The sequence below is a fragment of the Streptomyces sp. T39 genome (genome assembly GCF_008042045.1).
Classification (GTDB): Bacteria; Actinomycetota; Actinomycetes; order Streptomycetales; family Streptomycetaceae; genus Streptomyces.
In genome coordinates this window covers 123,046-179,835 of record NZ_RDBP01000054.1, presented here as the reverse complement: position 1 = coordinate 179,835, position 56,790 = coordinate 123,046, and the positions used below count along the sequence as shown (strand labels likewise).

Annotated in this window: 50 protein-coding genes, 2 pseudogenes and 1 riboswitch (1 of these 53 only partly in view); of the genes and pseudogenes, 30 read left to right on the top strand and 22 right to left on the bottom strand. The window is 72.9% G+C overall.

All coding sequences use genetic code 11. The annotated features are described in order from the left end of the window. Positions 1-1,256: the 3' portion of a 3-hydroxyacyl-CoA dehydrogenase NAD-binding domain-containing protein gene (locus tag EAO77_RS33080; RefSeq protein WP_147992008.1), read on the top strand. Its footprint begins 919 nt before the window's first position; the window shows 1,256 of its 2,175 coding nt (coding positions 920-2,175); its start codon lies beyond the left edge, outside the window; it ends in the stop codon at positions 1,254-1,256. A 21-nt stretch (positions 1,257-1,277) separates the two neighbouring features. Here EAO77_RS33080 and EAO77_RS33075 read toward each other — a convergent pair whose 3' ends face one another. Both EAO77_RS33075 and EAO77_RS33070 read right to left on the bottom strand, forming a co-directional pair. After that, entirely contained in the window at positions 1,278-1,553 is a 276-nt protein-coding gene (locus EAO77_RS33075) for a DUF2087 domain-containing protein (RefSeq protein WP_147992007.1), read from the bottom strand. A gap of 40 nt (positions 1,554-1,593) precedes the next feature. Then, the gene (locus EAO77_RS33070; protein WP_147992006.1) at positions 1,594-2,322 is read right to left on the bottom strand and encodes a MerR family transcriptional regulator; all 729 of its coding nucleotides are present in this window, start codon (positions 2,320-2,322) and stop codon (positions 1,594-1,596) included. Positions 2,323-2,432: 110 nt separating this feature from the next. On the opposite strand from EAO77_RS33070, the gene EAO77_RS33065 reads away from it, so the two are divergent. The 3 genes from EAO77_RS33065 to EAO77_RS33055 all read left to right on the top strand — a co-directional run bounded on the left by EAO77_RS33065 (position 2,433) and on the right by EAO77_RS33055 (position 5,407). After that, the gene (locus tag EAO77_RS33065) at positions 2,433-2,912 is read left to right on the top strand and encodes a macro domain-containing protein (RefSeq protein WP_147992005.1); all 480 of its coding nucleotides are present in this window, start codon (positions 2,433-2,435) and stop codon (positions 2,910-2,912) included. Between the two features lie 174 nt (positions 2,913-3,086). After that, positions 3,087-3,857, top strand: a complete 771-nt coding sequence (gene uppS, locus EAO77_RS33060; RefSeq protein ID WP_147992004.1) for a polyprenyl diphosphate synthase — start codon at positions 3,087-3,089, stop codon at positions 3,855-3,857. Beyond that, positions 3,857-5,407: an oxygenase MpaB family protein gene (locus EAO77_RS33055; protein WP_147992003.1), complete on the top strand. Its 1,551-nt coding sequence runs from the start codon at positions 3,857-3,859 to the stop codon at positions 5,405-5,407. Before uppS ends, EAO77_RS33055 begins: the two co-directional genes overlap by 1 nt. Positions 5,408-5,527: 120 nt before the next feature. Here the strand turns inward: EAO77_RS33055 and EAO77_RS33050 are convergent, their stop codons facing one another. Further along, a complete protein-coding gene (locus tag EAO77_RS33050; RefSeq protein ID WP_147992002.1) occupies positions 5,528-6,604 on the bottom strand; it encodes a S1 family peptidase in 1,077 nt (358 codons plus the stop codon). Between the two features lie 204 nt (positions 6,605-6,808). Beyond that, positions 6,809-7,837, bottom strand: coding sequence for a sphingomyelin phosphodiesterase (sph, locus tag EAO77_RS33045; protein ID WP_147992001.1), 1,029 nt, complete (start codon positions 7,835-7,837; stop codon positions 6,809-6,811). A 244-nt stretch (positions 7,838-8,081) separates the two neighbouring features. On the opposite strand from sph, the gene EAO77_RS33040 reads away from it, so the two are divergent. Both EAO77_RS33040 and EAO77_RS33035 read left to right on the top strand, forming a co-directional pair. Continuing rightward, positions 8,082-8,987 carry an ion transporter gene (locus EAO77_RS33040; protein ID WP_261994252.1) on the top strand — a complete coding sequence of 302 codons (906 nt, stop codon included), beginning with the start codon at positions 8,082-8,084 and terminating at the stop codon, positions 8,985-8,987. A gap of 75 nt (positions 8,988-9,062) precedes the next feature. Continuing rightward, positions 9,063-9,932: an oxygenase MpaB family protein gene (locus EAO77_RS33035; protein WP_147992000.1), complete on the top strand. Its 870-nt coding sequence runs from the start codon at positions 9,063-9,065 to the stop codon at positions 9,930-9,932. Positions 9,933-10,298: 366 nt separating this feature from the next. Here EAO77_RS33035 and EAO77_RS33030 read toward each other — a convergent pair whose 3' ends face one another. The 4 genes from EAO77_RS33030 to EAO77_RS33015 all read right to left on the bottom strand — a co-directional run bounded on the left by EAO77_RS33030 (position 10,299) and on the right by EAO77_RS33015 (position 15,042). Beyond that, positions 10,299-11,699 (bottom strand): GH1 family beta-glucosidase, encoded by a 1,401-nt coding sequence (locus tag EAO77_RS33030; protein ID WP_147991999.1) that lies wholly within the window; start codon positions 11,697-11,699, stop codon positions 10,299-10,301. Between the two features lie 55 nt (positions 11,700-11,754). Next, on the bottom strand, positions 11,755-12,657 hold the full coding sequence (locus EAO77_RS33025) for a carbohydrate ABC transporter permease (protein WP_147991998.1): 903 nt from the start codon (positions 12,655-12,657) through the stop codon (positions 11,755-11,757). Next, complete coding sequence (locus EAO77_RS33020) at positions 12,654-13,601, bottom strand: carbohydrate ABC transporter permease (RefSeq protein ID WP_147991997.1); 948 nt, start codon at positions 13,599-13,601, stop codon at positions 12,654-12,656. The genes EAO77_RS33025 and EAO77_RS33020 overlap by 4 nt, the downstream gene beginning before the upstream one ends. Before the next feature lie 139 nt (positions 13,602-13,740). After that, positions 13,741-15,042 carry an ABC transporter substrate-binding protein gene (locus tag EAO77_RS33015; RefSeq protein ID WP_147991996.1) on the bottom strand — a complete coding sequence of 434 codons (1,302 nt, stop codon included), beginning with the start codon at positions 15,040-15,042 and terminating at the stop codon, positions 13,741-13,743. A 265-nt stretch (positions 15,043-15,307) separates the two neighbouring features. Here EAO77_RS33015 and EAO77_RS33010 point away from each other — a divergent pair, with 265 nt between their 5' ends. Beyond that, positions 15,308-18,082 carry a glycosyl hydrolase gene (locus tag EAO77_RS33010; protein ID WP_147991995.1) on the top strand — a complete coding sequence of 925 codons (2,775 nt, stop codon included), beginning with the start codon at positions 15,308-15,310 and terminating at the stop codon, positions 18,080-18,082. A gap of 67 nt (positions 18,083-18,149) precedes the next feature. Here the strand turns inward: EAO77_RS33010 and EAO77_RS33005 are convergent, their stop codons facing one another. The 3 genes from EAO77_RS33005 to EAO77_RS32995 form a co-directional block, all read right to left on the bottom strand. Next, the gene (locus EAO77_RS33005) at positions 18,150-19,175 is read right to left on the bottom strand and encodes a LacI family DNA-binding transcriptional regulator (protein ID WP_147991994.1); all 1,026 of its coding nucleotides are present in this window, start codon (positions 19,173-19,175) and stop codon (positions 18,150-18,152) included. A gap of 199 nt (positions 19,176-19,374) precedes the next feature. Continuing rightward, positions 19,375-19,926, bottom strand: a complete 552-nt coding sequence (locus tag EAO77_RS33000; protein WP_147991993.1) for a TetR/AcrR family transcriptional regulator — start codon at positions 19,924-19,926, stop codon at positions 19,375-19,377. Positions 19,927-19,937: 11 nt separating this feature from the next. Continuing rightward, positions 19,938-20,516 (bottom strand): sugar O-acetyltransferase, encoded by a 579-nt coding sequence (locus tag EAO77_RS32995; protein WP_147991992.1) that lies wholly within the window; start codon positions 20,514-20,516, stop codon positions 19,938-19,940. Positions 20,517-20,819: 303 nt separating this feature from the next. On the opposite strand from EAO77_RS32995, the gene EAO77_RS32990 reads away from it, so the two are divergent. Further along, positions 20,820-22,577 carry a BCCT family transporter gene (locus EAO77_RS32990; protein ID WP_410088744.1) on the top strand — a complete coding sequence of 586 codons (1,758 nt, stop codon included), beginning with the start codon at positions 20,820-20,822 and terminating at the stop codon, positions 22,575-22,577. A gap of 88 nt (positions 22,578-22,665) precedes the next feature. Further along, positions 22,666-24,306 carry an ABC-F family ATP-binding cassette domain-containing protein gene (locus tag EAO77_RS32985; RefSeq protein WP_147991990.1) on the top strand — a complete coding sequence of 547 codons (1,641 nt, stop codon included), beginning with the start codon at positions 22,666-22,668 and terminating at the stop codon, positions 24,304-24,306. Positions 24,307-24,366: 60 nt separating this feature from the next. Here EAO77_RS32985 and EAO77_RS32980 read toward each other — a convergent pair whose 3' ends face one another. The 5 genes from EAO77_RS32980 to EAO77_RS32965 form a co-directional block, all read right to left on the bottom strand. Continuing rightward, positions 24,367-24,651: a hypothetical protein gene (locus EAO77_RS32980; protein WP_147991989.1), complete on the bottom strand. Its 285-nt coding sequence runs from the start codon at positions 24,649-24,651 to the stop codon at positions 24,367-24,369. After that, positions 24,623-25,201 carry an RNA polymerase sigma factor gene (locus EAO77_RS32975; protein WP_147991988.1) on the bottom strand — a complete coding sequence of 193 codons (579 nt, stop codon included), beginning with the start codon at positions 25,199-25,201 and terminating at the stop codon, positions 24,623-24,625. Before EAO77_RS32975 ends, EAO77_RS32980 begins: the two co-directional genes overlap by 29 nt. A 240-nt stretch (positions 25,202-25,441) precedes the next feature. After that, positions 25,442-27,826, bottom strand: a complete 2,385-nt coding sequence (locus tag EAO77_RS32970; protein ID WP_187283522.1) for a Tex family protein — start codon at positions 27,824-27,826, stop codon at positions 25,442-25,444. 171 nt (positions 27,827-27,997) lie between these two features. Beyond that, a complete protein-coding gene (locus tag EAO77_RS40650; RefSeq protein ID WP_261994251.1) occupies positions 27,998-28,132 on the bottom strand; it encodes an LPFR motif small protein in 135 nt (44 codons plus the stop codon). A gap of 562 nt (positions 28,133-28,694) precedes the next feature. After that, the gene (locus EAO77_RS32965; RefSeq protein ID WP_147991986.1) at positions 28,695-29,552 is read right to left on the bottom strand and encodes an SCO6745 family protein; all 858 of its coding nucleotides are present in this window, start codon (positions 29,550-29,552) and stop codon (positions 28,695-28,697) included. Positions 29,553-29,675: 123 nt separating this feature from the next. Here EAO77_RS32965 and EAO77_RS32960 point away from each other — a divergent pair, with 123 nt between their 5' ends. Next, positions 29,676-30,641, top strand: a complete 966-nt coding sequence (locus EAO77_RS32960) for a GlxA family transcriptional regulator (protein WP_147991985.1) — start codon at positions 29,676-29,678, stop codon at positions 30,639-30,641. Between the two features lie 146 nt (positions 30,642-30,787). Next, complete coding sequence (locus tag EAO77_RS32955) at positions 30,788-31,423, top strand: DJ-1/PfpI family protein (RefSeq protein ID WP_147991984.1); 636 nt, start codon at positions 30,788-30,790, stop codon at positions 31,421-31,423. Positions 31,424-31,429: 6 nt separating this feature from the next. On the opposite strand, the gene EAO77_RS32950 is transcribed toward EAO77_RS32955, so the two are convergent. Further along, entirely contained in the window at positions 31,430-32,272 is an 843-nt protein-coding gene (locus tag EAO77_RS32950; protein ID WP_147991983.1) for an enoyl-CoA hydratase/isomerase family protein, read from the bottom strand. Positions 32,273-32,566: 294 nt separating this feature from the next. Between EAO77_RS32950 and EAO77_RS32945 the strand changes: the two genes are divergently transcribed. Continuing rightward, positions 32,567-33,061, top strand: a complete 495-nt coding sequence (locus EAO77_RS32945; RefSeq protein ID WP_147991982.1) for an ATP-binding protein — start codon at positions 32,567-32,569, stop codon at positions 33,059-33,061. Between the two features lie 99 nt (positions 33,062-33,160). On the opposite strand, the gene idi is transcribed toward EAO77_RS32945, so the two are convergent. The 3 genes from idi to EAO77_RS32930 form a co-directional block, all read right to left on the bottom strand. Further along, the gene (idi, locus tag EAO77_RS32940; protein WP_147991981.1) at positions 33,161-33,754 is read right to left on the bottom strand and encodes an isopentenyl-diphosphate Delta-isomerase; all 594 of its coding nucleotides are present in this window, start codon (positions 33,752-33,754) and stop codon (positions 33,161-33,163) included. 154 nt (positions 33,755-33,908) lie between these two features. Beyond that, positions 33,909-35,156, bottom strand: a complete 1,248-nt coding sequence (locus tag EAO77_RS32935) for a bifunctional class I SAM-dependent methyltransferase/N-acetyltransferase (RefSeq protein ID WP_147991980.1) — start codon at positions 35,154-35,156, stop codon at positions 33,909-33,911. 262 nt (positions 35,157-35,418) lie between these two features. Further along, positions 35,419-36,360, bottom strand: coding sequence for a cation diffusion facilitator family transporter (locus tag EAO77_RS32930; protein WP_147991979.1), 942 nt, complete (start codon positions 36,358-36,360; stop codon positions 35,419-35,421). 392 nt (positions 36,361-36,752) lie between these two features. Here EAO77_RS32930 and EAO77_RS32925 point away from each other — a divergent pair, with 392 nt between their 5' ends. The 12 genes and pseudogenes from EAO77_RS32925 to EAO77_RS32870 form a co-directional block, all read left to right on the top strand. Further along, a complete protein-coding gene (locus EAO77_RS32925) occupies positions 36,753-38,561 on the top strand; it encodes a DUF5941 domain-containing protein (RefSeq protein WP_147991978.1) in 1,809 nt (602 codons plus the stop codon). Then, positions 38,558-39,295 (top strand): sugar phosphate nucleotidyltransferase, encoded by a 738-nt coding sequence (locus tag EAO77_RS32920; protein ID WP_147991977.1) that lies wholly within the window; start codon positions 38,558-38,560, stop codon positions 39,293-39,295. The genes EAO77_RS32925 and EAO77_RS32920 overlap by 4 nt, the downstream gene beginning before the upstream one ends. Further along, positions 39,283-40,344 carry an iron-containing alcohol dehydrogenase family protein gene (locus EAO77_RS32915; protein ID WP_147991976.1) on the top strand — a complete coding sequence of 354 codons (1,062 nt, stop codon included), beginning with the start codon at positions 39,283-39,285 and terminating at the stop codon, positions 40,342-40,344. Before EAO77_RS32920 ends, EAO77_RS32915 begins: the two co-directional genes overlap by 13 nt. Then, positions 40,322-41,101, top strand: coding sequence for a CDP-alcohol phosphatidyltransferase family protein (locus EAO77_RS32910; protein WP_147991975.1), 780 nt, complete (start codon positions 40,322-40,324; stop codon positions 41,099-41,101). Before EAO77_RS32915 ends, EAO77_RS32910 begins: the two co-directional genes overlap by 23 nt. Before the next feature lie 35 nt (positions 41,102-41,136). Then, positions 41,137-41,982 (top strand): glycosyltransferase family 2 protein, encoded by an 846-nt coding sequence (locus tag EAO77_RS32905; protein WP_147992074.1) that lies wholly within the window; start codon positions 41,137-41,139, stop codon positions 41,980-41,982. A 94-nt stretch (positions 41,983-42,076) separates the two neighbouring features. Further along, positions 42,077-43,006, top strand: a complete 930-nt coding sequence (locus EAO77_RS32900; protein WP_147991974.1) for an ABC transporter permease — start codon at positions 42,077-42,079, stop codon at positions 43,004-43,006. Then, a complete protein-coding gene (locus EAO77_RS32895; protein WP_187283521.1) occupies positions 42,999-43,793 on the top strand; it encodes an ABC transporter ATP-binding protein in 795 nt (264 codons plus the stop codon). Before EAO77_RS32900 ends, EAO77_RS32895 begins: the two co-directional genes overlap by 8 nt. Before the next feature lie 387 nt (positions 43,794-44,180). Continuing rightward, positions 44,181-45,098, top strand: a complete 918-nt coding sequence (gene hpnC, locus EAO77_RS32890) for a squalene synthase HpnC (protein ID WP_147991973.1) — start codon at positions 44,181-44,183, stop codon at positions 45,096-45,098. Positions 45,099-45,106: 8 nt separating this feature from the next. Next, on the top strand, positions 45,107-46,045 hold the full coding sequence (hpnD, locus tag EAO77_RS32885) for a presqualene diphosphate synthase HpnD (RefSeq protein WP_147991972.1): 939 nt from the start codon (positions 45,107-45,109) through the stop codon (positions 46,043-46,045). A 67-nt stretch (positions 46,046-46,112) separates the two neighbouring features. Then, the gene (gene hpnE / locus EAO77_RS32880) at positions 46,113-47,489 is read left to right on the top strand and encodes a hydroxysqualene dehydroxylase HpnE (RefSeq protein WP_147991971.1); all 1,377 of its coding nucleotides are present in this window, start codon (positions 46,113-46,115) and stop codon (positions 47,487-47,489) included. A 38-nt stretch (positions 47,490-47,527) separates the two neighbouring features. Then, positions 47,528-48,613: a polyprenyl synthetase family protein gene (locus EAO77_RS32875; protein WP_147992072.1), complete on the top strand. Its 1,086-nt coding sequence runs from the start codon at positions 47,528-47,530 to the stop codon at positions 48,611-48,613. 203 nt (positions 48,614-48,816) lie between these two features. Continuing rightward, a pseudogene (locus EAO77_RS32870) lies at positions 48,817-49,524 on the top strand (squalene--hopene cyclase); the annotation flags it as partial. Positions 49,525-49,594: 70 nt separating this feature from the next. Here the strand turns inward: EAO77_RS32870 and EAO77_RS32860 are convergent. Then, a complete protein-coding gene (locus tag EAO77_RS32860; protein WP_410088746.1) occupies positions 49,595-49,732 on the bottom strand; it encodes a hypothetical protein in 138 nt (45 codons plus the stop codon). Positions 49,733-49,741: 9 nt separating this feature from the next. Here EAO77_RS32860 and shc point away from each other — a divergent pair. The 6 genes and pseudogenes from shc to EAO77_RS39035 form a co-directional block, all read left to right on the top strand. Beyond that, positions 49,742-51,050: pseudogene (gene shc / locus EAO77_RS32855) on the top strand (squalene--hopene cyclase); the annotation flags it as partial. Next, the gene (locus EAO77_RS32850; protein ID WP_147991970.1) at positions 51,050-51,709 is read left to right on the top strand and encodes a 1-hydroxy-2-methyl-2-butenyl 4-diphosphate reductase; all 660 of its coding nucleotides are present in this window, start codon (positions 51,050-51,052) and stop codon (positions 51,707-51,709) included. The pseudogene shc and the gene EAO77_RS32850, both read left to right, overlap by 1 nt. A 5-nt stretch (positions 51,710-51,714) precedes the next feature. Then, positions 51,715-52,728, top strand: coding sequence for an adenosyl-hopene transferase HpnH (gene hpnH, locus EAO77_RS32845; RefSeq protein WP_187283520.1), 1,014 nt, complete (start codon positions 51,715-51,717; stop codon positions 52,726-52,728). A 101-nt stretch (positions 52,729-52,829) separates the two neighbouring features. Beyond that, positions 52,830-54,224: an aspartate aminotransferase family protein gene (locus tag EAO77_RS32840; protein WP_147991968.1), complete on the top strand. Its 1,395-nt coding sequence runs from the start codon at positions 52,830-52,832 to the stop codon at positions 54,222-54,224. Positions 54,225-54,320: 96 nt separating this feature from the next. Continuing rightward, on the top strand, positions 54,321-54,908 hold the full coding sequence (locus EAO77_RS32835; RefSeq protein WP_147991967.1) for a helix-turn-helix domain-containing protein: 588 nt from the start codon (positions 54,321-54,323) through the stop codon (positions 54,906-54,908). Between the two features lie 12 nt (positions 54,909-54,920). Beyond that, a complete protein-coding gene (locus EAO77_RS39035; RefSeq protein ID WP_187283530.1) occupies positions 54,921-55,097 on the top strand; it encodes a DUF6126 family protein in 177 nt (58 codons plus the stop codon). Between the two features lie 31 nt (positions 55,098-55,128). On the opposite strand, the gene EAO77_RS32830 is transcribed toward EAO77_RS39035, so the two are convergent. Beyond that, the gene (locus tag EAO77_RS32830) at positions 55,129-55,941 is read right to left on the bottom strand and encodes a tyrosine-protein phosphatase (protein WP_147991966.1); all 813 of its coding nucleotides are present in this window, start codon (positions 55,939-55,941) and stop codon (positions 55,129-55,131) included. Positions 55,942-56,460: 519 nt separating this feature from the next. After that, a riboswitch (cyclic di-AMP (ydaO/yuaA leader) is annotated at positions 56,461-56,624 on the top strand. Positions 56,625-56,790: the final 166 nt, after the last annotated feature.

Here is a 56,790-nt window from a genome sequence, read left to right as displayed (position 1 = left end):
CCGGCGCCAGCCGCCCGCAGGGGATCGAGCCCCGCACGGTGCGCAGGGTCGCCGTCCTCGGCGCCGGGATGATGGGCGCCGGCATCGCCTACTCCTGCGCCCGCGCCGGCATCGAGGTCGTCCTCAAGGACGTGACGCCCGAGGCCGCCGCCAAGGGCCGGGCCTACTCCGAGAAGCTGTGCGCCAAGGCCGTCTCCCGGGGCCGCACCACGCAGGAGAAGGCCGACGCGCTGCTCGCCCGGATCACGCCCACCTCCGACGCCGCCGACCTGGCCGGCTGCGACGTCGTCATCGAGGCGGTCTTCGAGGACACCGCCCTCAAGCACAAGGTGTTCCAGGAGATCCAGGACGTCGTCGAACCCGACGCCCTGCTGTGCTCCAACACCTCCACCCTGCCGATCACCACCCTCGCCGAAGGCGTCTCGCGGCAGGACGACTTCATCGGCCTGCACTTTTTCTCGCCGGTCGACAAGATGCCGCTGGTGGAGATCATCCGGGGCGAACGGACCGGCGACGAGGCGCTCGCCCGCGCCTTCGACCTGGTGCGGCGGATCAACAAGACCCCGATCGTCGTCAACGACTCCCGCGGCTTCTTCACCTCCCGCGTCATCGGCCAGTTCATCAACGAGGGCGTGGCGATGGTCGGCGAGGGCGCCGACCCCGTCTCCGTCGAACAGGCCGCCGCCCAGGCCGGCTATCCGGCCAAGGTCCTCAGCCTGATGGACGAACTCACCCTCACCCTGCCGCGCAAGATCCGCAACGAGACCAAGCGGGCGGTCGAGGAGGCCGGCGGCACCTGGCCGGGGCACCCGTCCGACGCCGTCATCGACCGGATGGTCGACGAGTTCGGGCGCACCGGGCGGTCCGGCGGCGCCGGCTTCTACGACTACGACGAGGACGGCCGGCGGGCCGGCCTGTGGCCGGGCCTGCGCGAGCACTTCACCCGGCCGGGCACGGACATCCCGTTCGAGGACATGCAGGAGCGGATGCTCTTCTCCGAGGCGCTGGACACCGTCCGCTGCCTGGAGGAGAACGTCCTGACCACGGTCGCCGACGCCAACATCGGCTCCATCATGGGCATCGGATTCCCCGCCTGGACCGGCGGCGTGCTCCAGTACGTCAACGGCTACGAGGGCGGGCTGCCCGGCTTCGTAGCCCGCGCCCGCGAACTGGCCGAGCGCTACGGCGACCGGTTCCTGCCCCCGGCGCTGCTGGTGGCCAAGGCCGAGCGGGGAGAGGTCTTCACCGACGCGTGACGCCGCACGGGACGGCGGCGGTCACCGGCTCCGCCGGTAGCTGCCGCCGTCCCTCGTCCGGACCAGCTGCCCCCCGACCACCAGGTAGCGGCGCAGCGCGGCGCAGTCGTCGTGCACCGTCAGCAGCGCCTCGTTGACCTCCCGCTCGGTGTAGTCGCGGCCGGACGCGAACAGGGTCTCGGCCAGGTGCCCGAGCAGCTGCTCGCGGCGGGCGGCCCTGCGCGGGATCGCCGTCAGACGGCCGTTGGAGAAGAGGGCGTGCACCGAGTGCGCGGTGCCGGCTGCATGGAGGGACATGCCCGCAGCCTCACCCATCGCACCGCGCCGGACAACGCATTTACCGCCCGCCGGCGCCGAGCGCGCCCCGCAGTTCCTCCCGCAGCGACCTCTGGAACGCCGTCACCAGGGCCTGCACGACGATCGGCTGCATATGGGCGGAGAGCGACTTCATCGCCGCCGTCGCATGCTCCGGATCCCGCTCCCGGTAGGGCCCCCACACCTCGTCGCGGAACAGGCGCGACAGTTCCTGCGCGGCCGAACGGGCGTGCTCCAGCAGCACGGTGCGGGAGGCGAGGATCGTCTCGTGCGCGATGGGCACGTCCAGCAGTTCGGCCCCGAGCCGCAGCAGCGACCCGTCGAGCAGGTACCCGCCGTCGGCACCGGCGTCCAGCACCCCCATGGCGGCGAGCCGCTCCACGTCCTCGTCCGACAGCGTCCGCCCCGCCCTGCGCTCCAGTTCCGCCCGGGTGACCGGCTCGGGCGACTCGGGGGCCCAGGTCGCCACCAGGGCCCGGTGGATCGCCAGGTCCTGTGCGCTCAGGTCGGCGGGAAGCTGCTCCAGGTAGCGCTCGATGGCGGCGAGGGTCATGCCCTGGTGCTGGAGTTCCTCGATCAGCGCCAGCCGGGAAAGATGGTCCCGCCCGTAGTGTCCGACCCTGCGCGGGCCGATCACCGGTGGCGGCAGCAGGCCGCGGGTGCCGTAGAAACGGATGGTCCGCACCGTCACCCCTGCGCGCGCGGCCAGCTCGTCGACGGTATACGCCGCCTCCTCGGTCACGTCCGCCATGGCACTCCCTCTCCCGACCGCCACATACTGCGCTGTACAACAGTATTGCTGTCTCACCATCGCTGTGAAAGCCGGGACGGCATGTCAGTGGCTGATCGTACGGTGGTGCCATGGCCGAGATCGCATATGTCCGGGGCGACGCCACCGCGCCGCAGGGCAAGGGCGTCAAACTGATCGCGCACGTCTGCAACGACCTGGGCGGATGGGGCAAGGGCTTCGTCCTCGCCCTCTCCCGCCGCTGGCCCGGGCCCGAGGCGGAGTACCGGCGCTGGCACCGGGAGCGCGCGGGCAACGACTTCGCCCTGGGCGCGGCACAGTTCGTCCGGGTCGGCAGCCGGTTGTGGGTGGCCAACATGATCGGCCAGCGGGGCACGAGGACCGGCAGCAGAGGCGTCCCCGTCCGCTACGAGGCGATCGACAGCGCCCTCGACGCGGTGGGCGTCAAGGCGCTCGAACTGGGTGCCTCGGTGCACATGCCGCGGATCGGGTGCGGCCTCGCCGGGGGCAGGTGGTCGCGTGTCGAGCCGCTGACAGCCGCCCGGCTGACGGCCCGTGGCGTCGAGGTCACGGTGTACGACCACGGCGACTGAGCGCCGTTGCCCCGGTCGCACTGGTGAGCCATGGGTGACGGGGATCCCGATGCGGCCCGGGGCCCCTCGTGGCGCTGCCACACTCCTCGCAGTGATCGCTCGGAACGCCCTGGCGTGCCGGGCCGGTCGCGTGGCGCCCGGGGAACGACGGGCGACGGGCACAGGGGTGGGGGCATGACGCACGACGGGGTGACGGCCGGCGCCGACGCGGGGCCGCGGAACGGGCCGCCGTCGGCCGTTCCGCGTCACGTCGCCTGTGTGATGGACGGCAACGGCCGCTGGGCCGCGCGCCGTTCGCTGCCCCGCACCGCGGGGCACCGGGCCGCGGAGACCACGGTGATCGACGTCATCGAGGCGGCGAGGTCGTCCGGGGTCCGGTGGCTGAGCCTGTACGCCTTCTCCACCGAGAACTGGAGCCGTCCCCCGTCGGAGGTCGACTTCCTGATGCGCCTGGTCCGCGGCGTCGTGCGCAAGCACGCCCCCCTGCTGCTCGCGCGGGGGGTGCGCTGCCGGTTCCTCGGGGTCACGGACGAGCGCGTGCCGAGGGAGCTGGCCCAGGACTTCAGGGACCTCACCACCCTCACCGAGGGCAACCGGGGCATGACCCTCACGGTGGCGTTCGACCACGGGGGCCGGCGGGACATCGTCGAGGCCGCCAGGTCGCTGATCCGCGGCGGCGCGCGCGCCGACGACGTGACCGAGGAGACCTTCGCGGCGCATCTCCCGTTCCCCGACACCCCCGACGTGGACCTCGTGATCCGCACCTCCGGCGAGCAGCGCATCTCCAACTTCATGCTCTGGCAGGTCGCCTACGCCGAGTGGGTCTTCCCGCAGGTCCTGTGGCCGGACTTCCGCGCCTCGCACTTCCTCGAATGCCTGCACACGTACCAGCGACGCGACCGCCGTTTCGGCGGCGTCCCGTCCCAGCCGAACGGAGCACCGTGATGTCACCAGGCCACGACGAGGCCGCCCCTGACGCGTCCCCGCCCGCGGGCCCCGATGACCACCGCTCCGGTGCCGGGGGCGAGGGTTCGCCCCTCTTCGGGCCGGGCTCGCATTTCCACGCGCTCTTCGACGACCCCCGGTGGGCGCTGGCCGTCGTCCGGGCGACCGTGCTGGAGGCCGCCCACCCGCAGGTCGGAGCCGCGCTCGCCGACAACTCCACCTTCGTCGCCCACCCCTGGCGGAGGCTGCGGAACACCCTCACCAGCCTGCGCCGCATGTTCGGCGCCGACGAGGACGTACGGCGCAGGGAGGCCGCCCGTCTCAACCGGCTGCACGCTCGCCTCGACGGCACCGACGGCCGCGGCCGGCCCTACGACGCCATGGACCCCGAGGTGCGGGCGTGGGTGGTGGCGACCCTCTTCGAGAGCACCGTCACCATGTTCCGGATGAGCGGCCGGCCGATGGACCAGGACACGATGGAGCGGCTCTACGCCGAATTCCGGGCCTTCCTCGCCGCGCTCGACACGGACGCCGGACATCTCCCCGACGACCTGCCGGGCTTCTGGCGGTACTTCGACCGCGTCGTCGCCGAGGAGCTGGAGAACACGGAGGCCGCCCGCATCATCCTGTACCGGCTGTTCGACCGGCTGCCCGCCCCGCCGCTGCTCCAGGGCATGCCCACGCTGTGGGCGGCCGGCCGGGCCGTCGCCGGTCCCGTCCTGGGGGCGATCACCGTGGCCTCGCTGCCGGAGCCGTACCGGCGGAGGGCCGGACTGCCGGAGATGCCGGGCGCCCGCACGCTGATGCAGGGCGCCTACGTCGCCGCCGGGCTGGCCGCCCTCCTGCCCGCCGGCTGGCTCCGTGCGGAGAGCCTCGTGGAGCTCCTCTCCGTCTCGTCCGGGAGCGACGACCCCCGGGCGCAGGCCGTCGGCGCCCTGCAGGAGCGGATGCGACGGGCGGCGGCGCTGCTGCGTCTGATCGGCCCGTTCGCGGCGACGGGCACCGCTCCCGGCTCCGGTCCGGGCACCGCTGCAGGGACCGGGGCCGCTCACGGGGCGGGGGGTGGTGAAAGCCGTCGGTCGGCCGAGGAGTTCTTCCGGCAGGTGCTGGACCAGACCGGCGACGGGTATCTGGACTGGCCGGACCTCGCGGCGATGGCCCGCGAACTGTCCACCCGCCTCGATCTGGACGAGCCCGACGAGACGGCGCTCTACCAGGCCTTCGCCGACTGGTGGCGCGAGCTCCAGAGCGCGCTGGACACGGACGGCGACGGCCGGGTGAGCGCCGGGGAGTACGCGGCGGCCGTACCCGCCCTGGCCGGCCCCGCCCTGATCCGCGTCGCCGAGGTCCTGTTCGCGGTCACGGACAGGGACGGTGACGGGACCATCGACGCCGCCGAGTACCGGGCGCTGTTCCGCACCGGCTTCCGCCGGGACACGGCGGGCGCCGGCGGCACGTACGACCGGGCCGCCTTCGTGCGGGACTTCCTCTCCTTCATGGCGGCCCGCCGTCGTTCGAGCCCGTACGACCCCCTGCTGGCCGAGGCGTGACGACGGCCGGTCCGGGGCGGGTCACCGCGCCCCGGACCGGCCGCGGGTCCGTGCAGGGGTGGGGGTGCCCCGTCGCGGTCGCACCCCCGGCCCCGTCGTGCCGTGCGCGTGCGGCCGGCCTCAGTAGACGGCCACCCCGTAGGCGCTCAGCGCCTCGCGGACCGGCTGGTGCAGCGCGGAGCCGCTGGTGCCGGAGCAGCCGGAGCTGCCCGAGTGGATGCCCAGAGCGGTCGTGCCGGCGAAGTGGGCGCCGCCGCTGTCGCCGCCCGCGGAACAGGCCGTCGTGCGGACGAGGTTGTAGACGGGGCCCTCGCTGTAGTTCACCGTGACGTTCACGGCGGTGACCGTTCCGCTGGTGATCCTGGTGGTGGAGCCGGACTTGCGGATGGCCTGCCCCACGACGGCGTCGGCAGCCGAGGTGATGTCCTGGCGGCTGCCGTTCCAGAGGTTCACGTCGCCCGCCGGCTGCGAGCCGTCCGTGTAGCGGACGAGACCGTAGTCGTTGGTGGGGAAGCTGGTGCCCTCACGGGTGCCGACGGACGGGCCGCCGGAGGTCGCCGACCAGCTGCTCGCCGCGTTGGTGCAGTGCCCGGCGGTGAGGAAGTAACGCGCCGTGCCCTTGGACACGTTGAACGCGGCCGAGCAGCGGTACCCGCCGCCGTAGATCGCGTCGCCGCCCGCGACCTCCTTGGTGAAGGTCCCCGGCACGCGGGTGATCCGCACGCTGTCGCCGAGACCGGCGGCGACCTTGCGCAGCCTGGCCATGTCGCGCGCCGACACGGACCGGTCGGCCTCCACGGACACCTGGTTGGTCCTCGGGTCGATGCCCCACGAGGTCCCGGTGATCTTCGCCCGGCTCTCCAGGGTGTCCATGGTGGAGCGCAGGTCGGCCAGGGAGCGGTCGACGATCTCGGCACGGGCGCCGCTGTCGCGGACCGCTGCCGCCGCGGCGGCGTCCGTCACGGTCACCACGAGCTCGCCGCTCGCCGCGTCGAGGTAGGAGCCGGCGGTGCGGTCGCCGAGGCCGCGGGCGAGCGAGGTGTGCAGGGCGTACTGGGCGGCGGTCGCCGACACCCCGGGTGCCGGGGCCCCGGCGGAGGGCTCCGGTTCGGCGGCCGACGCGTGGCTGCCGAGGCCGACGGCGGTCAGGGCGAGCAGGGCGGGAAGGCAGATGCGCGCACGGGAGGTGCGTCTCATGGGGGCTTCTCCTTCGTACGAGTCCGTGGGGGGATCGCCCTGGGTGGGGGCGATGTGGACTGGACCAGTCCGGAGTGCGGACTCAATGTGACATGGCCCTGACAGTCACACAAGGGTGCCGCCCGGCCGGGCGTGTCCGGCGCACGCCCCCGCCCCGCCCGCGAGGGCCGGACGGCCGGTGCGCCGGACACGGCCCCCGGGCGCCTATCGCGCCGAGGCGGTCACCGGGTAGTGGTCGCTGAAGTCCGTGTACGTAGAGGTGGTGCCCCAGCTGGACACCGACCAGGGCGCGCTCGGGGCCTTGATCACCTCATTGGTCCAGCCGGCCGGCCGCGCGTGCCCGGCGCGGTGCAGCACATGGTCCAGGTCCTCGCGCGGATCGTCCGGGTAGCGGTCCGCCGCGATCGAGTTGTCCCGGGTGTCGAACGAGTACGGATGCCCCGTCCGCGCGTCGGCGCCGGCGAGACCCGCGTCGGCGAGCATCGAAGCGTACTCGGGCGTGCGGGTGTCGACGTTGAAGTCACCCGCCACGATCACCTGTTCGGACGAGGGGATGCGCTTGCCGTCCAGGAAGGCGTCCATCGCCCGGAACTGACGGGAGCGCACCGCTGCCGCCTCGCCGGCCCCGCATCCCGGGTCGGTCGACTGCGCGTGCGTCCCGACGACGTGCACCCGGCTGCCGTTCACCTCGAGCACCGCGTACACGAAGCCCTTGTTGGAGTACCAGTCGGATCCGCAGGCGTCCTTGTAGACGTACTGCTCCTTGCGCACGATCGGCCACGCGCTGAGGACCGCCACACCGCCGTCCTCCGGCGTCAGAGCCGAGTACGCGCCGCCGGTCGCGTCCCACCCGCTCGTGGAGCGGCCCATCACCGGTGTCCGGTGGGGGTACTGGGCCGACGCGTTGCGGGCCAGCGCCTCCGACGCGGAGTTGTCGAACGCCTCCTGGAGCACGACCACGTCGTTGCCCTGGAAGAACGGCGCCCGGGGGATCTCGGCGGCCCGGTGGTCCTGGCCCCAGTTGGGGTAGAGCGTCCGGCTGAACAGGAACGCGTTGTACGTGAGCACCTTCAGCCGCGGGACCGGGGCGTCGGCCGCGGCGCCGGCGGACGGCGCCGCCGCGGCCAGGGCGCCGGTGACGAGCACCGCGGACAGGGCGGCACCGGCGAAGCGGCGCAGGGGGGAGGTCGGCACAGGATCTCCTGTCGGGATGTGGGGGTCCGGCCGCACCATCGGCCGGTGCCGCACATCAAAGCAGCAGAAGTTACCTTCAGGTAATAGGGAGATGCCGCTTTTCTTTCGCCCGGCGCAACGTTCGCGCCGCATCCACACAGCCCCTCGCTCGTCGCACAGACGTCCACCCCGTCCCCCTCCGGGTGGGCATGTCGGGCCCCCGCGTGTGCTCCGCCGGGCACACGGAAAGGCGTGGGCCAAGCTGATGCCGTTCACGCAGCTCAGAACAGTGGATTGGGTACCGATGAGTCTCGACAGCCCGGCGCTCGCCGTCATGACCGAGCGGCGCGCCCGCATCGCGGAACGCGCCGGCCGGGTGGTGGAGGCCGACTGGTTCTCGGCACTGGCGGTCGGGGCCATCGCGCTCAACGCCGCCCTGCTGGGCGCCGAGACCTACGCGGGCTTCGCCCGGGAGTGGCACACGGGACTGAAGCTGCTGGAGCACCTGCTGCTCGGCGCCTTCACCGTGGAGATCGCGCTGCGCGCCCTCGCCCACGCGGACCGGCCGGGGGACTTCTTCCGCAACCCCTGGAACGTCTTCGACCTGGCCGTGGTCCTCTGCGCGTTCCTGCCCTTCGTCAGCGAGAACACCACGATCCTGCGACTGCTGCGGCTCGCCAGGGTCATCCGCACCGCCCGCTTCCTGCCCCAGCTGCGCGTCATCATCACCGCGATCGGCAAGAGCGTCCCGGGCGCCGTCAGCTTCCTCATGGTCGGCACCCTGCTGCTGTACATGTACGCGATGCTCGGCTGGGCCGCGTTCGCCGCCGAGGACCCCGAGCACTACGGCTCGCTCGGCCGCGCCGCCCTCACCCTGTTCGTCCTGATGACCCTCGACGGACTGGGCGACGCGCTCTACGGCGGGCTGGCGATCTCGCCCTGGGCCGTCGTCTACTACGCCTCGTACGTGCTGCTCAGCTCCTTCCTGATGGTCAATCTGCTGATCGGCGTCGTGATCGACTCGCTCGCCCAGGCCAGGCAGCTCGACGAGGACCGGTACGCCCCCGCCGGGGACGCGGCACCGGCGGCCGTGGACGAGATCAGGGACAGGATCGCCGCGGCCCGCGCACAGCTGGAGGACCTGGAACACCTGCTGCCGCACGTCCCGCAGCAGCCGGAGGCGGTGGCGAAGGCCGGCCACCAGCCCTGAGGGACGGCGGCCGGGGGCCGGGTCGCATACTGAGGAGGCAGGCAGCACCGACTCCGACCACCCCGGGAGCACCAGATGAGCCCCGCTGCGGCATCCGTCGACCCGCCCCCGCCCGGCGGTGTGCTCTGGAGCCTCGCCGGCGACATCCGTGCCCTGCTGATGCTGCCCGCCGCGCTGACCATGCAGGTGGCCCACCCGGCGGTCGGCGCCGGTGTCGACGAGCACTCCGTCTTCCGCACCGACCCCTGGGGACGCGGCGAACGCTCGCTGCGCTCGCTCCAGCTGTGGATCTACGGCGGCGACGAGGCGGCGGCCGAGGGGCGGCGCCTGCGCGAGCTGCACCGCACCATCCAGGGGACCGATGCCCACGGGCGCCGCTACCACGCGCTCAGCCCGGAGCACTACTCCTGGGTGCACGCCACCGGCTTCCCGGTCTACCGCCACGGCGCGCGCTACCTCGTCCGCGAACTGACCGAGGCCGAGGAGCGAAAGCTCTACGCGGAATGGCTCCAGGTCGGCCGGATCCTCGGCATCCGCGACCGTGACATGCCCCGGAGCATCGAGGAGTTCTGGCCCTACTACCGCACGGTCCTCGCCGAACAGCTGGAGGCGACCGTCGTCGTCCGGGAGCTCGTCGACCCCGCTCAGCCGGTGCCCCCGCCCGACCGGGGGCCACTGGCACTGCGGTGGCTGCTGCGTGTCCTGTGGCCGGTGCTGCTGCCCCCGCTCGCCCGCTTCCGCCGCTTCATGACCATCGGTCTGATGCCGCCCGACGCCCGCGAGGCCATCGGCCTGCCCTGGACCGACGCGCAGGAGCGCCGGCTGCGCAGATTCGGCGCGGTCGTCCGCGTGGTGGTGCCCGCCCTCCCCGAACGCCTCCGCTACCTGCCCCTCGCCCGCACCGCCCGCCGCGCCGAACGCAGACGTGCCCGGTCCGGGGGCTGACCCCGCGACGATCCGTCCCTGTCCGACGCGCGCTCCCGGGGGCTCCCAGCCGCCCGCACGGGGCGGTGGGGCCGGCTCGCGGCCACCGGGATTCTCAGCCCGCCCGGCGGGCGGCCCCCGGGACTCTCAGCCCGCCCGGCGCGTGGCCCCCGGGATTCTCAGCCCGTCCGGCGCGTGGCCCCCGGGATTCTCAGCCCGTCCGGCGCGTGGCCCCCGGGATTCTCAGCCCGTCCGGCGCTTGAGGACACCGCGCGCAGCGSGGTGCCGCGCGTGCGGCTCGCAGGCGAAGCAACCTGCCCGCCCCGGCGCGGCGCGCCGCGCCCGCGCCGCGCACGCCGGTGGCCCGGTCGAGCGGCCCCCGGCCGCCTACCCGGCGAGCCCGCCGCGGGCGATGACCTCCGCGTACCAGCGCGCGCTGTCCTTGAACGTCCGCCGCTGGGTGGCGAAGTCGACGTGCACGATCCCGAAGCGCTTGCTGTAGCCGTACGCCCACTCGAAGTTGTCCAGCAGCGACCACAGGAAGTAGCCCCGGACGTCGGCCCCGTCCTCGATCGCCCGGTGGACCGCGGCGAGGTGCCCGTGCAGGTAGGCGACCCGCTCCGGGTCCTTCACCTCGCCCGACGGATCGGCGTAGTCGTCGTAGGCGGCGCCGTTCTCCGTGATCACCAGCGGCACGCCCGGCAGGTCGTCGCGCAGCCGGAGCAGCAGTTCGTGCAGCCCGTTGGCGTCCACGGGCCAGTCCATCGCGGTGCGCGGCCCCGGCGCGGGCAGGAAGCGCACGTGCTCCTCGGCGCCCGCCCACGGCGAGGGGCCGGCGGGCGAGGCGCCCGCGGCGACCACGGTGGGGGAGTAGTAGTTGATGCCGAGCGAGTCGATCGGCGCCGATGCCGTCTCCAGGTCGCCGTCGAGGACGAACGACCAGTCGGTCACCGCCGCCGTGTCCCGGACCAGGTCGTCCGGCAGGCTGCCGTTGAAGACGGGGTCGAGGAAGACCCGGTTGCCCACCGCGTCGATCCGGCGGGCCGCGTCCAGGTCCGCGGGCGTGTCCGTATGGGGGCGCACGGCGTGGAGGTTGAGCGTGAGCGAGACCTCCGAGCCCGGGGAGAGGGCGGCGCGCAGCGCCCCGGTCGCCAGCCCGTGCGCCAGGTTGAAGTGGTGCGCGGCGCGCAGGGAGGCGAGCGCGCTGGTGCGGCCCGGGGCGTGCACCCCGTTGCCGTAGCCGAGGAAGGCCGCGCACCACGGCTCGTTCAGGGTGGTCCAGGTGGCCACCCGGTCGCCCAGCGCACCGGCCATGATGGCCGCGTACTCGCCGAACCGCTGCGCGGTCTCGCGCTGCGGCCAGCCGCCGGCGTCCTCCAGTTCCTGGGGGAGGTCCCAGTGGTAGAGGGTGGCCACCGGCCGGATGCCGGCCTCCAGCAGCTCGTCGACGAGCCGCCGGTAGAAGTCCAGCCCCTTCTGCACGGCGGGCCCGCGGCCCGTGGGCTGCACCCGGGGCCAGGCGACCGAGAAGCGGTAGTCCGTGACACCGAGCCGCCGCATCAGCGCGATGTCCTCGCTCACCCGGTGGTAGTGGTCGGCCGCGATGTCACCCGTGTCACCGTTGCGGACCTTGCCCGGGGTGCGGCTGAACGTGTCCCAGATCGACGGGGTACGGCCGTCCTCGGCGGCGGCTCCCTCGATCTGGTACGCCGCGGTGGCCGTGCCCCAGCGGAAGTCCGCGGGGAAACGGTGCGTCGTCGTGTCGGGGCGTGCGTCGAGTGCGGTCATGAGGATGGAACTCCCAGGAGTGAGACGGTGGTGCCGGAATCGGGGACGGGCGGCGTCAGCCCTTGACCGCGCCCTGCATGATGCCGCCGACGATCTGCCGGCCCAGCAGGCCGAAGACCAGCAGCACCGGAAGGGTGCCGAGCAGGGTGCCCGCCATGATCACGGACTGGTCGTGGACGTAGCCGCCACCGAGCTGGCGCAGCGCGACCTGCACGGTCGGTTCGGAGGAGGTCAGGGCGACGATGGGCCAGAAGAAGTCGTTCCAGGCCGCCATGAAGGTCAGCAGGCCGAGCACGGCCATGCCGGGCCGGGCGACGGGCACCACGATCGACCAGAAGATCCTGGCCGTGGACGCGCCGTCGACCCGCGCCGCCTCGATGAGTTCGTCGGGCAGCGACTGCACGAGGTACTGCCGCATGAAGAACACGCCGAACGCGGAGACCAGGCCCGGCAGGATGACCGCCTGGAGCTGGTTCACCCACTGGAGCTCGGCGATCAGCATGAACAGGGGGATCACGCCCAGCTGCGGCGGGATCATCATGGTGCCGACGGTGACGGCCAGCAGGGCGCCCCGGCCCCGGAAGCGGAGCTTGGCGAAGGCGAAGCCGGCGAGGGTGCAGCAGAGCACCGTGCCCACCGTGATCGAGCCGGACACGATGAACGAGTTCACCAGCGCCTTGCCGATGTCGGCCTCCTCCATCACCGCCTCGAAGTTGCGGAAGAGGTTGGAGCCCGGCAGCAGCGAGGGCGGCACCTGGGCCAGATCGGCGTTGGAGCGGCTCGCCGCGACGATCGTCCAGTAGAACGGGAACGCGGAGATCAGCACGGCCACGATCAGGATGGCGTAGGCCAGCTTGCCGCCCTGCATGGTGCGGCCCGCGCGGGAGCGGGTCCGGCGCCGGCCGGGTGCGGGCGTCTCGGCCGGCTGCTTCACCGGCGGTTCGGCGAGCGTGGTCATCGGCCGGCCTCCTTGCGGGAACGGCGGCGCGCGATCAGGGCGTTAACCCCGACCAGCACCAGGATCAGCAGGAACATCACCCAGGCGATGGCGGCCGCGCGGCCCAGGTGGAAGAAGCCCCAGCCCTGCTCGTACATGTAGAGGCCGAGCGTCTGGTACTGGTGCGAGATGCCGCCCGAGATCGAGCCCTCGAAGAGCAGCGGCTCGCCGAAGAGCTGGGTCGCGCCGATCGTCGAGACGATGACGGTGAAGACGATCGTGGGCCGCAGCCCCGGCAGGGTGACGTGGAAGAACTGCCGCCACCGCGACGCCCCGTCCATCTCGGCCGCCTCGTACAGCTCGTTGGGGATGGACTGCATGCCGGCCAGGTAGATCAGCGCGTTGTAGCCCGTCCAGCGCCAGATGACGATGGTGGACACGGCGATCTGCGAGGCCACCGTGCCGGTCTGCCAGTCGATCGGGTCGATGCCGACCAGACCGATCACGTAGTTGATCAGCCCGAAGTCGCGTCCGAAGAGCTGGGCGAAGACCAGGGTGGCGGCGGCGACGGAGGTCGCGTAGGGGAGCAGCATCGCGGTGCGCATGAAGGTGCGGCCGCGCAGGCGGTAGTTGAGCAGGTGTGCGAGCCCCAGCGCCATCACCAGCTGCGGCACCGTGGAGAGCACCCCGATGGTGAACGTGTTGCGCAGCGAGGTCCAGAAGAACTCGTCGCCGAGCAGCGCGGTGTAGTTGTCGAGGCCCCGCCACTCCATGTCGCCCGGGGTCTGGAGCTCGACCCGGTACAGCGACACGAACGCCGTGTAGATCAGCGGGAAGAGCCCGAAGGCGGCGAACAGGGTGAAGAAGGGGGCGATGTAGGCGTACGGCGAGACCTTCTGCCACGCACGCCGCACGGCGGGCGGGCGGGGCGGCGAGATCGGCTTCGCGGGTGCGGTGAGGGTCACGGTGCGGCCCTTCGGGGGTGAGTCGGTGCCGGGCGGTGGGTGCCCGGGGCCCGCGCGGGACGGCGGCGGGCCCCGGGCTGCCCCGGGGCCGGTCCGGACGGCGGTCGCTGCCGCGTCCGCACCGGCCCCGGGGAGCGGGTCAGCCGATGGTGTTGTCGACGCCCTTCTTCGCGTTCGCCCACGCCTTGTCGGGGGCCAGGCCCTTGCGCTCGACCTCGCTCAGGGCGTTGGTGATCTGCTGGGCGACGTTCTGGTCGTGCACACCGAGCACCTGCACCGGAGCGGCCTTGGCCGCGTCACCGAAGATCTTTCCGATCGGGGCGCCGGAGAAGTACGGGTCCGTGGCCCCCGCGACCTTGTCGATCGCGCCCGTGGCCGACGGGAAGTTGCCCTGCTTCGAGAAGAGCTTGGCCTGCTGCTCGGGGGCGGTGAGCCAGGCGATCAGGTCGTAGGCCGCCTTCTTGTTCTTGGCCGCCTTGGGGACCGACAGGTACGAGCCGCCCCAGTTGCCGGCGCCGCCGGGCAGCGTGGCGATGTCCCACTTGCCCTTGCCGGCGTCACCGGCCTGGCCCTTGATGTAGCCGAGCATCCAGGCGGGGCAGGGGATGGTGGCGAAGGAACCCGCGGCGAAGGCCTGGTTCCACTGCGGCGACCACTGGTCGAGCTTGGCGCTCAGGTCGCTCTTCGCCGCCTCGACGGAGGTGTCCCAGGCGGTCTTCAGCGCGGGGTTGGTCTCCCAGATCAGCTTGCCGGAGGCGTCGTAGTAGCGCTCCTTCTCCTGCCCGATCATGATCGAGTAGAGGCTGCCGACGCTGTCCAGCCAGGTGCTCTTCGCGGGGGCCTTGGCCTTGTACTGCTTGCCCAGCTCCAGGTAGCCCTCCCAGGTCGACCACTTCTTCGCGAGTTCCTCGCGGTCGGTGGGGAGCCCGGCCTGCTCGAAGAGGTCGGTGCGGTAGCACATGGCCTCGGGGCCGACGTCGGTGCCGAGGCCGAGGACCTCGCCGTTCCTGCCGGTGGCCGCGGCCCACTTGGCCTCGGCGAACTGGCCCTTGAGCTTGTCGGCGCCGTACTTGGTGAGGTCCTCGAACTTGTCCGCCTGCTGCTGGGTGACGGAGGCGATCCGGCCGACCTCGATGCCCTGGACGTCGGCGAGACCGCCGCCGCCGGCGAGGCGGGTCTGGAGCGACTTCCAGTAGTCGGCCTCGTCCTGCGTGTCGGTCTGCTTGATCGTGATCTCCGGGTGGAGCTTCTGGTACTCCGCGTAGAGCCCGGCCTCCTTGTAGCCGAAGGATCCGAAGAGGTCGACGGTGAGCGTGACCTTTCCGCCCGCGCTGTCGGACGCGTCGTCCGACGAGCCTCCGCAGGCGGCGAGCAGGGCTCCGGCGAGCACGACCGCGCCCAGGCGGACGGTGGCCCTCTTGGCGGCTCGGGCGATGGGCATGGGAAGCCTCCCTTGGCTTCGGGGTGGAGCGAGAGCCTGAGAGCGCTCTCAAACATGCGACTGGAGCGTGCCTGCCCGGTGCACGCTCCGTCAAGACTCGAAGACATAACGGGTTGGACTCGGGGCCAAATCCCTTCTGTGTCCCATCTATTGACACCTACGTTTCAGGAGTTTTACGTTTCCGGCCATCTGAGAGCGCTCTCGAAAGCTCCCGGACCCGCGCTGAGACACCCCATATCCGTCGTGATGACACGAGGTGCCCTTCATGCCAGCCCCCCGCAACAGACCGGCCGCCGTGCTGGTCCTGGCCACCGCCCTGGCCGCCGTCGGACTCGGTCCGGCCGCCGCCCCGGCAGCCGCCGCCACCGTCCCCGTAGGCTCCGGCAGCTACTCCGACACCCGGCCCGCCGGCACGTCCGGCCCCACCACCAACACCGGTGCGCCGGTCAGCCCCAAGGTCACCGCCGCCGCCCAGGGCAAGCCGGTGCCCACCAACGACTGGTGGTCCTCCCTCGCCTTCCAGCGCTACGGCGACAACCCGTACTCCACCCCGATGTACGGCCACCCCCTCACCTACCAGGCCGTCTCCGGCGGACTGGAGATCGGCTACCCGACGTCCCCCGCGATCGTCGGCGACGGCCGCCAGTACGAGTACGCCCACAAGAGGGACCTCACCCTCGGCCTGAGCGGGCTCAACTCGCCCGACACCAAGGCCGACGCCTGGTCCGACTGGACCGTCACGCCCTACTGGTCCGACGGCACCCGCACCCTGCGCACCACCATCGGCCACGGCATGCCGTTCGTGTACGCCAAGGGCTCCGGCGGCAACGCCCAGATCACCACCGCGTCCGCGCCCGCGGTCTTCTCCGACCAGGGCAACGTCCTCGGCATCACGGTCGGCGGCCACCACTACGCCCTCTTCGCACCCACCGGCAGCGACTGGAACGTCTCCGGCTCCACCGTCACCGCCGGCCTCGGCGGCAAGGACTACTTCTCCGTCGCCGTGCTCCCCTCCACCGACGCGCTGGCCACCTACCGCAAGTACGCGTTCAGCTTCGTCACCGGCTCCACCGTGAACTGGAGCAGCAGCGGCGGCACCGTGCGCGCCACCTACAGCCTCACCACCGAGGCCAAGGAGGGCACCGAGCGCGGCACCCTCCAGGCCCTCTACCGCCACCAGTGGCTCAACACCACCGACGCGCTGACCCCGTACACCTACGTGTCACCGCGCGGCACCATGAAGGTGCGCGAGTCGGCCTCCTTCAGCACCGCGCAGAAGGCGTCCGCCGTGCTGCCCGGGCTCCCGCGGACGAACGCCGTGGACACCGCCCGCCTGCGGGGCTACCTGAACGAGGTCGCGAACTCCTCCGACCCGTTCTCCGGGGCCGTCGACACCTACTGGACGGGCAAGGCGCTCGGCAAGCTCGCGCAGCTCGTGCCGCTGGCCGACCAGATCGGCGAGGGCGCGATCCGCGACAAGCTCATCGGGCTCATCAAGGGCCGCCTCCAGGACTGGTTCACCGCGGGCGGCGCCAACGAGTTCTCCTACGACACGGTCTGGAAGACCCTCACCGGCTACCCGGCCTCCTACGGCAGCGACACCGAGCTCAACGACCACCACTTCCACTACAGCTACTACGTCTACGCCGCCGCGATCGTCGCCCAGTACGACCAGGCGTGGGCCGCCGACTCCGCCTGGGGCGGCATGGTCAAGACCCTGATCCGCGACACCGCCAACGCCTCCCGCACCGACGGCGCCTACCCCTTCCTGCGCGGCTTCGACGTCTACGCCGGACACAGCTGGGCCTCCGGCCACCAGGGCTTCGCCGCCGGCAACAACCAGGAGTCCTCCTCCGAGTCGACCAACCTCAGCGCCGCGCTGGTGCTCTGGGGCTCGGCCACCGGTGACAACGGGGTACGCGACCTGGGCAGCTACCTCCTCACCACCGAGGCCGAGGCGATCGCCCAGTACTGGTTCGACGCCGACGAGCAGGTCTTCCCGTCGTCCTTCGGCCATGACACGGTCGGCATGGTGTGGGGCAGCGGCGGCGCCTACGCCACCTGGTGGACGGCCAACCCCGAGGAGATCCACGGCATCAACGTCCTGCCGGTGACCGGCGGCTCCCTGCACCTCGGCGGCGAGAAGGCGGCCATCCGCCGCAACATCGCCGAGATGGAACGCGAGAACGGCGGCCCGGCCGTCGAATGGCGCGACATCCTCTGGGAGTTCCAGTCGTTCGCCGACCCCGCCACCGCCAAGTCCAAGTGGGACGCGGGCAACGCCTCGTACACCCCCGAGGCGGGCGAGTCCAAGGCGCACACCTACCACTGGATCACCACGCTCGACACGCTCGGAGCCCCCGACGCCACCGTGACCGGGGACATCCCCACCTCGGCCGTCTTCACCAAGGGCACCGCGCGCACCTACGCCGCGCACAACTACGGCTCCACCGCCCGGACCGTCACCTTCTCCGACGGCAAGACCCTCTCGGTGCCCGCCCGTTCGACCGCGACCGGCACCGGCACCGGCGGCGGCACCGACCCCGACCCCGATCCCCCGACCGGCAACACCTTCCAGCTGCGCTCCGGCGGCACGCTGACCACCGCGACCGGCGGCACCGCCGGCAGCGACACCATCGCCTCGGCCGGCGGCGTCAACCGCGACGGCACCCCGTACCAGCCGCTGGTCTACACGATCCGCGGCGTCAACGGCACCCTCACCCAGGGCGCGTCCACGTCCTTCCGGCTCCAGGTGGACGCGGGCACCGCGGTCGGTCTCGGCCAGCAGGCCAGGATCAGCTACGACCTCACCGGCGACGGGACCTTCGACCGGACGGAGACGTACCACTACTTCGCCACCGACCCCGTGACCGGCTGGGAGGAGTACGCCCAGTCCCGCGGCCTCAAGTCGGCCACCGGAACCCTGGGCAACCTCACGAACGGTACCGTCCGGCTGGAGGTGTGGAGCGCCATCGGCAACGCGTCCGCGAAGCTCCAGACCGGCACCGACCGCTCGGTGCTGGTGATCCCCTACAGCTAGGGCGCGTGTGTGCCGTGCGCGGCGCACCACCGCAGTCCCCCCACAGGGAGAGCGGCGGGCATCGGCATCAGGCCGATGCCCGCCGTACCAGTGCGGTGGGGGTGATGACGGAGGCGGGCGCCGGGCCGCCGGAGCCGTCCAGCAGCCGCATCAGCAGCTTCACCATCAGCCGGCCCATGCCCTCGATGTCCTGGTGGACGCTGGTCAGCGCCGGAACGGTCGACATGACGACGGACGCCATGTCGTCGAAGCCGACCACCGCGACGTCCTCGGGGACCCGTACGCCCCGGTCCCGCAGGGTGCGCAGGGCGCCGGAGGCCATCAGGTCGTTGGAGACGAACACCCCGTCGACGTCCGGGCGGCGGTCCAGCAGCTCGGCCATCGCGCGGGCGCCGCTCTCCTCGGTGAAGTCGCCGTGGACCATCAGCGCCGGGTCGGCGCCGATCAGCACGTCGTGGTAGCCGTCGACCCGGTCGAGCGCGGCCATCAGATCGCGTGGCCCCGCGATGTGCGCGATGTTCCTGCGGCCGAGGGAGACGAGGTGCCGCACGGCCTCGCGGGCGCCGCCGCGGTTGTCGCAGTCGACGTACGGCACCCCGAGGGCCTGGCCGGTGAGCGAGCGCCCGCCGAACACGGTCGGGATGCGGGCGCGGTCGATCAGCGCGGGCAGCTCGTCGTCGTTGTGCAGGGAGAAGGCGAGTGCCCCGTCCACATGGCCGCCGCCCAGGTAGCGCGCGATCCGGTCGTGGTCGGCCGGTCCCTCCACCCAGAGCAGGACCAGCTGGGAGTCGTGGGCGGTCAGCTCTCGGCTGATGCCGCGCACCTGCTGCTCGAAGAACGGGTCGGAGAAGATCCGGAACTCGGGCTCGGCGATGATCACGGCGACGGCGCCGTTGCGCCGGGTCACCAGGGAGCGGGCCGCGTGGTTGGGCACGTAGCCCAGCTCCTCGACCGCCTGGCGCACCTTGTCGACCAGCGGCGCACGCACGCCCGCGCCCCCGTTCACCACCCGTGACGCCGTGGCCCGGGAGACGCCGGCGCGAGCGGCGACGGCTTCCAGCGTGGGGCGTGGCCCCGTGATCGGCTCGGGCAAGGCGGGCGCTCCTCGTCTGGTGCACTTCCGGTCGGCGATACGGTCCTGGGCAAGGATATCCGGCGTCCGACGGGTCCTGAGAGCGCTTCCAAGCGAGGGTGGGCCGCCCGGTGCGAGGAGATGTCCGGCAGCGGGGGTGCCCGGCCGGCGCCCCCGTCAGGTGGGGCGCCGACCGGGCGGCCGGAGGCGGCGGGAGCCGTCAGCTCCCGCCGGGTGCGGTGATCCGCGCGACCGCCTCCGCGGTCAGGGCCGGATCGTGGGGTTCGGTGTCGAGCGCCTGGTGCAGGGACATGCCCTCGATCAGGGCGTCGAGCCTGCGGGCCGTCGCCGGGTCGAAGTGCCGTTCCAGGGCGTCCCGGCTGCTGCGCATCCAGGCCCGCGTCAGCTCCCGGAAGACGGGCCTGCGCGCCGCGAGGGTGTACAGCTCGTGGGTGAGCACGAGGTTGCGCTGCCCGCCCTCGCCCAGTTCGTGGATGAGCGCCGTGACGGCCGCCCGCGCCTCGTCGGGAGTCGCCGCGGCCCCGAGCCGTTGTGCGAACAGGGCCGCGACGCCGCCCGAGAAGCGCGTGAACGCCTCCCGCAGCAGCTCGTCCATGCTCGTGAAGTGGTACGTCATCGACCCCAGCGGCACGCCCGCGCGGGCGGCGACCTTGCGGTGCGAGGTGCCCGCCACACCCTCCTCCGCGATCAGGTCCAGGGCGGCACCGATGATCCGCTCACGCCGCTCGGGGTCCGCCTGTCCTGTCGCCATGGTCCGAAAGCCTAGAGCTCGCGGATCACACGGGCCGGGTTGCCGACGGCGACCACGTTCGCGGGCACGTCCCGGGTGACCACGGCGCCCGCGCCGATGACGCTGTTGTCGCCGATGGTCACACCGGGCAGCACGATCGCGCCGCCGCCGAGCCACACGTTGTCCCCGATGGTGATCGGCCGCGCCGCCTCCAGCTTGTCGCGCCGGGGCTGCGGCTCCAGGGGGTGGGTGGGGGTGAGCAGCTGGACGTTCGGCCCGATCTGGCAGTCCTTGCCGATGGTGATCGGGGCGACGTCGAGCGCGGTGAGGTTGACGTTGACGAACGTCCTCTCGCCGACGCTGATCCGGGATCCGTAGTCGACGAAGAGCGGCGGCCTGATGTGCGCGCCGGCGCCGAGCTCCCCGATCAGCTCCTCGATGATCGGCTGCGCGGCGCCGGCGTCCTCGGTGTACGCGGCCTGGTACGCGGCGGCCAGCCGCACGGCCCGCTGTGCCTCGCGCGCGATCTCGGGGTCGTCGGCGATGTAGGGGTCGCCGGCGAGCATGCGTTCGTGATGCGTCCGGGGGTCGCCGGCGAAGTAGTCCGTCATGCGTACGACCGTACACCATGAAGTGTACGGTCGTACGCATCCGCTCGGGGCCGGCCGGTGACGGGCGCACCCCCGCCGTGCGCGGGTGTCCTCGAGCGCCGCGCGGGCCGGAGTTGCCGGGGCCCTGCGCGGGTGGGTGCGGCGTGTCCGGAGCGCCCCGGCGGAGGCGGGTGCTGCACCCGGACGGCACAAGACGGACGGGTAGTGCGACCTGCGCCAGCCTGTTGAGCAGGGCGGCTGGCACTTCCTGTGGTAGGGGGTAGCGGAGGGCGAAAGAAGGTTCCCTCAGAACCCCCGTGAAAGGTGCCGCCAGTGCCGCAGGACGAAGAGGAACGGGCAGGCCGTGGAGAGCTGTCGGTGACGGCCGATCTCCCCGAGCCTCCCCATGAGAGCGGCCGTCCGAGCACCGACCGCGTGGTCTTCGGCGTGGCGGCCGTGCTCACGCTCGCCTTCGTGCTGTGGGGCGCCATCGCCACCGACACGCTGGAGGACGTGTCGGACAGCATGCTCAGCGGTCTGATCCACAACGGCGGCTGGGCCTTCGTGCTCGCCGCCTCGGGCTTCGTCGTCTTCGCGCTCTGGCTCGCCATCAGCCGCTACGGACGGATCAGGCTGGGCCAGGAGAACGAGGAACCCGAGTTCCGCACCGTGTCCTGGATCGCGATGATGTTCAGCGCGGGCATGGGCATCGGCCTGATGTTCTTCGGCGTCAGCGAACCACTGGCCCACTTCACCACCCCGCCGCCCGGCACCTCGCCCCAGGACGCCGCCGAGGCCATGGAGACCGCCATGGCCACCACGCTGTTCCACTGGACGCTGCACCCCTGGGCGATCTACGCGGTCGTCGGACTCGCCATCGCCTACGCGTCCTACCGCCGCCGCCGCAGGCAGACCATCAGCGCGGTCTTCACGCCGCTCATCGGCGAGCGCAACGTCAACGGGGCCTTCGGCCGGGTGATCGACATCCTGGCGATCCTGGCGACGCTCTTCGGCTCGGCCGCCTCGCTCGGCCTCGGCGCCCTGCAGATCGGCAGCGGCTTCACCGAACTCGACTGGATGGACAAGGTCAGCACCAGCCTGCTCGTCGGCATCATCGCCGTGCTGACCCTGGCGTTCGTCGCGTCGGCGGTCTCCGGGGTCGAGAAGGGCATCCAGTGGCTGTCCAACACCAACATGGTGCTGGCGCTGGTGCTCGCCCTGTTCGTCTTCGTCGCCGGTCCCACCATCATCATCCTGGACCTGCTGCCGACCTCCATCGCCGCCTACCTCGGCGACCTGCCGGACCTGGCGGGACGCACCGAGGCCAGCAGCGGCGAGGGCGTCGCCGAGTGGCTCGGCAGCTGGACGGTCTTCTACTGGGCCTGGTGGATCTCCTGGACGCCGTTCGTCGGCATGTTCATCGCGCGGATCAGCCGCGGCCGGACGATCCGTCAGTTCGTCGGCGGCGTCATCCTGGTGCCGAGCACCGTCAGCCTCTTCTGGTTCGCCATCTTCGGCGGCTCGGCCATGACGCTCCAGGACGACGACCGGCTTCCCGACGAGTCGACGCCCGAGGGCCAGCTCTTCGCCGTGCTGCAGGAGTTCCCGATCGCCACCGTGATGAGCATCCTCGTGATGGTCCTCGTGGGCATCTTCTTCGTCTCCGGGGCGGACGCCGCCTCCATCGTCATGGGCACCCTGTCGCAGCGCGGCTCCTTCGAACCGGCGAAGCTCGTCGTCGTGTTCTGGGGCGTCGTCACCGGCGCCGTCGCGGCGATCATGCTGCTCATCGGCAACGGCAAGGGCGACGCGCTGGCCGGACTGCAGAATCTGACCATCCTGGTGGCCGCGCCCTTTGTGCTGGTGATGATCGGGATGTGCGTGGCCCTCATGCGCGACCTGCGGCACGACCCGCTGATCGTGCGGGGGGAGATCGGCACCGAGGCCGTCGAGTCCGCGGTGATCGCGGGCCACGAGCACTACGACGGCGACTTCGAGATCCGGATCGGGCCCGGCTCCGGCGAGGAGACGCAGCCCGGCGCATCCGGCCCGCCGTCCGGGCCGCCGGCAGGCACCTCCTGAGCCACCGGTCCACCGCGCACGGCCGGCCCCCGAGGGGGCCGGCCGTGCCGCTGCGCCCACCCGGGCGCTCGGTACACTGCACCCCCTGATGACTGCAACCCTCGTCGCCAAGGAACTCGCCGCCGGGCACGGCGACCGCACGCTGTTCGCCGGACTCGACCTCGTCGTCGCACCCGGTGACGTGATCGGTCTCGTCGGTGTCAACGGGGCGGGCAAGTCCACCCTCCTGCGGCTGCTGGCCGGACTCGACCGGCCCGAGCACGGCGAACTGCGGCTCTCGCCGCCCACCGCCACCGTCGGACACCTCCCGCAGGAGCCCGAGCGCCGGCCGGACGAGACCGTACGCGCCTTCCTCGCCCGCCGCACCGGCGTCGCGGCCGCCCAGGAAGCCATGGACGCGGCGACCCAGGGCCTCGTCGACGGCACCCCCGGCGCGGACGACGCGTACGCCGTCAGCCTGGAGCGCTGGCTCGACCTCGGCGGCGCGGACCTCGACGAACGCGCCGAGGAGGTCGCCGGCGGCCTCGGCCTCACCGTCGGCCTCGACGCGCCCATGACGTCCCTGTCCGGCGGCCAGGCCGCCCGTGCCGGCCTCGCCTCGCTGCTGCTGTCCCGCTACGACGTCTTCCTGCTCGACGAGCCGACCAACGACCTCGACCTCGACGGACTGGAGCGGCTGGAGTCGTTCGTCCGCGGGCTGCGGGCCGGCACGGTCGTGGTCAGCCACGACCGCGAGTTCCTCACCCGCACCGTCACCAAGGTCCTCGAACTGGACCTCGCCCAGCAGGAGATCACCCTCTACGGCGGCGGCTACGCGGCCTACCTCGAGGAACGCGAGACCGCCCGCCGGCACGCCCGCGAGGAGTACGAGGAGTTCGCCGACAAGCGGGCCGCCCTGGAGGGCCGCGCCCAGATGCAGCGCTCCTGGATGGACAAGGGCGTGAAGAACGCCCGGCGCAAGGCGACCGACAACGACAAGATCGGCCGCAAGTTCCGCAGCGAGGCGAGCGAGAAGCAGGCCGCGAAGGCCCGCCAGACCCAGCGCATGATCGAACGCCTCGACACCGTCGAGGAGCCCCGCAAGGAGTGGGAACTGCGGATGGAGATCGCCGCCGCGCCCCGGTCCGGCTCGGTGGTGGCCACGCTGCGCGAGGCCGAGGTCACCCGCGGGGACTTCCGCTTCGGCCCGGTGTCGCTGCAGATCGACTGGGCGGACCGGGTGGCCGTCACCGGCGCCAACGGCGCCGGCAAGTCCACTCTCCTCGCGGCGCTCCTCGGCCGCCTTCCCCTGGACGCCGGACACGCCTCGCTCGGCTCCGGCGTGGTCGTCGGGGAGGTGGACCAGGCGCGCAGGCTGTTCTTCGGCACCCAATCACTGCTGGACGCCTTCTGCGCGGCCGTTCCCGACACCGAGCCCGCCGAGGTGCGCACCCTGCTCGCCAAGTTCGGCCTGAAGGCCGGCCATGTGATGCGCCCGGCGACCACCCTCTCCCCGGGTGAGCGCACCCGCGCGGCGCTCGCGCTGCTCCAGGGCCGCGGGGTCAATCTCCTCGTCCTCGACGAGCCGACGAACCACCTCGACCTGCCCGCCATCGAGCAGCTGGAGTCGGCCCTCGCCGCCTACACCGGCACGCTGCTGCTGGTCACCCACGACCGCCGCATGCTGGACGCGGTGCACACCACCCGGCGCATCGAGGTGACCGACGGCAAGGCGGTCGAGCACCGGTAGGGCCCCGCGTCCGGATCGGGGGCACACGAGCCCGCCGGATCCGGACGCAGGGACCCGGCTCTACGGGTGCCCCCGGTCCGCGACGGTCAGTGTGCACCGGTCGCCGTCGCAGGCACGCCGCAGCCGGCCCCGGGAGACGGTCTGCATCAGTCCGACGGCCCAGCACACGGGGCAGCCGCGCAGTGCCAGCAGCCCCACCGGCAGGAGCAGCAGGCCGACCGGGCCGGCGAGGGGAAGCAACGCCACCGATCCGATCAGGCCGCCGAAGCCGATCACACCCCGCACCAGATGGCGGGGCAGGGAGGAACTCGCGAAGTCAGGGCCGCCGGCCCCGGTCGTCGTCATGGCTGTCTCCTGACGCAGGTTCGGTCGTGGCACGGAGGGACTGCCGCACCGCACCACGGGCACGGTGCAGCCGCGATTTCATCGCCGCGGTACTGAGGCCGAACATCTCGGCGACCACGGGGCCGCTGTGGCCCCGGACGTCCCGCATGATCAGCACGTCCCGCTGCCCGGCGGGCAGAGCGGCGACGGCGGCCGCCACCCTGCCCGCCTCGATGCGTTCCAGGGCCACGTCCTCGGCCGAGCCCACGGCGCCGTCCGGCAGGGGCGCGTCGGCTCGCATCGTGCGGGCGCGCCGCAGGCACTCGTTGCGGACGATGCGGAACATCCACGACGCCAGCGCCCCGGACGCCCTGAGCATCCCGATCCTGCGGTAGAGGATGATCAGGGCCTCCTGCGCGGCGTCCTCGGCGTCCTCGGGCGTGGCGCAGAGCGAGCGGGCGAAGCGCCGGACGTTCGGGTGCGAACCCGACACCAGCGCGGTGATCGCCTCGACGTCGCCGCGCTGCGCGGCGGTGATCAGCTCCTCGCCCGGCCAGGACGGGTCAGCCACGGGCCTGCCTCCGCCTGCGCAGGACGACGTAGCTGCAGGTGCAGAGCACCACGGCTCCGGCAGCGATGGCGATTCCCATGATCATGACGGCCTCCTGGTCCCGTTCCGACGTCTGTCGGCATCCATAGGAGGCGCGGGGACGCCGAAAGGATTCGGCGCCGCCCGGAAAACGTCGTCCGCCGTGTGAACCGGCCGGCCCCGGTACGGACGCCCGGGGCGGTCCGTACCGGGGGAGCGGCCTCAGCCGCGCCGCTTGTCCCGGGCGCCGGGGTCGAGCAGCCCGGCCTTGCGCAGGGCGTCCGCCATGGCGCTGTTCGCGGGCGCCGCGGCCGGGCGACCCCCGCCGCTGCCGCCGCCGGTGCCGCCACGCCGCTCCCGGCCGCCGCCCTGGCGCTGCTGCGGGGGCCTGCCGCCCCGCTCGCGCCGGGGGCCGCCCTGGCCGGGTTCCTGCGCCACGGCCTCGTCGTCGAGCCGCAGGGTGAGCGAGATCCGCTTGCGCGGGATGTCGACCTCCTGCACCTTCACCCGCACCACGTCGCCCGGCTTCACCACGTCCCGCGGGTCCTTGACGAACGTCCTGGACATCGCCGAGACGTGCACCAGACCGTCCTGGTGGACCCCGACGTCGACGAACGCGCCGAAGGCGGCCACGTTGGTGACCACGCCCTCCAGGACCATGCCCGGCTCGAGGTCGCCGATCTTCTCCACCCCCTCCTTGAAGGTGGCGGTCCGGAACGCCGGCCGCGGGTCACGGCCCGGCTTCTCCAGCTCGCGCAGGATGTCCGTGACGGTGGGCAGCCCGAAGGTGTCGTCCACGAAGTCGTCCGGCCGCAGCGACCGCAGCACCGAGGTGTTGCCGATCAGGGAGGCGACCTCGCCGCCGCCCGCCTTCACCATGCGCCGCACCACCGGATAGGCCTCCGGGTGCACGCTGGAGGTGTCCAGCGGGTCGTCGCCGCCGCGGATCCGCAGGAAGCCCGCGCACTGCTCGTACGCCTTGGGGCCGAGCCTGGCCACGTCCTTCAGCGCCCTGCGGGAACGGAAGGGCCCGTTGGCGTCGCGGTGCGCGACGATGTTCTCGGCGAGCCCGGTGCCGATGCCCGAGACCCGCGACAGCAGGGGCGCGGAGGCGGTGTTGACGTCGACGCCGACGCCGTTCACACAGTCCTCGACCACGGCGTCGAGCGAGCGGGAGAGCTTCACCTCCGAGAGGTCGTGCTGGTACTGGCCGACCCCGATCGACTTCGGGTCGATCTTCACCAGTTCGGCCAGCGGGTCCTGCAGCCGGCGCGCGATGGAGACCGCGCCGCGCAGCGAGACGTCGAGATCCGGCAGTTCCTGCGAGGCGAACGCGGACGCCGAGTACACCGAGGCGCCCGCCTCCGACACCATGACCTTGGTGAGCTTCAGCTCCGGGTGCCGGGCGATCAGGTCGCCCGCGAGCTTGTCCGTCTCCCGCGACGCGGTGCCGTTGCCGATGGCGACCAGCTCGACCGCGTGCTCCTCGGCGAGCCGGGCCAGCTTGGCCAGGGACTCGTCCCACCGGTTCGCCGGGACGTGGGGATGGATGACGTCGGTCGCCACGACCTTGCCGGTGGCGTCGACGACGGCCACCTTCACACCGGTGCGGAAACCGGGGTCGAGTCCGAGCGTGGCCCGCGTGCCGGCCGGGGCGGCCAGCAGCAGGTCGCGCAGGTTCGCCGCGAAGACGCGGACCGCCTCGTCCTCGGCCGCCGTGCGCAGCCGCAGCCGCAGGTCGATGCCGAGGTGGACGAGGATCCGGGTGCGCCAGGCCCAGCGGACGGTGTCACCCAGCCACTTGTCGCCGGGGCGTCCGCGCTGGGCGACACCGAAGCGGGCCGCGATGGTGCTCTCGTAGGAGGACGGGCCCTCGACCGCCTCCTCCGGCTCCAGCACCAGGTCGAGGGCGTCCTCCTTCTCGCCCCTGAGCAGGGCGAGGACCCGGTGCGAGGGGAGCTGCGCGAAGCCCTCGGAGAAGTCGAAGTAGTCGGAGAACTTCGCGCCCGCCTCCTCCTTGCCCTCCCGCACCTTCGAGACCAGCCGGCCCCGCGTCCACATGCGCTCGCGCAGTTCGCCGATGAGGTCGGCGTCCTCGGAGAAGCGCTCCGTCAGGATCGCGCGCGCGCCGTCCAGCGCCGCGGCCGGATCGGCGACGCCCCGCTCCGCGTCCACGAAGGCCGCCGCGGCCGCGAGGGGCTCCACGGACGGGTCGCCGAGCAGGCCGTCCGCCAGCGGTTCGAGCCCCGCCTCACGGGCGATCTGCGCCTTGGTGCGCCGCTTGGGCTTGAAGGGCAGATAGATGTCCTCCAGGCGCGCCTTGGTGTCCGCCGCCCGGATCTGCGCCTCCAGCGCGTCGGTCAGCTTGCCCTGCTCGCGGACGGACTCCAGGACGGACGCACGGCGCTCCTCCAGCTCCCGCAGATAGCGCAGCCGCTCCTCCAGCGTGCGCAGCTGCGCGTCGTCGAGCATCTCCGTCGCTTCCTTGCGGTAGCGGGCGATGAACGGAACGGTCGAGCCGCCGTCCAGCAGCTCGACGGCCGCCCTGACCTGCCGCTCCCGTACGCCGAGTTCCTCGGCGATCCTGCCTTCGATGGACGTCGTCACGTTCCCCGACTCGCCTTCTCGCGCTGGCTGTGCATGAGCCTGCATTCTGCCGGGTGGGCGGTCGCCGTGTCGCGCGAGGCCCCTGGCATGTCCGGCCCGGCGCCCGCACACACGAGCGGGCCCCGACCACCGGGTCGGTGGTCGGGGCCCGCTCCTGTCCGCCGGGGGCGGTCACACCCGGCGAGCGCGTCCTGAGCCCCGGGATGCTCCGCCGAACAGCTTGGCGAGCAGCCGGAAGGGCAGCGTCACCACCGTGGCCAGGGCCGAGCCGACGGTGCGCAGCGCGTCTGCGATGGCGCGGAACATGGTCCCACCTCCTGTGCCGTAATCGTCCTGGTGCGGATAGCCACTCCCGCCGCGATCAAACGTCCGACCTGGCCCCGAAGGGCGCGGTCCGGCTGCCACCGGGTGGGTGCGTGGGGTTTCCGGCGCGGCGGCGCAAGCCCTCCGCCGGGCTGTCGGCGGGCCCGGACGCGGGCTGTCCGGTCCGGCTACGGGCGCGCCGTCCGCATCCGCATCCGCCGGCCGGGGCGAGGGGCCGGTCGACCCGGCAGCGGACGCCCGTCCGCTCCCGCCGGGTCCGGGCAGGTGCTGCGCGGCCCGGCCGGGAGTGCGACCAGCCGCCTCCCGCCGGGTCCGGACGCGGGCTGTCGGCGGGCCCGGGCACGAGCGCCCGGTCCGCCTCCCGCCGGGCCCGGCGCGGGCTGTCCGGTCCGGCTACGAGCGCCCTCCCCAGCCAGCCGCCGGGTCCGGACGCGGGCTGTTCGGCGGGCCCGGGCACGAGCGCCCTCCCCGGCCTGCCGCCGGGTCCGGACGCGCGCGCCTCGGCCCCCGGCCCCCGCCGTGAACGCCCCAGGGCGACGGCCGGTCAGCCGGTGGCGTCCTTGGGGAAGGCGCCCGCCGCGAACGCCGTCAGCAGGAAGCCGCGGCCCAGTTCCGTCAGCCGCTCGACCGCTTCCGCGCCCAGGTGCTCGTACGGGGCGAGGTCCATGCGGTCCGTGTGCTCCTCGACCTCGGCGCGCAGCGCCGTGCCTGCGTCCGTCAGCGCGCCTTCCGCGTCGAGCAGGCCGCGTGAGCGCAGCCGGTCCTGGGCGGCCTCCCAGTCCGCGCGCCGCCAGCCCCGCGTGGCGAGGATCCAGCGCGGGGCCATGCCCTTGCCCGTCGCGGTGTGGCTCACCAGGGCCTCCAGCGGGTCGAGCCCGGCGTGCAGCAGCGCCGCGAGGTGGGCGTCACCGCGGTGCTCGCGCAGCAGCGTCGCCGCGTGCCAGTAGGCGAGGTGCGGCGCGTCGGGCACGGGCAGGTCGGCGTGCGCGGCGTACAGGGGCTTGGCGTGCGGGGTGCACGCCTCGGTGGCGCGCAGCGCGAGAGCGGCGGCCTCGGCGAGCTCCGGGGAGGCGACGACCTCCTCGCCCAGCAGACGCCGCAGCGTCGTGTCGGCGGCGCGCAGGCGCGCGTCGAGCACCGCGGCGGGCTCCGCCGTCTCCCAGACGGCGGGCACGAAACGGGCGACCAGCTCGGGGTTGAAGTTGTAGAACGTGGCCGCGACGGTGCCCGCCCCGACGGCGCCCATCGCCGCGGAGCGCGCCGCGAAGTACACGGCGTTGGGGTCCTCCAGGCCGAGGGCGCCCAGCTCGGTGCCCAGGTCGGGGGAGAAGTAGACCGTCGAGTGCAGCGGGTTGAGCGCGTTGTGGCAGCGGCGTCCGGCGCGCGGGGGAAGAGGGCTCATGGGGGCACGTTACCGACTGGTTGGTACGTGGGTACAGGCCGGGCCCGGCATCGGCACGTGATGGCAGGAAAGGTGGGATCCCCGTCATTGCGGCCGTCCCGCGGCGGCCACCAGGATGGGGCCATGCCGGAGCGAACCGTCCTCGTCGTCCTCTTCGACGGAGTGCAGAGCCTCGACGTCACGGGACCGCTGGAGGTGTTCACCGGGGCGGCGAAGGCCGCGGGTGCCCCGAGCGCGTACACCGTGCGCACCGCGGCCCTCGGCGGCGAGCCCGTCCGCACCTCCAGCGGGCTCACCGTGGTGCCGGACCTCGCCCTCGCCGACGCGCCGCGCCCGCACACCCTCGTCGTCCCCGGCGGCGAGGGCACCCGGGGGCCCGACGACCGGCTCGTCGCCTGGCTGCGGGCGCACGGACCCGGCGCCGCGCGTCTCGTCTCGGTCTGCACCGGCGCACTGCTGCTCGCCGAGGCCGGGCTGCTCGACGGCCGCCGGGCGACCACCCACTGGTCCGTCTGCGAGCACTTCGCCCGCGCCTACCCGCGGATCGACGTCGACCCCGACCCGATCTACGTGCGGGACGGCCGGGTGTCCACCTCCGCCGGCGTGACGGCAGGCATCGATCTGGCCCTGGCCCTCGTGGAGGAGGACCTCGGGCGGGACGTGGCGCTGACGGTCGCCCGCCACCTGGTCGTCTTCCTGCGGCGGCCGGGCAACCAGGCGCAGTTCAGCGCCCAGCTCGCCGCCCAGACCGCCCGCCGCGACCCGCTGCGCGAGGTCCAGCACTGGGTGACCGAGCATCCCGGCGCCGACCTGTCGGTGGAGGCCCTGGCCGGACGCGCGGCCCTGTCGCCACGTCACTTCGCCCGCGCCTTCCGGGCCGAGACCGGCACGACGCCGGGCCGCTACGTCGAACGCGTGCGGCTCGAACACGCCCGCCGGCTTCTGGAGGACACCGCCGACGCCGTCGCCCACGTCTCCCGTTCCTGCGGGTACGGCACCCCGGAGGCCATGCGCCGCGCCTTCCTGAAGTCCCTCGGGGTCGGCCCCGCCGAGTACCGCCGCCGCTTCCGGACCGCCCCGCACTCCTGACCGCCCCGCACTCCTTACCGCCCTGGCGCCTCCCCGCCCGGCCCCGCCTCCCGGTCGTGTCCCCGGGCGGGGTGCCCGGCACGCCCCGCGAACCGCCCTGCTCCCGCGCGCCGTCCGCGTGCCCCGCCTCACCTGAAGGAGACACCATGCAGATCGCCGTGCCGCTGTTCGACCGCTTCACCGCGCTCGACGCCGTCGGGCCCTACGAGATGCTGTGCCGGCTGCCCGGCAGCGAGGTCGTGTTCGTCGCGGACGAGACGGGTCCGGTCACCAACGACCGCGGCGACCTCTCGCTCGTCGCCACCGCGTCCTACGACGCGGTTCCCCGCCCGGACGTCGTGGTCGTCCCCGGCGGCCCCGGTCAGAGCGCCCGCATGGACGACGAGGCGCTGCTGGGCTGGCTGCGCACGGCGGACGCGAGCACCACCTGGACGACCTCGGTGTGCACCGGCTCCCTGCTGCTCGGCGCGGCCGGGCTGCTGAAGGGACGCGAGGCGACCACGCACTGGCTCGCCCTCGGCGTCCTCGCCTCGCTCGGCGCGCGGCCCACCGGCCGCCGGGTGGTCACCGACGGGAAGTACGTCACCGCCGCCGGGGTCTCGTCCGGCATCGACATGGGCCTCACCCTCGTCGGCAGGATCGCCGGCGACGAACATGCCCGGGCCGTGCAGCTGCTGACCGAGTACGACCCCCAGCCGCCCTACGACGCGGGTGCCCCCGGGAAGGCGCCCGCCCATCTGGTCGAGGAGTTCCGCACCCGGAGCCGCTTCCTCCTGACGTAGTCCGGCTCAGTCGACGGCCGGCGACGGCGGCGGTGTCCAGGTGAAGCGCGGCGCGCGGCGCTCCAGGAAGGCGGCGACCCCCTCCGCGGTGTCGCCGCTGCCGCGTGCCTGGTCCCGCCAGTACGCCTCCCGGTCGGCGCGCCCCGCGGTGAACTCCTTGGCGGCGCACTGCGTCAGCTGCGAGCGGGTGGTGAGGATCCGGGTGAACTCCGCCGCACGCGGGCCCAGTTCGGCTTCCGGCAGCACCTCGTCCACCAGGCCGGTGCGCAGCGCCCGTGCCGCGTCGATCAACTCGCCGGAGAAGAGCAGGTACTTGGCGGCGGCCGGCCCCACCAGCGAAGCCAGTCTGCGGGTGGACGCCGCCGGGTAGACGATGCCGAGCTTCGCCGGAGTCACCCCGAAGCGCGCGTCGTCCGCGGCGAACCGCAGGTCGCAGGCGGCGGCCAGCTGTGCGCCCCCGCCGACGCAGAAGCCCCGGACGACGGCGAGCGTCGGCTTCGGGAACGCGGCGAGGGCCTCCTCCGCGCTCTGTGCGAGGGTCTGCGGGTCGTCGCCGTGCGGCGCGGGAGTCTGCGCCTCGTCGCCGTTGCGGGCGGCGGCCCGCGCCGCGCCGCCGGGATCGCGCAGCGAGCCGATGTCGGCCCCGGCGCAGAACGTCCCGCCCTCGCCGGTCAGGATCAGGGCGTGCACCGCCGGATCGGCGGCGAGGCCGGCGAGGACCCCCGGGACGGCCCGCCACATCCCCGCGGTCATCGCGTTGCGCTTGGCCGGGTTGCTGATGACGACGGTGGCGACGCCGTCCGCGACGGTGTGCGCCAGATGCGGCTGCGGGTACTCGGGCGGCTCCATGCGGCGGATGCTATCCGGGGCCCGTCGCCGCCGGTCGTGCCGGGTGTGCGGCCGTGCTGCGCACCCGCCGGGCGGCGCCGTCGGGAGTCCCGGATGCCGGAAAAAGTGCTGAAACGATCGGCCTGGCGAAGCGGACATAAGGAGGTGCCGAACAGTCGCTCACCTGACGGTGTCATACGCATTCCGTCATGTGTCGCTAAAAGACGGTCAGTTCTGATCAGCTCCACGGGCCGAACCGGCGGACTCCCAACACTGATGACCCAGGGTCAGTCGGATGGAACCGAGGGTGAGACTATGGAGAGCCGCGGGAGCGTGCCGGCCGGGCCGCTGTCGTACGAGGGGGTCTGGAGATTCACCGCCCCGGCGGTCGACGTGTCCGTGCCGCAGGCCAGGCGTGCGGTGCGCGACCTTCTCGGCCGGCAGGGCGTTCCGATCACCGACGACATCGTCCAGGGACTGCTGCTGATCGTCTCCGAACTGGTCACCAACGCCGTACGGCACGCGGCACTGCTGTCGCCCGAGGTCGCGGTCGAGGTGGCGATCGGGGAGCGCTCGGTCCGGGTGTCCGTCGAGGACAACCACCCCTACCGGCCGAAGGCGCTGGAGACCGACTCGGCGCAGACCGGCGGCCGCGGTCTGCTGCTGGTGCGGGAGATCACCCGCGAGGCGGGCGGGGTGTGCGACGTCGAGCACACCGCCGGCGGCGGCAAGATCATCTGGGCCGAGCTCCCCCTCGCGCCCGTGTTCCACGCCGACGCGGTCCTGCACACCGACCCCACACCGCTGTAGCCGGGCGGGACGTGCCCGCCTCCCGTGCGCGCCCGCCCCCGTGCACGCCCGCGGCCCCGAGCCGCCGAGGGCGCGGGGCCGCGGACCGGCACACGGGCCTCACCAGCCGCCGGCGGATCCGGTCAGCTCCCTGATCGCCGGGCGGGCGGCGTCCAGCACGGTCATGAACCACGCCGAGAACGGCGCCCCGGCGTGCAGTTCCATCAGCTCGGCCGGGGTGACGAACACCGTCTCGCCGACCTCCTCCGCGTCGGGCCGCAGCGACGACTGGGCCATCCCCACGAACAGGTGGTTGAACTCCTGCTCCACCAGGCCCGATGCCGGGTCCGGGTGGTTGTAGCGCACCGTTCCCGCCTCGGCCAGCAGCGTGGGCGAGATGCCCAGCTCCTCGTAGGTGCGCCGGGCCGCGGCCGTGAACGGCGCCTCGCCGGGGTACGGGTGGCCGCAGCAGGTGTTCGACCAGACGCCGGGGGAGTGGTACTTGCCGAGTGCGCGGCGCTGGAGCAGCAGCCGCCCCTGCTCGTCGAAGAGGAACACGGAGAACGCCCGGTGCAGCTGTCCCGGCGCCTGGTGGGCGGCGAGCTTCTCCGCGGTGCCGATCGTATTGCCCTGCTCGTCGACGAGTTCGAGCAGAATCGCTGGTGCGGTGCCGTTCGGCGAACTGTTCGCCGCGGCGGCTGATGTGATCGGCATAACCATCCTTCGCTTCGGTCCTCGGCCCGGGGGAGCCCGGCCCAGTCTGCCGCAAAGACGGGCCTTCTCCGCACTTCGGCCGCCGGGCATGTCCGCCACGCCGCGCACGGGCGACGGCGGGCGGACAGCCCGAGGACGGGCCCCCGGGACGGCGTCAGACGCCGAAAGCCGCCGGATATCGGATCGTGCCGCCCGCGGCGGCGGCCGAGCCGTCCAGCGTCATGGCCATCATCGCGTCGTCGGGGACGTCGAAGGTCGGCTTGATTCCATATGCGGAGGCACGTTCGAAGCCGAACCCCGGGTAGTACGCGGGATGCCCGAGCACGACCACCAGGACCTCACCGCGTGCCCGCGCCGCGTCCAGCACGGCCCGGACGACGGCCCGGCCCGCGCCCGTCCGCTGGAAACGGGGAGCCGTGGCGACCGGCGCCAGCGCGAGGGCCGGTGCGTCACCGACCCTGCACCGGGTCAGCAGCGCGTACGCCGCGACGGTGCCGTCCGCGGCCTCGGCCACGTACGACAGGCCGGGCAGCCATGCGTCCGGGTCCCGGCGCAGCGCGTCCACCAGCCGTGCCTCGTCCGGCGTGGGGAACGCGGCGGTGACCACCTCGCGGACGGCCGCGAGGTCCGCCTCGGTCTCGGGGCGGGCGCGCCAGCGGGGGTCGGCCGGGACGCACACGTAGCCGGTGCAGCCGTACGCGTCGCCGTGGTCGCGCCGCACGGCGATCTCGGCGCGGGCGCCGGCCACCGCCTCGGCCGTGCCGGGCGTGCGGGTGTCCGCCGCGTCGGCGCGCGCGGCGAGCTGCGCGTGGTACTCGTCCCAGTCGCTTCCGGGCAGGCGGTGCACCAGGCGCAGGGTGTAGCCGGCTGCCGAGACGGCGGCGCAGTTGCCGGCGGTGGTGCGCGGCGCGGCCCGCCCCCGGAAGGCGCGGGCGGCGGCCGGGGGAGCCGCGGTGGTCCACTCGCACGCCGTCACGACGAGTGAGCCGTCCGGCGCGAGAAGCCGCCGGCACGAGGCGAGCGCGGTGTCGAAACCGATCAGGTGCGCGGAGCCCTCCGCCCAGACGAGGTCGAACGACCCGTCGGGGAAGGCGGAGAGGTCCGCCATGTCGGCGCGGACGGTGCGGACGGCGTCGCCGAGCCCCCGGACGCCGGCGGCCCGGCGCAGTTCGTCGAGGGAGGGCTGGTGCACATCGACGGCGGTGACCTGCGCCCCCGCCTCCGCGGCGAGCAGCAGGGCGGACCGCCCGCGGCCGCAGCCCAGGTCGAGCACGCGCGGGCGTGCGGGCAGCGGCCCGGCGGCGGCCAGCAGGCGCCGGGAGGTGTCGTCGGAACCGGGGCCCTGGCGCGGCAGACCGTGGCGCAGGGCGAGGAAGGCGTCGTGCAGTGTGATGTCGGACAACGTGGAACCCCATGGATGAATCGGGCACCCGCCGACGGGACGACCGGGCCCGGCGACAGCCGGACGGCCGGTCGGATCAGCTCGGATCAGTGTCGGCCGGAAGCCCGGGAGCCGGAGATGACGGGCCGGGCGCCGCGCGAGGCGGCCTTCGCCGTGACAGTCATCCTTCTCAGCTCCTCCCGGGGGCGGCCGCCCGCTGCGCGCGGGTCCGGCCGGGGGCGTCCACACGCCCCTGCCGGCACCCTAACAACAACCGCCCGGCTCAGTGACAGAGTTTCGCCTCGTGCTCGGCGTGACCGGCGGGCTCCAGCTGGAACGTGCAGTGCTCGACGTCGAAGTGCCCGCCGATGCAGCCCTGGAGTTCGTGCAGCAGTTTCTCGTGTCCGACCGCGTCCAGCACGTCCTGGCTCACCACCACGTGCGCGGAGAGGACGGGCATGCCCGAGGTGATGGTCCACGCGTGCAGGTCGTGCACGTCCGCGACGCCGGGCAGCGCGAGGATGTGCTCGCGCACCTCTGCCATGTCCACGCCCTTGGGCGCGGCCTCCAGCAGGACGTCGAGCGTCTCGCGCAGCAGCCGCACCGTGCGCGGCACGATCATCAGGCCGATGGCGAGCGAGGCGATCGGGTCCGCGTACTGCCAGCCCGTGGCCATGATGACGGCCGCCGAGACCAGCACCGTCACCGAGCCCAGCGCGTCCGCCAGCACCTCCAGATACGCGCCCCGGACGTTGAGGCTCTCCTTCTGCCCGCGTATCAGCAGGGAGAGGGAGACCATGTTGGCCACCAGGCCGACGAGCGCGAAGACGACGGTCAGACCGCTGCGCGTCTCGGTGGGTGTGATGAAACGCTCCACCGCCTCGAAGAGCAGGAAGCCGCCGACGCCGAGCAGCAGCAGACAGTTGGCCAGTGCCGCCAGGATCTCGGCCCGGGCGTAGCCGAAGGTCCGGTTGTCACCGGCGGGCCGGTTGGCGACATGGATGGCGAGCAGGGCCATGGCCAGGCCCACGGCGTCCGTGGCCATGTGGGCCGCGTCCGCGATCAGCGCCAGCGAACCGGAGAGCACACCGCCGACGATCTCCAGCACCATCACCCCGAGGGTGATGGCGAGCGCGATCCGCAGCCGGCCCCGGTGGGCCGCAGCCGCCGTACCGGTGGGAGGCGGGCCGCCGTGCGTGTGCCCGTGATCGTGCCCTGCCCCCATGGAACGCCTCCCGTTGTCGTGTGGCACGGGATCCCTCCCGTGCCCCTCGAGCCTCAGTGAACTACGGGTGGGGGGTATGGTCAACACGGCACTGAACACCGTTGTCATGTGCTCTGACCTGCGAAAATGCGTGCAGGTCAGGATGGGTGCGGCCGGACGGGCGACCCCGTCCCCCCGCCGGACGGTGCCCGCGGGGGGCGCTGTCCGGGACCCAGGTTTGGAGCCCGGGGTGATCATCGACAATGATGAGCCCGCGGGTCTCGGCGGCATGAACGGCCGATGAATTCCCGCACTTCTCCATCCGATAGCCTCTGCCGACGCGCCGCCGCCCCGGGGTCCGGGCCGGGCGCCGCCGTCCGCCAAGCACCGCCAGCCACAAGGAGTGGGTTCGTCTGTCGACCGCCATCCTCACCGGCCCGCCGGTACCCGGATCGTCGCTCGAAGGCGATCTGCGGTCGCTCGGTTTCGACGTGCGGACCGCCGACGGTCCCGGCGACGCGGCCCGGCTGCTCGCCGCGGCTCCCGCCGGCGACCGGGTCGCCCTCGTCGACCCCCGCTTCGTCGGTCACCTCCACGCCCTGCGCCTGGCGCTGACCGACCCGCGCTTCCCGGTGGCAGCCGTGACCGGCGCGCTCACCGCCCGGCCCGCGGCCCGTGCCGCGCTGACCGGGGCCGTCCGCGGCGTCACCGCCGGGGAGCCGGCCGCCGGCGAGGTGCTCGTCGACGAGGTCGCCGCGGCGCTCGACGCCGACGGCACCGCCGTGCACCGCCCCGAGCTGGGCTCGCTGGTCGCCGAGGTGCCCGCCGAGGCCCAGGAGCGGCACGAGGCCCGTTCCCGGGTCGACGCCGTCGACGACGAGGCGATCCGGCTGCGCTCCGCGGTGAAGGCCCGGGACGGCTTCTTCACCACCTTCTGCATCAGCCCCTACTCGCGCTACATCGCCCGCTGGTGCGCCCGCCGGGGGCTGACCCCGAACCAGGTCACCACCGCCTCGCTGATCACCGCGCTGATCGCGGCGGGCTGCGCCGCCACCGGCACCCGGACCGGCTACGTGGCCGCCGGAGTGCTGCTGCTCCTCTCCTTCGTCCTGGACTGCACCGACGGGCAGCTCGCCCGTTACTCCCTGCAGTACTCGACGATGGGCGCCTGGCTCGACGCCACGTTCGACCGGGCCAAGGAGTACGCCTACTACGCGGGCCTCGCCCTGGGCGCCGCCCGCGGCGGCGACGACGTGTGGGCGCTCGCGCTCGGCGCGATGGTCCTCCAGACCTGCCGGCACGTCGTCGACTTCTCGTTCAACGAGGCCAACCACGACGCCACGGCGAACACCAGCCCCACCGCCGCCCTGTCGGACCGGCTGGACAGCGTGGGCTGGACGGTGTGGGCCCGGCGCATGATCGTGCTGCCCATCGGCGAACGCTGGGCCATGATCGCCGTGCTCACCGCCCTGACCACGCCCCGCGTCGTCTTCTACGCGCTCCTCGTCGGCTGCGCCTTCGCCGCCTGCTACACCACCGCGGGCCGTGTGCTGCGGTCCCTGACCCGCAGGGCCCGCAGGACCGAGCGCGCCACCGCGGCGCTGGCCGACCTCACCGACACCGGCCCGCTGGCCGGCGCCGTGGCCCGCGCCGCGTCCGCCGCCGCCCGGCGCCTGCCGGGCGTCGTCCCGCTCGCCGCGGCCGTCGCCGGCGCCGCCGCGCTGGTGCTCTGCGCGGCCCTCACCGGCCACGGCTCCGGCTGGACCGTGGCCGCGGCCGTCGTGTACTGCCTCACCTCCGGTATCGCCGTCGCCCGGCCGCTCGGCGGCCCCCTGGACTGGCTGGTGCCCCCCGTGTTCCGCGCCGCCGAGTACGGCACCGTGCTCGTCCTCGCCGCCGGCGCGGAGGTGAACGGGGCCCTGCCCGCGGCTTTCGGCCTGGTGGCGGCCGTCGCCTACCATCACTACGACACCGTGTACCGCATCCGCGGCGGCACGGGCGCGCCCCCGCACTGGCTGGTGCGGGTGATCGGCGGGCACGAGGGGCGGGTCCTGGCAGTGGCACTGCTGGCCTTCCTGCTGGACGGCGAGGACTTCGCCGTCGCCCTCACGGCCCTCGCCGCGGCCGTGGCCCTCGTGGTGCTGACCGAGAGCATCCGCTTCTGGACGGCAGCCGCCCGCGGTGGTGCACCCGCCGTACACGACGAAGGAGAACCCGCATGATCGGCCTCGTACTGGCAGCCGGTGCCGGACGGCGTCTGCGCCCCTACACCGACACGCTCCCGAAGGCCCTCGTGCCCGTGGACGGCGAGACGACCGTCCTCGACCTCACCCTCGGCAACTTCGCCGAGATCGGGCTCACCGAGGCCGCGATCGTCGTCGGCTACCGCAAGGAGGCCGTCTACGAGCGCAAGGCGGCCCTGGAGGCGAAGTACGGCCTGAAGCTCACCCTCGTCGACAACGACAAGGCCGAGGAGTGGAACAACGCCTACTCCCTGTGGTGCGCCCGTGACGTGCTCGCCGAGGGCGTCATCCTCGCCAACGGCGACACCGTCCACCCCGTCTCCGTCGAGCGGACGCTGCTCGCCGCCCGCGGCGAGGGCCGGCGGATCATCCTCGCCCTCGACGCGGTCAAGCAGCTGGCCGACGAGGAGATGAAGGTCATCACCGCCGAGGGCAGGGGCGTCACCCGGATCACCAAGCTGATGGACCCGGCCACCGCGACCGGCGAGTACATCGGCGTCACGCTGATCGAGCCGGAGGCCGCCGCCGACCTCGCCGACGCGCTGAAGGCCACCTTCGAGCGCGACCCGGACCTCTACTACGAGGACGGATACCAGGAGCTGGTCGACCGCGGCTTCACCATCGACGTGGCCCCCATCGGCGAGGTGCAGTGGGTCGAGATCGACAACCACGACGACCTCGCGAAGGGCCGTGGGATCGCGTGCCAGTACTGACCCGGCTCATCCCCTCTCCGGTCGTCGTCGACATCCGCTCGGGTGCCCTCGACGACCTCGCGGGGATCCTCGCCGACCAGCGCATCTCCGCCTCCGGCAAGCTCGCGTTCGCCGTCAGCGGCGGCTCCGGCCGCGCGCTGCGCGACCGGCTGTCCCCGGCCCTGCCGGGCGCCGACTGGTACGAGGTCTGCGACGGCACCATCGACTCCGCGGTGCAGCTCGCCGACGACATCAAGGGCCGGCGCTACGACGCCGTCGTCGGCCTCGGCGGCGGCAAGATCATCGACGCGGCCAAGTACGCGGCCGCCCGGGTCGGCCTGCCGCTGGTCGCGGTCGCGACCAACCTCGCCCACGACGGCCTGTGCTCGCCGATCTCGATCCTCGACAACGACAACGGCCGCGGCTCCTACGGCGTCCCCTCGCCGATCGCCATGGTGATCGACCTCGACGTGGTCCGCGACGCCCCGGTCCGCTTCGTCCGCTCCGGCATCGGCGACGCGATCTCCAACATCTCGGCCATCGCCGACTGGGAACTCGCGCACAAGGTCAACGGCGAGCCCGTCGACGGCCTCGCCGCCGCGATGGCCCGCACCGCGGGCGAGGCGGTGCTGCGCCACCCCGGCGGCGTCGGCGACGACGAGTTCCTCACCGTGCTCGCCGAGGCCCTGGTCCTGTCCGGCATCGCCATGTCGATCAGCGGCGACTCCCGCCCCTCGTCCGGCGCCTGCCACGAGATCAGCCACGCCTTCGACCTGCTGTACCCCCAGCGGGCCGCCAGCCACGGCGAGCAGGTCGGCCTCGGCGCCGCGTTCGCCATGCACCTGCGCGGCGCGCACGACGACGCGCGGCTCTTCGCCGACGTGCTGCGCCGGCACGGGCTGCCCGTCCTGCCGCAGGAGATCGGGTTCTCCACGGACGAGTTCGTCCGTGCCGTGGAGTACGCACCGCAGACCCGCCCGGGACGGTTCACCGTCCTGGAGCACCTCGACCTCAGCCACGACCAGATCAGGGACGCGTACGCCGACTATGCCAAAACCATCAGTAGCTGAACTCCGCCCGGTCGTTCACCCGGCGGGCGTGAAGGACCGGCGTAGCGGGGAACACTGGGGCGGCCGCCTCTACATGCGGGAGATCTCGCTGCGGATAACCCGGCACCTGGTCGTCACCCGGATCACGCCCAACCAGCTGACGTACGTGATGACCCTGTGCGGTGTGCTCGCGGCCCCCGCCCTGCTGGTGCCGGGCGTCTGGGGCGCCGTCCTCGGCGTGGTGATGGTGCAGCTGTACCTGCTGCTCGACTGCGTCGACGGCGAGGTCGCCCGCTGGAAGAAGCAGTTCTCGCTGGGCGGCGTCTACCTGGACCGGGTCGGCGCCTACCTGTGCGACGCCGCGGTCCTGGTCGGCTTCGGCCTGCGCGCCGCCGACCTGTGGGGCCCCGGCCGGATCGACTGGCTGTGGGCGTTCCTCGGCACCCTGGCGGCCCTCGGCGCCATCCTGATCAAGGCCGAGACCGACCTCGTCGGCGTCGCCCGCCACCAGGGCGGCCTGCCGCCCGTCAAGGAGTCGGCCTCCGAGCCGCGCTCCTCGGGCATGGCGCTCGCCCGCAGGGCGGCCGGGGCGCTCAAGTTCCACCGGCTCGTCCTCGGCATCGAGGCGTCGCTGCTGATCCTGGTCCTGGCGGTCGTGGACACGGTCAGGGACGACCTGTTCTTCTCCCGCCTCGGTGTCGCCGTCCTCGCCGGCATCGCGATGCTGCAGACCGTGCTCCACCTCGTGTCGATCCTGGCGTCGAGCAGGCTGAAGTGACCGCACCGCTCACCCTGGGCGCGGTGATCATCACGATGGGCACCCGCCCCGCCGAGCTGCGCGCCCTGCTCGATTCGGTCGCCGCGCAGGAGGGCGACCGGATCGAGGTGGTCGTCGTCGGCAACGGCGCCCCTGTCCGGGACGTGCCCGAGGGTGTGCGCACCGTGGAGCTGCCCGAGAACCTGGGCATCCCCGCGGGGCGCAACGTCGGCATCGAGGCGTTCGGCCCCGGTGGCCGTGACGTCGACGTCCTGCTCTTCCTGGACGACGACGGGCTGCTGGCCGGGCGGGACACCGGGCGGCTGGTCCGGGAGGCCTTCGCGGCCGATCCGCGGCTCGGCATCGTCGGCTTCCGCATCGCGGACCCGGAGACCGGGCTCACCCAGCGGCGCCACGTGCCCCGCCTGCGCGCCGGCGACCCGATGCGCTCCTCGCGGGTGACGACGTTCCTGGGGGGAGCCAACGCCGTGCGGACCGCCCTGCTCGGTGAGGTGGGACCCCTGCCCGGGGAGTTCTTCTACGCGCACGAGGAGACCGACCTCGCCTGGCGGGCGCTGGACGCCGGCTGGGGCATCGAGTACCGGTCGGACATGGTGCTGCTGCACCCGACGACGCCGCCGTCCCGCCATGCCGTGTACCACCGCATGGTCGCGCGCAACCGCGTCTGGCTGGCCCGCCGCAACCTGCCTCTGCCGCTGATCCCGCTCTACCTCGGCGTGTGGATCCTGCTGACGCTGCTGAGGCGGCCGACGGCGGCCGCGCTGAGGGCCTGGTTCGGCGGGTTCGCGGAGGGCTGGCGCACCCCCTGCGGGCCCAGGCGGCCCATGAGGTGGCGTACGGTGTGGCGGCTCACCCGGCTGGGCCGACCCCCTGTCGTCTGACAAGCTCGGCTCTGACAACATCTGGGCCGTAGAACACCTGCGGGACACAGATTTCCCCCGAACGCCGCGCATGTGAACACGAAAGTCTCAACTTGTGAGTGACACAACCCACGACGGTGCCGTCGCGACGAGCCCGGCGCCGTCACCCGACGACGGTCTCACCCCGTCGCAGCTCGCCGAGAAGTACGGCCTGGCGGTCAGCGGTGCCCGTCCCGGCCTGCTCGAGTACGTCAGCCAGCTGTGGGGTCGGCGGCACTTCATCCTGGCCTTCTCCCAGGCCAAGCTGACGGCCCAGTACAGCCAGGCGAAGCTCGGCCAGCTGTGGCAGGTCGCGACGCCGCTGCTCAACGCACTCGTCTACTTCCTGATCTTCGGGCTGATCCTCCAGGCCAACCGGGGCATGTCGACCGACGTGTACGTCCCGTTCCTGGTGACGGGTGTGTTCGTCTTCACCTTCACGCAGAGCTCGGTGATGGCCGGTGTCCGGGCCATCGCCGGCAACCTCGGCCTGGTCCGCGCGCTGCACTTCCCGCGCGCGTCGCTGCCGGTGTCGTTCTCGCTCCAGCAGCTCCAGCAGCTGCTGTTCTCCATGGTCGTGCTGATCGCGGTCGTCGTGGTCTTCGGTTCGATGCCGACCTGGTCGTGGCTGCTGGTGGTGCCCGCACTGGCGCTCCAGTTCGTCTTCAACACCGGCCTGGCGCTGATCATGGCCCGGCTCGGTTCCAAGACGCCCGACCTCGCGCAGCTGATGCCGTTCATCATGCGCACGTGGCTGTACGCGTCCGGTGTGATGTTCTCCATCCCGGAGATGCTCAAGGACCGTCCGGCCTGGATCGCGGACGTCCTGATGTACAACCCGGCGGCCGTGTACATGGACCTCATCCGGTTCGCCCTGATCGACGAGTACGGCTCCTCGAACCTGCCGGACCACGTGTGGGCGGCGGGGCTCGGCTGGGCCCTCCTCGTCGGGATCGGGGGCTTCGTGTACTTCTGGAAGGCGGAGGAGCGGTACGGCCGTGGCTGACAAGATCGACATCAACGGCGGAGCCCGTGTCCCCACGGTCATCGCCGACGACGTGCACATCGTCTACCGGGTGAACGCCGGCAGCGGCGGCAAGGGCAGCGCCACCGCGGCCCTCAGCCGGATCCTGCGCCGCGAGAAGGGCGAGTCGCGCGGTGTGCGCAAGGTGCACGCGGTCCGCGGTGTCACCTTCACCGCCTACCGCGGCGAGGCCATCGGCCTCATCGGCACCAACGGCTCCGGCAAGTCGACCCTGCTGCGGGCCATCGCCGGCCTGCTGCCCACCGAGAGCGGCAAGGTCTACACCGACGGCCAGCCCTCGCTGCTCGGCGTCAACGCCGCCCTGATGAACGACCTGACGGGCGAGCGCAACGTCATACTCGGCGGCCTGGCCATGGGGATGTCCCGCGAGGAGATCCGCGAGCGCTACCAGGGCATCGTCGACTTCTCCGGCATCAACGAGAAGGGCGACTTCATCACCCTGCCGATGCGCACCTACTCGTCGGGCATGGCCGCCAGGCTCCGGTTCTCCATCGCCGCCGCGAAGAACCACGACGTGCTGATGATCGACGAGGCGCTGGCCACCGGTGACCGGCGCTTCCAGATCCGGTCCGAGCAGCGCATCCGTGAGCTCCGCAAGGAGGCGGGCACGGTCTTCCTGGTCAGCCACAGCAACAAGTCGATCAGGGACACCTGCGACCGCGTCCTGTGGCTGGAGAAGGGCGAGCTGCTGATGGACGGGCCCACCGACGAGGTCATCAAGGCGTACGAGAAGGAGACGGGCAAGTAGCCCGCGTCCCGTCACGACCCGGGGACCCCCGCCGCGGCCGCGCGGTGGGGGTCCCGGCGTGTCCGGGGGCCGTTCCCGGGCAAGTGCCTCCCGCCGTGCGGGAGTCGGCCCCGGCCGGGGCGGGAGCGCGGTCCGCGGCGGGGGACCCCCGCGACGGCACGCCGCCTTGTACAACGTAAGCTGTAGCAGTGCTCATTCGCGGCAAGTGCGAAGATTTCGCCGTATATGCCGCAGTGTCGACGGTCGAAGGTGCCGGGAGCGGACAGCGGCGTGTCCGAAATGGGTTGTATTGGGTCGGCAGTGTAGAACGGGAGATGTGACGGCCATGACGGAAACCCTCCAGCTCCGCGAGGCTCCCGCCGTCCCCGCGGGACCGGGCAGAGCCCTGTGACGGCCGCCCGCCGGACGCGCGGGGCCCCCGCCCGCGCCACCCTCGACAAGGCCGCCGACGAGAACTTCCCCGTCGCCCCCTTCTTCTTGCCCCGCGCCTGGCGCGACGACCTCATGGCGGTCTACGGCTTCGCCCGCCTCGTCGACGACATCGGCGACGGCGACCTCGCACCCGGCGGTGAGGACGCCCGGCTGCTCGGCGTCGCCCCCGAGAAGGCCGCCGACCCGCTCGCGCTGCTCGACGCCTTCGAGACCGACCTCCTGCGGGTCTTCGGCCCCGCCGCCGAGACCCCGCGCCACCCCCTGCTGAGCGCCCTGCGCCCCACCGTCCGGCGCCACGCGCTCACCCCCGAACCCTTCCTCGGCCTCGTCGCCGCCAACCGGCAGGACCAGCTGGTCCGCCGCTACGCCACCTGGGACGACCTGCGCGACTACTGCCGGCTCTCCGCCGACCCCGTCGGCCGGCTCGTCCTCGCCCTCACCGGCACCGCGAGCCCCGAGCGCGTCCGCCGCTCCGACGCCGTGTGCACCGCGCTCCAGGTCGTCGAACACCTCCAGGACGTCGCCGAGGACCTCGCCCGCGACCGGATCTACCTCCCCGCCGAGGACCTGGACCGCTTCCGGGTCGGCGAGGACGACCTCGCCGCCCCCACCGCGAACGCCTCCGTCCGCGCGCTGATCGCCTTCGAGGCGGACCGCGCCGCCCGCCTGCTCGACGAGGGCACGGCCCTCGTCGGCAGCGTCCACGGGCGGCTGCGGCTGCTGCTCGCCGGATTCGTCGGCGGTGGGCGTGCCGCCCTCGCCGCGATCGCCGCCGCCGGACATGATGTGCTGCCCGGACCGCCCAAAGCCGCAAGGACCGACGTGCTGCGCGAAACGGCCGCCGTCCTGCGACGAGCACGTAGAAAGGGATGAGCCGGACGATGGAGGGACCGACCCGCATGCCTGCGCCGGTGCAGGCCGCATACCGCTACTGCGAGGCCGTGACCGGCCAGCAGGCCCGTAACTTCGCGTACGGCATCAGGCTGCTCCCCGCCGGCAAGCGCCAGGCCATGTCCGCGCTCTACGCCTTCTCCCGCAGGGTCGACGACATCGGCGACGGCACCCTCGCCCCCGAGACCAAGCACGTGCGGCTGGAGGACACCCGCGCCCTGCTCGACCGCATCCGCAAGGGCGACGTCGAGGACGACGACACCGACCCCGTCGCCGTGGCCCTCGCCGACGCCGCCCAGCGCTACCCCCTGCCGCTCGACGGGCTCGACGAACTCATCGACGGCGTCCTGATGGACGTCCGCGGCACCACCTACGAGACCTGGGACGACCTCAAGGTCTACTGCCGCTGCGTCGCCGGAGCCATCGGACGTCTCTCCCTCGCGGTGTTCGGCACCCAGCCCGGCGCCCGCGGCGCCGAACGCGCCCCCGAGTACGCCGACACCCTCGGACTCGCCCTCCAGCTCACCAACATCCTCCGCGACGTCTGCGAGGACGCGGCCGGCGGACGGATCTACCTCCCCGCCGACGACCTCGCCAAGTTCGGCTGCTCCGACGGCTTCGGCTCCGGGCGCCCGCCGGCCGGCGCCGACTTCGCCGGCCTCGTCCACTACGAAGTCCGGCGCGCCCGCGCCCTGTTCACCGAGGGATACCGGCTGCTGCCGATGCTGGACCGCCGCAGCGGCGCCTGCGTCGCCGCGATGGCCGGCATCTACCGCCGCCTCCTGGACCGCATCGAACGCGACCCAGGCGCCGTGCTCCGGGGCCGGGTCTCGCTGCCCGGACACGAGAAGGCGTACGTCGCCGTCCGCGGCCTGTCCGGCTTCGACGCCCGGGGCATCGGGCGCCAGGGCCACGGGAGCCGGCCGTGACGGCGCCGCACGCCCCCGCACCCCGCCGCCCGCGCACCGCGGACGCCCCGCACCGAAGGGGGACCGCATGACGTCCGCACCGGGCCGCGCCGTGGTGATCGGCGGCGGCATCGCCGGCGTCACCGCCGCGCTGCGCCTCGCCGACGCCGGACTCGGGGTCACCCTCCTCGAAGGACGGCCCCGCCTCGGCGGACTCGCCTTCTCCTTCCGGCGCGGGGACCTCACCGTCGACAACGGACAGCACGTCTACCTGCGCTGCTGCACCGCCTACCGCTGGTTCCTCGACCGCGTCGGCGGCACCGCCCTCGCCCCCCTCCAGGACCGGCTCGACGTGCCCGTGCTCGACGTCGCCGGCCCCCGCGGGCCCCGCCTCGGCCGGCTCCGCCGCACCGCGCTGCCCGTCCCGCTCCACCTGGCCGGCGGCCTCGCCCGCTACCCCCACCTCTCCCTCGCCGAACGCGCGGGCGTCGCACGCGCCGCGCTCGCCCTGAAGAAGCTCGACCCCGCCGACCCCGCGCTCGACGGCATCGACTTCGCCACCTGGCTCGGCCGCCACGGGCAGTCCCCGCGCACCGTCGCCGCCCTGTGGGACCTCGTCGGCGTCGCCACCCTCAACGCCCGCGCCCCGCAGGCGTCCATGCAACTGGCCGCCATGGTCTTCCGGACGGGCCTGTTGTCCGAGCCGGGCGCCGCCGACATCGGATGGGCCCGCGTCCCCCTCGGCGAACTCCACGACACCCTCGCCCGCAAGGCCCTCGACGAGGCCGGCGTCGTGACCGAGCTCTCCACCCGCGTACGGCACATCGGCCGCGGCGACGACGGCCGCTGGCGCGTCGCCGCCGGCACGGGGCACCTCGACGCCGACACCGTCGTCCTCGCCGTCGCCCAGCGCGAGGCGCACGCCCTGCTGCCCGACGGCGCGCTCGACGACCCCGACCGGCTGCTCGACATCACCACGTCGCCCATCCTCAACGTCCACGTCCTGTACGACCGCACGGTGCTGCGCCGCCCCTTCTTCGCCGCTCTCGGCACCCCCGTGCAGTGGGTCTTCGACCGCACCGAGGCGGCGGGCGTCCGGCAGGGCCAGTACCTGGCCCTGTCCCAGTCCGCCGTCGAGGACGAGATCGACGACCCCGTCGCCGTCCTGCGGGAGCGCTACCTGCCCGAGCTGGAACGTCTGCTGCCCGCCGCGCGCGGCGCACGGGTCCGCGACTTCTTCGTCACCAGGGAGCGCAACGCGACGTTCACGCCCGCCCCGGGCGTCGGACGGCTCCGGCCGGGTGCGCGCACCACGGCACCCGGCCTGTACCTTGCTGGCGCGTGGACTGCCACCGGCTGGCCCGCGACCATGGAGGGTGCCGTGCGCAGCGGCTTCAGTGCCGCAGACGCTGCGCTCTCCACGCTCGGCCGCCGCCAAGAACATCCGCTCGAGGAGGCGGCGTGAGCACCAGTACTGGAACCAGAGGAGTAAGCGTGCCGACAGTGCCCTCGGCTCATCCGGCTGAAGACACCGCACAGACCGCAACGACCGCGCCCGGCACGGACATCGCCGCCCTGCTCGAACGCGGACGCACCCTGTCCACGCCGGTGCTGCGCGCGGCCGTGGACCGCCTCGCCGCGCCCATGGACACCGTGGCCGCCTACCACTTCGGCTGGATCGACGCGGAGGGCAACCCCGCGGAGGGCGACGGCGGCAAGGCCGTGCGCCCCGCGCTCGCACTGCTGTCCGCCGAGGCCGCGGGCGCCGCCCCCGAGGTCGGCGTCCCCGGCGCCGTCGCCGTGGAACTGGTCCACAACTTCTCGCTGCTCCACGACGACCTCATGGACGGCGACGAACAGCGCAGGCACCGGGACACCGTGTGGAAGGTCCACGGCCCCGCCCAGGCCATCCTCGTCGGCGACGCGCTGTTCGCCCTCGCGGGCGAGATCCTGCTGGAACTCGGGACCGTGGAAGCCGGCCGGGCCACCCGCCGACTGACCACCGCCACCCGCAAGCTCATCGACGGCCAGGCGCAGGACATCTCCTACGAGCACCGCGAGCGGGTCACCGTCGAGGAATGCCTGGAGATGGAGGGCAACAAGACCGGCGCGCTGCTGGCCTGCGCCGTCTCCATCGGCGCCGTCCTCGGCGGCGCCGACGACCGGACCGCCGACACCCTGGAGGCGTACGGCTACCACCTCGGCCTCGCCTTCCAGGCCGTCGACGACCTGCTCGGCATCTGGGGCGACCCCGTCGCCACCGGCAAGCAGACCTGGAGCGACCTGCGCCAGCGCAAGAAGTCCCTGCCGGTGGTCGCCGCGCTCGCCGCGGGCGGACCGGCCTCCGAGCGGCTCGCCGAACTCCTCGCCGCCGACGCCAAGAGCAACGACTTCGACAGCTTCTCCGAGGAGGAGTTCGCCGTCCGGGCGGCCCTCATCGAGGAGGCGGGCGGCCGCGAGTGGACCGCCCAGGAGGCACGGCGCCAGCACACGGTCGCCGTCGAGGCGCTCGGCCGGGTGGACATGCCGGAAACGGTCCGCGCACAGCTCACCGCGCTCGCGGACTTCGTCGTCGTACGAAAGAGATGATCGCCATCACCCGCAGGACCCCCGCGTGCCGCGCCACCGCGCCGCGCAGAAACGTCACACGCGGCACCGCCGCGTGCGGTACCGGCACCCCACGGAGCATCCGCCGCACCATATGAAGCGCGTCGCCGGCCGGTGACGCCACCGCGTCACCGGCCGACGTCATACCCCAGCTCAGCAGAGACCACTGCCACGAAGGGGAGACCATGACTGCGACGACCGACGGAAGCGGCGGGCCCCTGGGGGCCGGCCCCGCACCTGCCGGCGAGACCCGTACCACCACCCGGGGGCCCGAGGCCCCCGCCCCGCACGACCTCAAGGAGAGCGCCGCCCGCGCCGCGGAACGCGCCGTCGAGCACCTGCTCGCACGCCAGGACACCGAAGGCTGGTGGAAGGGCGACCTCGAGACCAATGTGACCATGGACGCCGAGGACCTCCTGCTCCGGCAGTTCCTCGGCATCCGCGACGAGGCGACCACCGAGGCGTCCGCCCGCTTCGTGCGCGGACAGCAGCGCGACGACGGCACCTGGGCCTCCTTCTACGGCGGCCCCGGCGAACTGTCCACCACCGTCGAGGCGTACGTCGCCCTGCGCCTCGCGGGCGACCGGCCCGACGACCCCCACATGCTGCGTGCCGCCAGCTGGATCCGCGGCCGGGGCGGCATCGCGGCGAGCCGCGTCTTCACCCGCATCTGGCTCGCCCTGTTCGGCTGGTGGAAGTGGGACGACCTCCCCGAACTGCCGCCGGAACTGATCTTCCTGCCGAAGTGGTTCCCGCTGAACATCTACGCCTTCGGCTGCTGGGCGCGGCAGACCATCGTCCCGCTGAGCGTGGTGTCCGCGCTGCGGCCGGTGCGCCCCGCCCCGTTCACCCTGGACGAACTGCACACCGACCCCGCCGCGCCCAGCAGCCGAAGGCGTAGATGTTCAGCGGGAACCACTTCGGCAGGAAGATCAGTTCCGGCGGCAGTTCGGGGAGGTCGTATCAGTTCCGGCGGCAGTTCGGGGAGGTCGTGACGGCGAAGCGGTCCAGCGAGGCGATCCCGGCACGCATCACGGGGTGTTCGCGGTCGTAGCCGAGCAGATGGAGGGCGATCACCGAGTAGACGGCCGGCGGCTGGATGCCGCCCCAGCATCCGTCGTTCTCCTGGCGTTCGATGATCCAGCGSGCCGACCGCGCCCTGCACCTCTACCACCGGGTGGCGCCGCGCCGGCTGCGGCGCACGGCGATGAACAACGCGGCCCGCTGGATCATCGAACGCCAGGAGAACGACGGATGCTGGGGCGGCATCCAGCCGCCGGCCGTCTACTCGGTGATCGCCCTCCATCTGCTCGGCTACGACCGCGAACACCCCGTGATGCGTGCCGGGATCGCCTCGCTGGACCGCTTCGCCGTCTGGCGCGAGCAGGACGGACTGCCGGTCCGCATGATCGAGGCGTGCCAGTCGCCGGTCTGGGACACCTGCCTCGCCACCGTCGCCCTGGCCGACGCCGGTCTGCCCGCCGACCACCCGGCCCTGGTGAAGGCCGCCGACTGGATGCTGGGCGAACAGGTCGTCAGGCCCGGCGACTGGGCGGTGCGCCGGCCGCAGCTCAATCCCGGCGGCTGGGCGTTCGAGTTCCACAACGACAACTACCCCGACACCGACGACACGGCCGAGGTCGTGCTCGCCCTGCGCCGGGTCGACCACGGCGAGCCGGCACGCGTGGACGCGGCCGTCGCCCGCGGCGTGCGCTGGACTCTCGGCATGCAGTCCCGCAACGGGGCCTGGGGCGCCTTCGACGCCGACAACACCGGCACGCTCCCCAACAAGCTGCCCTTCTGCGACTTCGGCGAGGTGATCGACCCGCCCTCCGCCGACGTCACCGCCCATGTCGTCGAGATGCTGGCCCACGAGGGCATGGCCGACCACCCCCGCACCCGGCGCGGCATCCAGTGGCTCCTCTCCGAACAGGAGCCCAACGGCGCCTGGTTCGGCCGCTGGGGCGTCAACTACCTCTACGGAACCGGCTCGGTCGTACCCGCCCTGATCGCGGCCGGACTGCCCGCCGCGCATCCCGCCGTCCGCCGCGCGGTCGGCTGGCTGCGCTCCGTCCAGAACGACGACGGAGGCTGGGGCGAGGACCTGCGCTCCTACCGGGAACGCGGAGCGATCGGCCGCGGCACCTCCACCGCGTCCCAGACCGCCTGGGCGCTCCTCGCACTCCTCGCGGCGGGCGAGGAGGACGGCGCGGCCGCCCGCCGGGGCATCGCCTGGCTGACGTCCGCCCAGCGCCCCGACGGCTCCTGGGACGAACCGGAGTTCACCGGCACCGGCTTCCCCTGGGACTTCTCGATCAACTACCACCTCTACCGGCAGGTCTTCCCGCTCACCGCCCTCGGCCGCTACGTCCACGGCGAACCGGTCGTCGGGGCCGCGGCCGCCCGCAGGGGCCGCTGATGGGCACCGTGCCGGAACCCGACGGCTCCGGCCCGCCGCTGCTGATCGCCTGCGCCCTCGGCATCGAGAGGCTCGCCCTGCGGGGCGGCCTCACGGGCCGGAGCGCCGGCGGCGGCGCGGCCCGGGTCCTGCGCACCGGCATGGGACCGGCCAACGCCGCACGGGCCGTCCTCGCTGCCTGCTCCGGCGAACCCCTCAGGGAGGCCGCCGTCATCGCCTCCGGCTTCTGCGCCGGCCTGGTGCCGGGCATGCACCCCGGAGATCTCGTCGTCGCCGACGGGACCAGCGCCGACGGCGTCACCACCCCGTGCACCGCCGCGGCCCTGCTGCGCGACGCGGTCGCCAGGGCCGTCCCCGGCCGCGCCGTGCACGGCGGGGTGCTGGCGGGCGTCGACCACGTGGTGCGCGGCCCCGAGCGCGCCTTGCTGGAGGCCACCGGGGCGATCGCCGTCGACATGGAGTCGGCCGCCACGCTGGGCAGCGCACTGAGCGCCGGCCCCCGCCCCGTTGCCGCCGTCCGGGTGGTCGTGGACGCCCCGGAGCACGAGCTGGTCCGTATCGGCACGGTACGCGGGGGAATATCGGCCTTCCGTGTTCTCCGCGCCGTGCGTCCCGCATTCCACGAATGGCACCGTTCTTTGCTGCTCCCCAGGAGGTGAGCCAGATGGCCATGCCGCTCCGCCAGACCATCAGGGTCGGTACGTATCTCTTCGAACAGAAGCTCCGCAGGCGGGAGAAGTTCCCGCTGATCGTCGAACTGGAGCCGCTCTACGCGTGCAACCTGGCGTGCGAGGGGTGCGGGAAGATCCAGCACCCGGCCGGTGTGCTCAAGCAGCGGATGCCGGTGGCGCAGGCGGTCGGGGCGGTCCTGGAGTCCGGTGCCCCGATGGTCTCCATCGCCGGCGGCGAGCCGCTGATGCACCCCCAGATCGACGAGATCGTCCGCCAGCTGGTCGCCCGCAGGAAGTACGTCTTCCTCTGCACCAACGCCGTGCTGCTGCGCAAGAAGATCGAGAAGTTCACCCCCTCGCCCTATTTCGCCTTCGCGGTGCACATCGACGGGCTGCGCGAGCGGCACGACGCCTCGGTCGCCAAGGAGGGCGTCTTCGACGAGGCGGTGGAGGCGATCAAGGAGGCCAAGCGCCGCGGCTTCCGGGTCACCACCAACTCGACCTTCTTCAACACCGACACCCCGCAGACCGTCGTCGAGGTCCTCGACTACCTCAACGACGAGCTGAAGGTCGACGAGATGATGATCTCGCCCGCCTACGCCTACGAGAAGGCGCCCGACCAGGAGCACTTCCTCGGGGTCGAGCAGACCCGGGAACTGTTCCGCAAGGCGTTCTCCGGCGGCAACCGGCGGCGCTGGCGCCTCAACCACTCGCCCCTCTTCCTCGACTTCCTGGAGGGCAGGGCGGACTTCCCCTGCACCGCCTGGGCGATCCCCAACTACTCGCTCTTCGGCTGGCAGCGCCCCTGCTACCTGATGAGCGACGGCTACGTGCCCACCTACCGGCAGCTGATCGAGGAGACCGACTGGAACTCCTACGGCCGCGGCAAGGACGCCCGCTGCGCCAACTGCATGGCCCACTGCGGATACGAGCCCACCGCGGTCCTCGCCACGATGGGCTCCCTGAAGGAGTCGCTGCGCGCCGCACGCGAGTCCGTGTCGGGCTGACAGGGAAGCGGCAGGCGGCCGCGACCCCGGCCGCCGCCACCGCGGCACCGCCCGGCCGGACGCCGGGAGCGAGGAGCGAGGCAGATGAGGAGAGGCGAGCGATGACCCGGTCACCCGGAGGCTTCGACCTGACGGAGCTGCTGGCGCGGCGCGGAGCGGAACGCTACGAACTGCACAGCCGCCATCTCAACCACCAGCTACCCCGGATGCTGCGCACCATCGGCTTCGACAAGGTCTACGAGCGGGCCGAGGGCGCCTACTTCTGGGACGCCGAGGGCAACGACTACCTCGACATGCTGGCCGGCTTCGGCGTCATGGGCCTCGGACGCCACCACCCGGTCGTCCGCAAGGCGCTCCACGACGTCCTCGACGCGCAGCTCGCCGACCTCACCCGCTTCGACTGCCAGCCGCTGCCCGGACTCCTCGCCGAGCGGCTGCTCGCCCAGACCCCCCACCTCGACCGCGTCTTCTTCGGCAACAGCGGCACGGAGGCGGTGGAGACGGCGCTCAAGTTCGCCCGCCGCGCCACCGGCCGGCCGCGGGTCCTGTACTGCACCCACGCCTTCCACGGGCTCACGGCCGGCTCCCTGTCGGTCAACGGCGAGAACGCCTTCCGGGACGGGTTCGCCCCCCTGCTGCCCGACACGGCGGTCGAACTCGGCGACCTCGACGCGCTGGAGCGCGAACTGCGCACCGGGGACGTCGCCGCGCTCGTCGTCGAGCCGGTCCAGGGCAAGGGCGTCAATCCGGCGCCGCCCGGCTACCTCCGCTCCGCCCAGGAGCTGCTGCACGCCCACGGTGCGCTCCTCGTCGCGGACGAGGTGCAGACGGGGCTCGGCCGCACCGGCGACTTCTACGCCTTCCAGTACGAGGCGGGCGTCGAGCCCGACCTGGTCTGTGTGGCGAAGGCGCTCTCCGGCGGCTACGTGCCCGTCGGCGCCACCCTCGGCAAGGACTGGATCTTCAAGAAGGTCTATTCCTCCATGGACCGGGTCCTCGTGCACTCCGCCAGTTTCGGCTCCAACGCGCAGGCGATGGCGGCCGGTCTCGCCGTGCTGTCGGTCCTGGAGGACGAGCACGTCGTCGCCAACGCGCGCGTCACCGGCGAGCTGCTGCGGTCCCGGCTCGCGGCCCTGGTCGGCCGGTACGAGCTGCTGCACGAGGTCCGGGGCCGCGGGCTGATGATCGGCATCGAGTTCGGCCGGCCGGAGTCGATCGGGCTCCGCAGCCGCTGGGCGATGCTCCAGGCTGCTCGCAAGGGGCTGTTCGCGCAGATGGTCGTGGTGCCGCTGCTCCAGCGGCACCGGATCCTCACCCAGGTCTCCGGGGACCACATGGAGGTGATCAAGCTGATCCCGCCGCTGATCATCGGGGAGCGGGAGGTCGACCGCTTCGTGTCGGCGTTCACCGCCGTCATGGACGACGCCCACAACGGCGGCGGCCTGATGTGGGACTTCGGCAGGACCCTGGTGCGCCAGGCCGTCGGCAACCGCTGAGCGGGCCCTTCGTCCCCGAACCGGGGCTCCGTCCCGGTCTTTTGCCTCACAGGCAAGAAACTTGCCTCAGCGGCAAGTGAGTGGCGCAATGGACGCATGACCACATCCGCCGCAGCGCCGGCCGACGGGCTCGACCGCGTCGCCCCCCGGCTGCGCGACATGCGCCGCAGCAGAGGGCTGACCCTGGAGGCCGCCGCCCAGCGCGCCGGACTCTCGCCCGCCCATCTGTCACGTCTGGAGACCGGGAACCGCCAGCCCTCGCTGCCGATGCTGCTCGCGCTCGCCAGGATCTACGGTACGACGGTCGGCGAGGTGCTCGGCGAGCTGCCGCCCGAGGAGCAGCCCGTCATCAGGGGCGGCCGCACCGTCCCGATGAACGCCGACGGCTGGACGTACCACCAGGTCGGCGCCTCCGGCCGCGCCATGCAGGCGCTCCGGGTCGTGGTGCCGTACGGCGCGCAGGGCGATCTGGTCCGGGTGCATCCCGGCGAGGAGTGGCTGTACGTCCTCGACGGACGCCTGCGCCTCGCCCTCGGGGACACCGTCCACGAGCTCGCGCCCGGCGACAGCGCCCACTTCGACTCGCTGACGCCCCACCGGATCGCGGCGGCCACGCCCGCGGGCACCGAGCTGCTCTTCATGCACACCCTGCTCCAGAGCCCCGATGTCCACCCGCACGTCTGACCCGGAAGGTACGTGACGCAGCACATGTCGCACGATCCGCTGGACGGCAGGCAGCGCCCGGACGCGAGCCCGCGTGAGGACCGTTTCCCTCGCGGGCTGGTGATCCGTCTCTTCGCCTATCTGATCGCCGGCCACCTGGTGGCCGCCTTCCTGTACCTGCTGTTCCTCGTGGGCGGCCAGAACCAGTAGCGGGGCCCGTGGCACCGCGCGGCCGCCCCGCTCAGGCGTCCTCGACGAGCCGTTCGCGCAGCCGCTCGCGGGTCTCGGGGGAGAGGCCGAGGCCCTCGGAGAAGTACCGCTCGGTCCCGCCCCAGGTCTCGTCGATCGTCTCGAACGCGGCCGCCAGGTAGGCGGCGCGGGCGTCGAAGAGCGGGTTGAGCAGTTCCATGACCTCCGCCGACATGGCCTCCGGCGCATCCGAGCTGCGGCGCACCTTGTAGCGGCGGTGGGGGTCGTTGGACTTCAGGTAGTCCGCCTCGATGGCGTCGCGTTCGACGCCCACCGCGAGCAGGGTGACCGCGATGGAGAGACCGGCGCGGTCCTTGCCCGCCGCGCAGTGCATCAGCGCGGGCACGCTGTCCTCGGCGAGGGCGTGCAGCACGCGGCTGTGCTCGGCCGTCCGCTGGGTGACGATCAGGCGGTACGAGGCGATCATCCGGTCGGCGCCCTTGCCGTCCGCCAGGATCGCCTTGAGCTGGTCGAGGTTCCCGTCGCGGACCATCCGCCAGAACTCCGCACCGTCCGCCGGGTCGCTCAGCGGCAGGTTGACGTTGCGCACGCCGGGCAGCTCGACGTCCGGGCCCTCCAGCCGGTGGTCGGCGGCGTTGCGGAAGTCGAAGACCGTGTGCAGTCCGAGCGTCGTCAGGTACGCGGCGTCGCTCGCCGTGGCGTGCGCGAGATGGCCGCTGCGGAACAGCCGGCCGTACCGCACCCGCCGGCCGTCGACGGTGGGCAGCCCGCCGACGTCGCGGAAATTGCGGACTCCGGCGAGTTCGGGCTCTGTCGACGGGGCCTGCGGCAGCTGCTGCGTCACGTGGACTCCTTCGGATGACTGCCGTCGGCGGTCGCCGACGGAGGCGCGAACCCGACGATACGACACGCGTTCATCATTCAATCGTCCTGTTCGCGCCGGGTCGTGCGGGTGGCTCCGGGAGCACTTCTGCCGCCGCGGCGGTCTCCCGTCGGAGCCGTCGGCAGGGAAAGAGGGCGAAGCCGGACGATGCCACCGATCTTGAGCGGCAAATAGGCCGCAGAACAGCCTTTCGCGCAATGTGTCCGAATTGGTGTGTTGGGGATGGCGTGCCCCGCATGAAAAGGAAATGGGTCCGGGGTCGTGAGCAGGATCTCACCGGTGACGGAACGTGCCCGATCTCCCAGGGGCAACTCCCGCCCCAGGTGGGGGATCGCCGTTTCCGGCTCCACGCAGGGTGACGGGAAAAGGCGCACTCGTACGGGTCCGGCAATGACTTCCGGAAATCGGCGCTTGTTCCCGCCGAGTGCATTCGCCTACGGTCACGCTCGATCCGGACGGAACGCCTAATCCTGCCGCCGACCGGACAACCCACCGAACCCACGTGTGGCAGGAGCGGGGGAACCAGGTAGTACGCCGTATCCGGAGAATTCGGACGGCTTGGGGTGAAATCGCGTACATCACGCGAACGGGCATCTCCAGCCCGAACCCGACAGCTCACCTCGCAGGCGCCGGAGAGGAAAGCGCCATGCCCGGAAAGGGTAAGCACCGCCGTCCCAAGGCCAGCCCCATCACCCGCGGCTTCGTCGTCGCCGGTACCGGCGRCGACGAAGCCGCGGGTGATGGGGCTGGCCTTGGGACGGCGGTGCTTACCCTTTCCGGGTTGGGACGGCGGTGCTTACCCTTTCCGGG

Bases quoted from the DNA above. Each gene is read 5' to 3' on its own strand.
- EAO77_RS33075 (WP_147992007.1), bottom strand. From the start codon at position 1,553: ATGTCCCTCCATGCAGCCGGCACCGCGCACTCGGTGCACGCCCTCTTC.
- EAO77_RS33070 (WP_147992006.1), bottom strand. From the start codon at position 2,322: ATGGCGGACGTGACCGAGGAGGCGGCGTATACCGTCGACGAGCTGGCC.
- EAO77_RS33065 (WP_147992005.1), top strand. From the start codon at position 2,433: ATGGCCGAGATCGCATATGTCCGGGGCGACGCCACCGCGCCGCAGGGC.
- uppS (WP_147992004.1), top strand. From the start codon at position 3,087: ATGACGCACGACGGGGTGACGGCCGGCGCCGACGCGGGGCCGCGGAAC.
- EAO77_RS33055 (WP_147992003.1), top strand. From the start codon at position 3,857: ATGTCACCAGGCCACGACGAGGCCGCCCCTGACGCGTCCCCGCCCGCG.
- EAO77_RS33050 (WP_147992002.1), bottom strand. From the start codon at position 6,604: ATGAGACGCACCTCCCGTGCGCGCATCTGCCTTCCCGCCCTGCTCGCC.
- sph (WP_147992001.1), bottom strand. From the start codon at position 7,837: ATGGTGCGGCCGGACCCCCACATCCCGACAGGAGATCCTGTGCCGACC.
- EAO77_RS33040 (WP_261994252.1), top strand. From the start codon at position 8,082: ATGAGTCTCGACAGCCCGGCGCTCGCCGTCATGACCGAGCGGCGCGCC.
- EAO77_RS33035 (WP_147992000.1), top strand. From the start codon at position 9,063: ATGAGCCCCGCTGCGGCATCCGTCGACCCGCCCCCGCCCGGCGGTGTG.
- EAO77_RS33030 (WP_147991999.1), bottom strand. From the start codon at position 11,699: ATGACCGCACTCGACGCACGCCCCGACACGACGACGCACCGTTTCCCC.
- EAO77_RS33025 (WP_147991998.1), bottom strand. From the start codon at position 12,657: ATGACCACGCTCGCCGAACCGCCGGTGAAGCAGCCGGCCGAGACGCCC.
- EAO77_RS33015 (WP_147991996.1), bottom strand. From the start codon at position 15,042: ATGCCCATCGCCCGAGCCGCCAAGAGGGCCACCGTCCGCCTGGGCGCG.
- EAO77_RS33010 (WP_147991995.1), top strand. From the start codon at position 15,308: ATGCCAGCCCCCCGCAACAGACCGGCCGCCGTGCTGGTCCTGGCCACC.
- EAO77_RS33000 (WP_147991993.1), bottom strand. From the start codon at position 19,926: ATGGCGACAGGACAGGCGGACCCCGAGCGGCGTGAGCGGATCATCGGT.
- EAO77_RS32995 (WP_147991992.1), bottom strand. From the start codon at position 20,516: ATGACGGACTACTTCGCCGGCGACCCCCGGACGCATCACGAACGCATG.
- EAO77_RS32985 (WP_147991990.1), top strand. From the start codon at position 22,666: ATGACTGCAACCCTCGTCGCCAAGGAACTCGCCGCCGGGCACGGCGAC.
- EAO77_RS32980 (WP_147991989.1), bottom strand. From the start codon at position 24,651: ATGACGACGACCGGGGCCGGCGGCCCTGACTTCGCGAGTTCCTCCCTG.
- EAO77_RS40650 (WP_261994251.1), bottom strand. From the start codon at position 28,132: ATGTTCCGCGCCATCGCAGACGCGCTGCGCACCGTCGGCTCGGCCCTG.
- EAO77_RS32965 (WP_147991986.1), bottom strand. From the start codon at position 29,552: ATGAGCCCTCTTCCCCCGCGCGCCGGACGCCGCTGCCACAACGCGCTC.
- EAO77_RS32960 (WP_147991985.1), top strand. From the start codon at position 29,676: ATGCCGGAGCGAACCGTCCTCGTCGTCCTCTTCGACGGAGTGCAGAGC.
- EAO77_RS32955 (WP_147991984.1), top strand. From the start codon at position 30,788: ATGCAGATCGCCGTGCCGCTGTTCGACCGCTTCACCGCGCTCGACGCC.
- EAO77_RS32950 (WP_147991983.1), bottom strand. From the start codon at position 32,272: ATGGAGCCGCCCGAGTACCCGCAGCCGCATCTGGCGCACACCGTCGCG.
- EAO77_RS32945 (WP_147991982.1), top strand. From the start codon at position 32,567: ATGGAGAGCCGCGGGAGCGTGCCGGCCGGGCCGCTGTCGTACGAGGGG.
- idi (WP_147991981.1), bottom strand. From the start codon at position 33,754: ATGCCGATCACATCAGCCGCCGCGGCGAACAGTTCGCCGAACGGCACC.
- EAO77_RS32930 (WP_147991979.1), bottom strand. From the start codon at position 36,360: ATGGGGGCAGGGCACGATCACGGGCACACGCACGGCGGCCCGCCTCCC.
- EAO77_RS32920 (WP_147991977.1), top strand. From the start codon at position 38,558: ATGATCGGCCTCGTACTGGCAGCCGGTGCCGGACGGCGTCTGCGCCCC.
- EAO77_RS32910 (WP_147991975.1), top strand. From the start codon at position 40,322: ATGCCAAAACCATCAGTAGCTGAACTCCGCCCGGTCGTTCACCCGGCG.
- EAO77_RS32905 (WP_147992074.1), top strand. From the start codon at position 41,137: ATGGGCACCCGCCCCGCCGAGCTGCGCGCCCTGCTCGATTCGGTCGCC.
- hpnD (WP_147991972.1), top strand. From the start codon at position 45,107: ATGGAGGGACCGACCCGCATGCCTGCGCCGGTGCAGGCCGCATACCGC.
- hpnE (WP_147991971.1), top strand. From the start codon at position 46,113: ATGACGTCCGCACCGGGCCGCGCCGTGGTGATCGGCGGCGGCATCGCC.
- EAO77_RS32850 (WP_147991970.1), top strand. From the start codon at position 51,050: ATGGGCACCGTGCCGGAACCCGACGGCTCCGGCCCGCCGCTGCTGATC.
- hpnH (WP_187283520.1), top strand. From the start codon at position 51,715: ATGGCCATGCCGCTCCGCCAGACCATCAGGGTCGGTACGTATCTCTTC.
- EAO77_RS32840 (WP_147991968.1), top strand. From the start codon at position 52,830: ATGACCCGGTCACCCGGAGGCTTCGACCTGACGGAGCTGCTGGCGCGG.
- EAO77_RS32835 (WP_147991967.1), top strand. From the start codon at position 54,321: ATGACCACATCCGCCGCAGCGCCGGCCGACGGGCTCGACCGCGTCGCC.